Here is a 57,671-nt window from a genome sequence, read left to right as displayed (position 1 = left end):
GCCGTTGAAGTTGATGGCGTTGGCGACGAGCAGGACGGTGCCGTCCTTGTTGTCGTGAATTGCCATGTCGGAGACCATGTTGAGTGCGAATTCGGGCAGGTTCACGTCATCGGCGGGCGGGAAGGGCAGGTGCTCCCAGTGGCGCACAACGTCCCAGCCGAGGTAGCCGACCAGGCCGGAGGTGAGCGGCGGCAGGGTCGGGTCGGGTTCGGTGTAGAGCATCTGCAGGGTCTTTGCGATGGCTTCTACGGGGTCGCCGTCGACGGGTGCGCCGGCGGGGGTGCGGCCCTGCCAGTGGACTGCGCCGTCAACGGTGGTGAGGGTGGAGCGAGAGGATGCGCCGATGAAGGAGTAGCGGTCCCAGGCTGCGGATTCGCCTTCTGCGGAGATTTTGGCGGATTCGAGCAGGAAGGTGCCGTGGGCTGCGTCGACGGGTTCGCCCTGGTCGTTTTGGAGTACGAGGGATCGGTAGATGCCGATGGGGGTGAGTGAGTCGGCGAGGATTTTGATGTGTACGGGAATGACGCGGGTGCCGGCTGCGCGGGCGCGGAATTCTTCGAGGCTGGGGGTGATGGTGCCCAAATCCTGCATTGCTGTACTCCTTGGTGTTGGGTTGGGAGCGCGTCGGTGCGCTGTGTCCCTTAGCTGCCGCGCGGGGTTTTACCGGTGCATGCGGTTTTACCGGTACATGGGGTACCGGGACATATATGCCGGTGTGTATCTCTCTGGCGCATACTTGCCAGATCCATAGACGCCCGATAATGCCTGATAAATCCCGGTAAGCCCGGTGCGCGCGTTGTTTCAGTTTAACCGGTGCTGCGGCACAGTTCCACGGTGAAGATTCAATAGTTCTCTTCGTGAAACTGAGCCGCGTACCGTTCAGCCGTGTTAGTTGCTGAACTGCTTGAGGGTTGCTGCGGTCTGCAGTGCCGCTGCGGTCGCCTCGTAGCCCTTGTCTTCGTTGGAGCCTTCCAGGCCTGCACGGTCGAGTGCCTGCTGCTCGTTGTCGCAGGTGAGCACGCCGAAGCCGATGGGGCGGCCGGTCAGCACGGACACGTCGGTCAGGCCGTTGGTTGCGCCCTGGCAGACGTAGTCGAAGTGGGGGGTGCCGCCGCGGATGACCACGCCGAGCGCGACAATTGCGTCGAACTTCTCAGCGAGGCGGGTTGCTACGACGGGCAGCTCGAAGGTGCCGGGAACGCGCACGAGGGTCGGCTCGATGCCTGCGTCGCGTGCTGCACGCTGCGCACCGTCGATGAGGCCGTCCATGACCTGGGTGTGCCAGCTTGCCGCTACGATTGCGAGCTTGAAGCCCTTGTAGTCTTCGGGGTTGAGGGTGGTGTCTGCTGCGCCTACGCCGCTCATTGTGTTCTCCTTGTGGGTTGTGGGTTTTTGAAAAGTTTAGTGTGCAGGGGTTCCGCGGGCTATCTGCGGGGTTTCTACTCTGTGCCGCTACGCGCTTTTGAGCACGTGGCGCATGCGCTCACGCTTGGTCTGCAAGTAGTGGGCGTTCTCGACTCGGGCGGGAATTTCGTCCGGGATGAGTTCGGTGACCTGCAGGCCGAGGCTTTCGAGCGCCTCCTGCTTGGCGGGGTTGTTGGTCACGAGCCTCAGCTCGTTCACGCCGAGTTCCTGCAGGATCAGCGCCGCCTGCGAGTAGTCGCGCATGTCGCCGTCCAGGCCGAGCGCCAGGTTCGCGTCGAGGGTGTCGAGCCCGGCATCCTGCAGCGCGTAGGCGCGGAGCTTGTTGACCAGGCCGATGCCGCGTCCTTCGTGGTTGCGCACGTAGATGAGGTACCCGCCGGTGCGGCCAATGATGCGCAGGCCGTTCTCCAGCTGGGGGCCGCAATCGCATCGGAAGGAACCGAAGATATCGCCGGTGGCGCATTCGGAGTGGATGCGTACCGCGGGCGCTCCCCCGTCCTCGGCGGGTACGGGGGTGCCGTCACGGTCGAGGGCGCGGGCACTGATGTGTTCGGCACCGTCCGCAAATCGCCAGGCGCGCAGACCGAACAGGCCCTGCGGGGTGGGTACGGCAACCTCTTCGGTGCTTTCGACCAGCAGCGGGCTGGGGTTGGGCACCATGTCGAGGGGGCTGAGTTGGTAGCCTTCAGCAAGCTCGGAGGCGATGCGCAGTGATTCGGCGCTGAGCTCTTCAGCCTGCGCCTCAACCGGCTCGGCCAGGGCGCCCGGCTCTGCCAAGGTGACAGCCGCGGGGGTGCTCAGCTCTGCGGGGGTGCCCGGCGTTGCCTGGGGGTTAGGGGTTTCGCTCATGCGTTCTCCTACGCCTTAGCTACGTACTTGATGAGGTCTTCGATAGAGATCATGGGCAGGTTGTGCTCGGTTGCGAAGGCGCGCAGTGCGTCGAAACGCATCATGGAGCCGTCGTCGTGCACGACCTCGGCGATAACGCCCACGCCGGAAAGGCCCGCCGCGAGGGAGAGTTCCACTGCGGCTTCGGTGTGGCCGGGGCGCTCCGCCACGCCGCCGTCAACGGCGCGCAGCGGGAAGATGTGGCCGGGGCGGGTGATGTCCGCCGGGGTCGAGGATGCATCCGCGAGGATCTGCACGGTGCGTGCGCGATCTGCCGCGGAAATGCCGGTGCTCACGCCGGATGCCGCATCGCAGGAGACGGTGTATGCGGTGCCCTTGGGGTCCTCGTTGTTGGTTACCATGGGCGGCAGGTTCATCTCGTCGGCACGCTTGTTGCTCAAGGGTGCGCAGACCACGCCGGAGGTGTAGCGGATCATGAAGCCCATCAGCTCGGGGGTTGCGCGCTCGGCGGCGAAGATGATGTCGCCTTCGTTTTCGCGGTCTTCGTCGTCGACGACGACCACGGCGCGACCTGCTGCGATAGCGTCCACTGCGGTCTGCACGCTGTCGAGGACGCTTGCGGCGTCGGCGCGACGCGGCGCAACCTGCTCACCGGAGTGTGCAGAGTCAGCCTGGGGCACGCCTGCGAACGCGGTCAGACGCTGCACGTACTTAGCGAGCGCATCGGTCTCAAGGTTCACGCTGTCGCCAACCTTGAGGGCGCCGAGGTTGGTTGCCTTCAGGGTTTCGGGGATCAGGCCGACCTCGAACCATGCGGGGGTTTCGCCGGGCTCAGAAACGGCGGTGACGGTCAGGGACACGCCAGAAACAGCGATGGAGCCCTTCTCAGCGAGCAGGGGTGCCAGTTCGGTGGGCAGGTTGAAACGCAGGGTGCTCCACGCCTCGTGCGCGGTGACGGATGCGAGGGTACCAACCGCATCCACGTGACCCTGCACGACGTGACCGTCGAGGCGGCCACCGGCGGGTAGGCAGCGCTCCAGGTTGACGGTGTCGCCGGGGTTCAGGTTGCCGAGGTTGGTGCGGCGCAGAGTCTCACCCATCGCGTAGGCGCGGAACTGGCCGGGCTGCAACTGGTCGAGGTCGATAGCGGTGAGGCATACACCGTTGACGGCGAGGGAGCCACCGTGTTCGAGGTCGGCGACGATGTCACCGGCGTTGAGGGTCAGGTAGGCTGCGTCGCTACCTTCGATGGGGGTGATGGATTCTACGGTGCCGAGGGCGCCAATAATTCCGGTAAACATGTGTGCTTTCCTTTTCTCGCCGTGTCCGCCGGGGCGTCGTCGTTGAGGGCGACGGGCGGCGATGGTTTGTTCGTCGGTATAACTATACGTATTTTTCGAATATTCCCCGTGACGGGGAGCTTTTGTGCCAGTATGCGAACCAGCCGGCATGAATTAGCCGGGCGCAGACAGGCGGGGGTTCCTTGAGGTGCTACTCCCCCGCCCGCGCTCAACCCAAGGGAGACTAGCCCAAGCGGAGGCTAGTCCAGCCGCGACTAGTCCAGCCTCGGTTCGGGCGCGTGGCAGGCGTCCAGCTTCGGCAGGGTACGCCGCTCACCCGGTTCCTGCGCCGTTCCGCGAGGTGCCGGCACCAGGTGCGTTGCGGTGTCATTGCCGAGCACGCGCACCGCCGGGAACATGCCCAGGTCGTCCAGTTGCAGGCGCGGTGCCTGCGCGAGGGTATCTACGAGCAGACGGTACACGGCGCTCTTACCCTGCCCCATGATCATCGGGGCGCGGTACCAGACCATCTCATCGATGAGGTCTTCACCGGCGAAGAGGCCAACCATGCCGGGGCCGCCCTCAATCATGAGGTGCCGCACCCCGCGAGCGTACAGCTCATCGAGCAGTTCGCGCGGGTCATGGGTGAAGACCTGCAGGAAGTTCTGCGGATCCGCCTCCACGCCTTCGGGCGGGTTGAGGCCGCGCACGCGGTAGTTCTCGGTAATCTCGGTTTTGCCCATGACCACGCGCAGCGGCTGATTCTCGAAGCGTTCCCCGTTGGCGTCGCGCGCGTCCAGGGTCGGGTCGTCCATGAGGGTGGTGCGGGTGCCAATCATGACGGCGTCGGCGCGGTGACGAATCAGGTGCCCGTCAATGCGCGCGGCGGGACCGGTAATCCACTTGCTCGTGCCGTCACCTGCCGCAATGAACCCGTCCAGGGTGGAGGCGCTCTTTGCGGTAATGAAGGGTCGGCGTTCGGCGGCGGCAATGAACCAGCGCTCGTTCAGCAGGTAGGAGGCGTTCGCGAACTCCTCCATGGCGTGCACGGTGACGCCCTGCGAGCGCAGGTAGGCGGCGCCTCCGGCGGCGTTTTCGGTGTCGTCGCTGTAGGCGTAGTAGAGTTCGCTGATGCCCGCCTCGGCGACGGCGTGGGAGCAGGGGCCGGTGCGTCCGGTATGGTTGCAGGGCTCGAGGCTCACGTACATGCGGGCGTCGGTGAGGTCGGTTCCAGCGGCGCGGGCGGCGGCGAGTGCGTCGGCTTCGGCGTGCGGGGTGCCTGCGCCTCGGTGGTAGCCCACGTGCAGCAGGTGCCCGTGCGCGTCAGTGATGACGGCGCCGACGAGGGGGTTCGCGCCACGGATACCCTGGCGTGCCGCCTGCAGTGCCAGGGTCATGGCCTCTGCGTGGCTGAGCGTCTGCTCGGGGTCGGGCAGCTGGAGGGTGCGTGCGGCGGGCAGCCCGGCGAGGTGACCGTACTCTGCGGCGGAGTAGTCCGCATCGTTGCGCGGCGAAGATACGCTCGGGGTGACGGTTACGGGCAGGTGCGCGCTCGCCAGCACCTTCAACGAGGGGTTCTGCGGCATTTATGCACGGCCCTTCTGCACGTCGGTTACCTCAACGGTCACGTCGGGGAACTGGGTCTGTACCTGGGTCTTCTGCGCCTCCAGGTTGCGGGTGCGCCACCAGACGAAGAATCCGACCAGGGTGAAGCATCCGTAGAACACGTACATGAAGGAGGTTGCGTAGTAGCCTGCGCTCCACAGCAGCGGCACGCCGACCAGGTCGACGGCAACCCAGATGAGCCAGAATTCAACCCAGCCGCGCGCCATGCCGTAGGTGGCGAGCAGCGAGCCGGTGAAGATCCAGGTGTCGGACCAGACGGGTTCGTAGGAGCCGAGGGCACGGAAGATGGGGGTGAGCAGCAGTGTGCCTGCAACCATGGCGACAACCAGGCCTGCGCGTTCGGTGTTGGTAGCCCACTTGGGGATCACTGCGGCACCTTCGGAGGCGTCACCACCGGCGGCGCGGGTGGCGTGCCAACGATGCCAGCCCCAGATGGACACGGCAATAAACATGATTTGGCGGCCTGCCTGGCCGAGCATGGTGACGGGGTGCGGGCTGCCGACGAGGGCGCCCAGGAAGACGGTGAGGAGCAGCAGGTTGCCGAGAATGCCGACGGGCCACGCCCATACTTTGCGTCGCATGCCGCCGAGCGCCGATGCCAGGCCGAATGCGTTTCCGAGAACTTCGCGCACGAGGAGGGACTGATTCCCCACGTGAATTTGTGCGTCGAAGAGCCACCGCAAGATGTCCATTGTTTCTTTCCTCTCTGAGTTGGACCGTGTGTCGGATGCGCTGGGTGCGCATCTGCGGCGGCTCCGGGGAGAGGAACAGAAAAGGGCGGCTACGCGGGCATCTTATGGAGTGCCCGGTATCCGTGGTGAGGCGGGAGCAGCGAATCAGCCAATCGTAGCTGAAACCAGCGGCTGCGGTCGAGGGGAATAACGTACCGGCACCTACGAAAGGTGCATTTCCCCTGTCTCGCAAAAAGCCGTCTTGCAGAAAACCGCCGTGCTCTCAAGTAACAGTTTTTCTAGCAACAGTTTTCTCAAGCAACCGCGTCGGTGCACCCAGCACACTATCCCGGTTTTCGGGAGGTGCGGCGGAGTGCGCTCCTGCCTTTTTCTGCTCGTGCTACCTTCCATCCAGACTGTACTGTCGGCACCGGATTTTCACCGGTTCGGCCTCTCTTGCAGGCGGGCTTCTCTAGCGGAGTCTTGCATCCTGTGCGGATGCGAAGATTCGTACGATTTTTGCCTGCCTGCGAGAGCGGTTCGCGGGCTGTGACCGCCGGTTCGGAATTTCACCGACCCCGGAGCACGATGTTGATACTGATTATGCCACAGCGCACGCCGGGGGTTTAATTTGTTTTCTCTGGGATAACTTCCGTGACAAGATGACGTTTTATGACTGTACTCTCAGTGCGTTTTCAAGCCCCTCTCAACAAGCCCTTGCGGCAGCCACTCGCGGAACCGTTTTGAAACCCGATTCCTCAACTTTCGGGAATGATTTATCACGGTTTCATAACGGTGGAGAGTGCCAAACAGACCAAAGAGTTATGAGGGCCTCCAGGGGGCTACTCAGAGCACATTGAACACCCGTCAATACCTTTATGACAAGGAATTATAACAATAAGGTTAAATTATTGGTTTAAGGTTTACTCCAGGGGTTATTTAAGGTTATTCTTATCTACAGGAGCTCCCATCACCGATAAACCGGTTCGTTGAGAGCGACATGATTCGGACCATCCGAGCACTCACATCAAACCCTTAAGCTTCTGCCATTTGAAGCTGGAAAACTGGCCCGTGGACTGCATTCTTTGGATAGTTTTCATGCAACATCTGCGCGTACTGGATTGCGCAGTATTGCGGCACACGATGTTGATGTGCTTCACCATCGGGAGGCAACCACACCGAATTGTTTTCTCAACGGAACCGGCGTGGGAGCTCTTCCGAATAAACTTCCGGAAGATCGCATGGCGTGCGCCTTTGTATGCCTGTACGAGGGGGCGTTGTGCGTGTCAAACGGTCATAAGCTCCCGTTCTTCTGTCGTCGCCTACCGTGGTGCGCGATGGAGGTTACGGGAACCTTGCGGGATGGTTGATTCCGCGCGCTCTGCATTGTCTTGTGGAGTGTGGTGTGTTTGGGTGGCGTATTCGCAGTGCCGGAGCGGATACGCCACCCGTTTTTAACCTGTAAAACCTTGCCCACCCCAAACTCGGGCAAGCTGCGCACGAAACTCAGCCCCAGACCATCCTCATATACCCCAGACTGAGGCGATCTAGCCCGAGAAGCTAACCACCTACCAGCCCCTTCTATCACCAATCCGAGGGGTAGGCGACCTCGAGGGCGTACCGGACACGCGAAGCAGGGGCTCCGTCCTCGAAGCGCCCCCAGGCGCTGAAGAGGGGGCACTCCCCCGCGAGCAGCGTCCGGTACAACCTCTCCAAACAACTAACCCACGGAAGCCTCACTCCCCCCGCAAGCGTGAACCGATACAACCTCTCCAAACAACTAACCCACGGGTAAAACTTCATACGCAAACAGGGTCGCCTACGATAGATGTCTATCGCAGGCGACCCTGTTTATTTCTAACCTACAGAGGGCGCGGTCGGGAATGCGACGGGGCTCCCTCCTCAAGGCGGCTGGGCTATTTGAGGATTAGAGGCGCTGAAGAGGAGGCACTCCCCCGCTAGCATTGTCCGACGTACCCTTACCTATAAGGCTGTCGAAGAGTTTTAGTCCTCTACTGAGCGGAATGCTACAACCGCGTTGTGACCACCGAAACCGAAGGAGTTCGACAGTGCCACAATCTCACCGGCGGGCAGCTCGCGTGCCTCGGTCACCACATCCAGGTCAATCTGGGGGTCCTTGTTGTCCAGGTTGATGGTGCAGGGTGCGGTGCGGTGGTGCAGTGCCAGTACGGTGAGTACGGCTTCGAGTGCGCCCGCGCCGCCGAGCAGGTGGCCGGTCATGGACTTGGTTGCGGAGACGGCAATGTTCTTGGTGTGTTCGCCGAAGGTTTCGTGCATTGCGGTTGCTTCGGGCAGGTCACCGGCGGGGGTGCTGGTGGCGTGCGCGTTGATGTGCACGACGGTCTTCGGGTTGATGTTGCCGTCTTCGAGGGCTTCGCGCAGTGCGCGGGTTGCGCCGAGTGCTGCGGGGTCGGGTGCGGTGATGTGGTAGGAGTCGGCAGATACGCCGGTGCCTGCCAGTTCCGCGTAGACGCGGGCGCCGCGTGCCTTGGCGTGCTCTTCGGATTCGAGGATGAGCGCTGCTGCGCCTTCACCCATGACGAAGCCGTCGCGGTCGACGTCGTAGGGGCGGGATGCCTTTTCGGGATCGTCGTTGCGGGAGGAGAGTGCCTGCATCTTGGCGAATGCTGCCATGGGAAGCGGGTGGATTGCTGCTTCGGCGCCGCCGACGATGACGACGTCTGCCTTGCCGCTGCGGATCATTTCAGCACCGAGCTGCATGGCTTCGGTGGAGGATGCGCATGCGGAGACGACGGTCTGTGCTGCGGCGCGTGCCTTGAGGTTCATGGAGACGGCTGCTGCGTTGCCGTTGGGCATGAGCATGGGAACGGTCATAGGGAGGACGCGGCGGGGGCCCTTTTCGCGGAGGGTGTCCCATGCGTCGAGAAGGGTCCACACGCCGCCGATACCGGTGCCGAAGGCTACGCCGGTGCGTTCGGGGTCGACTTCTTCTGCGGATTCGGCGTCGGGGCCGGAGAATCCTGCGTCTTCCCATGCTTCGCGTGCGGCGATGAGGGCGAGCTGGCCCGAGGGATCCAGGCGCTTTGCTTCTACCTTGGTGAGGCGGCCGGATTCGAGGGCAGGCACGGCGAGCTGGCCTGCAATGTATACGGGCAGGTCGTATTCCTTGACCCAGGGGTAGTCGAGGGTGGATACACCAGATACGCCCTTGGTTGCGTTTTCCCAGGTGGTGGGGACGTCGCCGCCAATGGGGGTGGTCGCGCCGAGGCCGGTCACCAGCACTTTTCGAGACATTGTGGCACTTTCTCTTCGGTGGTCGATTTGGTGGTTTATCCGGTGGTGTGTGGATAAAAACCTGTAGGGCCCGGGGGTAAGCGGTGCACGTTTTCAGGCGGTAGAGGCGCTGTCGTTGCGCGCTGCGTATTCCGCACTGCGTGTTCCGTGCGGGGTCCGCACTGTGGATTCCACTGTGTGTTCCCGGGGTGTGTTGGATTGAAAGCTGAGTGAATAGCGATGCGGCGCGGGCCGGTGAGAGCCCGCGCCGCCTCGTTATTGGTTATAGCTTAGGCAGCGTTCGCGATGAACTCGACTGCGTCGCCAACGGTCTTGAGGTTCTTGACCTCTTCGTCCGGGATGGTCACCTCGAACTTCTCCTCAGCGTTCACGACGATGGTCATCATCGAGATGGAGTCGATGTCCAGGTCCTCGGTGAAGGACTTGTCCAGCTGAACGTCCTCAACCTCAACGCCGGTCTCTTCGTTAACAATCTCTGCCAGACCTGCGAGGATCTCTTCCTTGTTAGCCATTCAGGGGCTCCTTTGTTTTTTCGATGGTCATCGCACCCGCCGGGTGGGGGTACGCGTGCATTACCGAGTTTATCGTGTCTGCGTGGTGTACGCATGCGTCAACTCGGAGTTTGTAGAGATGCTTTCCCGCTTTATTTTCTTTCTCGCGCACCGGCGCTGTGCCGGTCGTGAGGGGCGGGCGAGCATCGGGCTCTGGTGGTTTTCCTTAGAGAGTGGTTTTCCTTAGGGAAGGACGACTACCTGAGCTGCGAATGCCAGGCCGGCACCGAAACCAATCTGCAGGGCGAACTTGCCGGAGAGTTCCGGGTTCTCCTTGAGCAGGCGGTGCGCGGCGAGGGGGACCGATGCGGCGGAGGTGTTACCGGCATCGACGATGTCGCGTGCCACTGCCACCGTGTCGGGAAGTTTGAGGGTCTTGACCATCTGGTCAATGATGCGGGCGTTTGCCTGGTGCGGGATGAGCGCGCCGAGCTCGTCGGGGGTGATACCGGCGGTTTCGAGTGCCTGCTTGGCGACCTTCGCCATTTCCCATACTGCCCAGCGGAAGACGGAGGGGCCGTCCTGACGCAGGGTGGGCCAGATCTTTTCGCTTTCTTCGACGGGGTTTGCGACGAAGTCGCGGTTGCGGATGTCCAGCAGGGAGTGGGTCATGCCGACGGTGCCCCAGCGGGAGCCGTCCGAACCCCATACGGTCGGGGCGATGCCAGGTTCGTCGGAGACGCCTACGACTGCTGCGCCTGCGCCGTCGCCGAGCAGGAAGGAGATGGTGCGTTCGGTGTTGTCGATGAAGTCGGAGAGCTTCTCAACGCCGATGACCAGCACGTGCTTTGCGGTACCCGCGCGGACGAGGGCATCTGCCTGGGCGATGCCGTAGCAGAAACCTGCGCACGCTGCGGAGATGTCGTATGCGGGGCACTTGGAGCCGATTGCGTCGGCGACCAGGGTTGCCAGGGAGGGGGTTGCATAGGGGTGCGAGATGGTCGAGATGATGACCGCCTCAATGTCCTCACCGGTTACGCCGGATGCTTCGAGAGCATCCTTGGCGGCACCGATGGCAAGGTCTGCTACCGACTGGTTTTCGCTGGCGCGGTGGCGGGTTGCGATGCCGGTGCGCTGCTTGATCCACTCGTCGGAGGAGTCGATTGCCTCAACGATGTCGTCGTTGGGGACGATGACCTCGCCGCGGGCTGCGCCATAACCGAGGATGCGGGAGTAGCGGTTGATTTCGTACTGCTTGAGGGTAGTCACGTATTCAATCCTTAGTGCTGATGCTCGCAAGGCACTGTGTGCCTCGCAGGTCTAAAGTGCATGTCTAGTGTGAAGGGTTCCCAGTGCGGGGTGGGCGGGGGTGCTCTCCCCCGGCATTTAGCCCTTCAGCGAGGCGAGGTCCTCGGGAGTGTTGATGGAGGTGCCGGGCACGCCGCGCATCGCGCGCTTTGCCAGGCCGACCAGGGTGCCTGCGGGGGCGACCTCGATAATGCCGGCGACCTCACGCTCAAGCAGGGTTGCCATGCACAGGTCCCAGCGGACGGGGCTGGTGACCTGGGAGACGAGGGTCTTGACGAACTCTTCACCGGATGCCACAGCGGAACCGTCGCGGTTGGTCAGCAGTGCGGAGGTCGGGTCGGAGACCTGCAGGGATGCGGCGAACTCCTCCAGTGCGGGCACGGCGGGTGCCATTGCCTCGGTGTGGAATGCGCCAGCGACCTTCAGGGGGATAACGCGAGCGCGTGCGGGCGGGTTCGCGGCGAATGCTTCGATGGCGGGGATGGGGCCTGCGGCTACGATCTGGCCGCCGCCGTTGGAGTTTGCTGCGACGAGGCCTGCTGCGTCGATGGCTTCGCGGACGTTTTCTTCAACGCCGCCGAGTACTGCAGCCATGCCGGTCGGGGAGGCAGCTGCCGCCTCCGCCATGCCGTTGGCGCGCACGCGCACGAAACACATTGCGTCTTTGTCGCTGAGCACACCGGCGAGGGCTGCTGCGGTGATTTCACCGACGGAGTGACCCGCGAAGATGAGTTCTTCACCGTCGAGTTCGCGCAGGGCGAGGCGGCCGGTGACGATGCCTGCAGCCACGATGAGGGGCTGGGCGATTGCAGTGTCCTTGATGGTTTCTTCTTCGGCTTCGGTGCCGTAGTGAATCAGGTCGATGCCTGCCGCTTCGGAGAGTCGTTCCAGGTGCTCACGCACACCTTCAATCTCGAGCCAGGGGCTCAGGAAGCCCTTCTTCTGGGAGCCCTGTCCGGGGCAAACGAGTGCGCGCATGCGGTGCGACCTTTCTGGTTTTTAGTACTCGTACGCGGTGCCGTTATAGAGACGGAGACCACGGTTAGTCTGTTACCTATGCTACCTTGTTCAGCCGCCCTGTATAAACATCACTGTGCAGAAACTTTGGGCTGCGCGGGATATTTAGGCAGACATTGAACAGTGTATAGCTTAGATTGAACTTGCCTATTCGTACAACCCGAACGGGCAAGGTTCAAATAGAGAGACAGCTAACTTTCGGGTTGCCACCCTATGCTCGCGGATGCGCCCGCGCGTACGTCTCCGCCAGACGCTTCATCGACACGTGCGTGTAAATCTGCGTGGTCGCCAACGACGAATGCCCCAAAAGCTCCTGCACCGAACGAATATCGGCGCCACCATCCACCAGGTGAGTCGCCGCCGAATGACGCAAAACGTGCGCACCCGACGCCTGAGTATTCTCCACCGTGCGCAGCAGGCGGGTCAGGTCCTCACGAATCTGACGGGCCTTCGCACGCCCGCCCCGAGGGCCAATAAACAGCGCCGTCACGCCCTGGGACCCTTCCGGAATCCACTGCGGACGACCATAGGACACCCAACGATTCAACGCCTTAAGCGCCGGGGTACCCAGCGGCACCACGCGTTCCTTATTGCCCTTACCCAGCACGCGCACCGTCTTATTCGCCCGGTCCACGCTCTGCAAATCCAGGCCGGTCAGCTCAGAAATACGCATGCCCGAGGCGTACAGCACCTCAACCACAGCTTCGAGGCGCAGCAGGCGCGCATCCCGAGGATCCTGCGCCCGACGCTCCTGCAGGGTAGTCAGCAGCTGGTTCATCTGCTCACGGCTGAGCACCGGCGGCAGGTGATTCTCCCGCTTGGGGGTGCGCATACCGCGGGTCGGGTTGGCGTGCACCAGCTCCTCCTCCTGAGCCCAGGTGAAGAACGTGCGCAGGGTCGAACCGCGGCGCGCCACTGTAGAACGAGCCGCCTGCCGCAGATGCAACGAACCCAACCACTCACGAATCAGAGACGCATCAATGCTGTCCAGATGCCGCACACCGCGGCGCGCCATATAGCCGAAGAAGCCCTCCAAATCGGAGATATACGAGCGAATCGTCTCTTCGGAACGGTGCTTCTCATAGCGCAAAAAACGCTCAAAACGGTCCAGGACGGGGCGGAATACCTCACCGGAAACACCTAGCGCCGATTCGGGTAGAGCAGAGCCTGGTAAGGCAGAACCTGAACCCTCAGCTTGGGTTCCGGGATGATCGGCGGCAAGGCTGCGGGTATAGGTCACCGGCAGGGTCGTGGAGGGAGCCTCGTCCCGGTAATTTTCCCGGTTCTCACTTCGGTTTTCTGCCTGGTTTTCTGTCTGGTTTTCGTGCTGGCGGGCGTCGGTCATGCGTCCCTCCTTTCGGGTTTCGGTCTTTCGACATTCTCTCCGCGCATCTGCCGATAGGGCGGCGGGGTAGGCTCCGCGCCAGTACGCGCAAGCCTACCCCAATTGTAGAGAGGTTCCGAGCTCTCCACGTGCCGCCCCGTCATCAGGAAGAACCCTACGCAGCGACAGCCGGGCGGACCTTCCGCCAGCTCGTTCCACTGCTCTCCGCCAGACCGCAACGGCCCAGGTGGAACAGGTCAGCCATCACGTCGCGAGCACTCAGCCCGAGGGCTGCGGCAATCTCGTCCACGCCACGGTAGGAGCGCGGGCTCAAGTCGTCCCAGACCCTCCCCTGTCGTTCGGTCAGCTCATCCAGCGCGCTGGAGGAGGCCGCCTGATCCCACTCGCTCTCGTGCTCGGTGCCCAGCTCGAAACCCGCGGCGGCATCGTACTCGAGGATGTCGGTGGCCTCGGTGAGTGTTTGCGCTAGTCCATCGCGCAACAGACGGTTCGTGCCCACCGAGTTCGGCGAATTAATCTGCCCCGGAACCGCCCAAAGGGTACGCCCAATCTCCATCGCGTGACGAGCCGTGTTCAGGGCACCGGAACGCCAGCGCGCCTCCACCACAATGGTGTGCCGCGCCAACGCCGCAATCAGGCGGTTACGCTCCAGAAAACGCCAGCGCGTGGGGGTGTTGCCCACGCTCACCTCGCTCATGATGAGCCCGCGGTCAACAATCATGTTCAGCGCATCCGAGTTCTGCGCCGGGTAGAGCCGGTCCAGCCCGCCCGCCATGAAGGCGATGGTCGGCAGGTCGCTGCCCTGCTGGGTCAGCGCCGCCCGATGCGCCGCAATATCGATGCCCATCGCACCGCCAGAAATCACCGTGTACCCGCGGCGTGCCAGCTCGGCGGCGAGGTGGGTCGTCGCCTCCGTACCGTAGATGCTCGGGTCACGCGAACCGACCAGCGCCACGCTCGGGGCAGACGCCACATCCAGCAGGTGCCGCGAATCGCCTCGGCACCACAGCCCGTACGGTCGAGCGGGCCCCAAATCGTTCAGCTGCGGCGGCCACAGCGGATCGGCGGGAGTGACCAGCCACGCCCCGCAGGTTGCCGCTATGTGCGCCTCCGCGTTCAGGGTGCGTTCCATACGGCGGTTCCAGCGCAGGCGGCGGGTTGCGAGCGCCTTGCTGAACTTATCGCGGCTCATCTGATGCTCACCCGGCGTGTAGTAGCCATTCGCGCTACAGAACAGGGCGGACTCCCCTTCCGCGGGTGCATCCACCGAACGCAGAAAATCGCTCAGCTGCGTATCCGGTTCGCCGTGCTCCCAGGTGTACTCATCAGGGATGTGCCCGGTCAGCAGGTAGTGCAGGGTCAGCGGCGCTCCCAGGGTGGTGAGGGATTCGACCACGAGCTCATCGGCGGGTTCGGCGTAGCGCATCAGCTGGGCGGTGCAGCAGCGGATGTACTCGCGGCACGCCGCCTCAAGCTGCTCCGCGCTGAGGGCGGGGTTGAACAGAGGTGCAGGATTGAGCAGGGGCGCGGCGTCAGAACTGCTGGAGGCTGTGCCCGTCGGAGCCTCGGGGCGCTCGCCCTGATGCTCCTGCTGGTTCATCTCTTCCAGGTGCTTCTCTTCCAAGTACACAAGGTCATCTAAGTACACCGGGTTCAGGCAGGAGGCGAGGAACCCCGGCAATCGCGCCGCGTTATACGGGCTCGGCGAGGGTTCCTGCCCCAGCGACAGGATATGCGCCACCCTCTCACACACCAGAGCGTGGGCATCCAGGGTGCGGCCTGACAGGCGGATCTGCAGTTCCCCCTGCACAAAATCCTCCGCCACGCGCTCCTCTCGCACCTGCTCTTCAGGCACGCTCGCTTCTGGCACATGCTCTCCCTGCACGCGGTCTTCCGGCGCTGCTTCTCTCAGCCCATTTTCTTTCAATTCAGCCTCTTCAGCTCGTTTTCTGAGCTTCTTCTCACTCATGATGTTATTCTCCTCTCGTGAGTGGTTCGTTCTATAAACCGGCACGCTATGTTCACTGTCCCTATTTCAGCTGGCGCATTATTTCAATTGCCCCTGCTGCCGCAGAAAAAGCGCCACATCCAGGTGCTCCCGGCTCGGGTAGGCGGTGCCCTCCAAATCTGCGAGGGTCCAGGCGATACGTAGCACCCGGTCGTAGCCGCGAGCCGTCAGCGTTCCGCGATCCACGGCGGCGTTCAGCTCGCCGGTGAGCTTCGCATCCAGACGCAACGGGCCGCGCAGAATCTTGCCGTTCATCTCCGCATTCGTCTTCAACCCATACGGTTCCAGACGCTCCCGCTGAGCCTGCCGCGCCGCCATGACGCGCTCACGAATCTGCGCCGAACTCTCATTCACCTGACCGCCCGCAAGCTCCGTGGAAGACACCTTCGGAACCGTCACATTCACGTCAATGCGGTCCACCAGCGGACCGGACAGCCGCCCAAAATAGGCGCGACGCTCACGCGGAGCGCACGTGCACTCCGTACCTGTACCCACGTTCATGCCGCAGGGGCACGGGTTCGCCGCCAGAATCAGCTGAAAACGCGCCGGGTACGTCGCCGACGCGCTCGAACGGTCCAGGGTCACGGTCCCCGACTCCAGGGGCTGACGGAGTGAATCGAGCACCGTGCGTTTGAACTCCGGCGCCTCGTCCAGAAAGAGCACGCCGCGGTGCGCTTTAGACACGCAGCCCGGGCGGGGAATGCCGCTGCCGCCACCCAGAATCGCCGGCGCGGAGGCGCTATGATGCGGCGCCTCAAACGGCGGCTGACGCACCAACTCACTCAGGTGCTCCCCCGCCGAGCAGAGGGAACGGATCGCGGTCACCTCCATCGCGGCATCGTTGTCGAGGGTCGGCAGGATGCTCGGCAGGCGCTCCGCCAGCATGGTTTTACCCGAACCGGGCGGGCCAGTCAGCAGCATATGGTGACCACCCGCAGCGGCAATTTCCAGGGCAAAACGACCCTGTGACTGACCGGCGACATCGCTCATATCCGAGGAAATTTCAGCCGGTTTCGCCACCGGGGCGCTCGCCTCCGTCTGCGGGGCGGGCGGGTAGGTCAGCTTCTGGCTCTCAGCGCCGAGTGCGGCAAAAACCTCCGCCAGGCAGCGGAAACCGCTCACCTGCGCGCCGGGAATGAGCGCCGCCTCCTCAGCATTTTCGGCGGGCACAATCACGCGGTGGTGTCCGGCATCCACGGCGGCTTTGACCGCGGGCAGGATGCCCGGCACGGGGCGTAACGTTCCGTCCAGTCCCAGCTCGCCCAGGAAGACGCTATCGCCGCTGGGGTGCAGTTTCTTCTCCGCCTGCAGCGCCGCAACCACAATGGCTAGGTCGAACGCCGAGCCGCGTTTGGGCAGGGTCGCGGGGGTTAGGTTCACGGTGAGCCGGTGCTGAGTGAGGGTGATGCCGGTGTTCTTCGCCGCGGAGCGCACACGCTCTTTAGACTCGTTGAGGGCGGTATCGGGCAGCCCCAGCAGTACGAAGCCGGGCAGGCCCTGCGAGATGTCAGCCTCGACGTCAACAATGTGCCCGCGCAAGCCAACCAGCGCCACGGAATAGGTGCGTGCGAATCCCATTACGCCACCGCCTTCAGATGCTCGAAGGTGAAGGTTTCGCAGGTTCCGGTCACCGCAATTGCGTCAATGCGAAAGCGCGGAAAATCCAGGTTCTCGCGCAGCCTGCACCAGAGAATCGCCAGCGAGCGCGTGCGGCGCGCCTTATCGCGGTCAATGGACGCGAACGGGTGCCCGAAGTCTTCGCTGCTGCGGGTCTTGACCTCAACGAAAACCAGTTCGTCCTCGGGGTCAATGGCGATCAGGTCGAGCTCGCCGCGGATCTGTTCGTGTTCCAGTCCGGCGGGCGGTCGCCAATTCCTCTCCAGAATCCGGTAGCCGTTCGTCTCCAGGATGCGGGCGGTCAGCTCCTCGCCCCACCTGCCGACGCTGTGGGCGCGGGGCTGGGTTCGCTGGAGCTGGGTTCGCGGAGTCAGGGGTCTGTTGGGTGTGCCTCGGGTTGCGGCGCGGGCTGTTATTCGGGCTGTTGTCATGGGTCTCTCCCCCGGTAGATAGCGGTAGTGCTTCTACTGTGCCCGCCGCGCGCGTGCCCGAAGGCGGTTAACGAAAAACTGTGGATAACCTCGGTTCCCAGAAGGAATTAGAGGTTATCCACAGTCGGTTATTTGAAATTTTGGGGCATATTTTTCAAAAACGCCGCTCGGGTGCCGATTCGACGCGTCATATTTACGCAGGTTCGCCGCCTGGTTCTGCGCGCACTTTCATCACTCAGTCCCGCCGCATTCCAGACACCCGGCACCGGCGCGCCTACCCGCGCTTACCTCCGGCAAGGCGTTGAATCGGGCTTAAGCTAGGCATTAAAGTCCGGCATTTCCGGCACGGTGAACTCCTGGTTGGGCAGGCGCTCCTCCACGTTCACGTCACGCACCGAATAAGCGTGCACCTTCTTCACAAAGCGGTTGGAGCGGAATACATCCCACACCCACACGTCGCTCATGCTCACCTCAAAGTAGAGGGTGCCGTCCTGCACGTGCGGGGTGACGTCCACCTGGTTTGCCAGGTAGAAGCGTCGGTCGGTTTCTACCGCGTAGCTAAAGAGCGACATGACGTCTTTGTATTCGCGGTAGAGCGCCATTTGGGCGTCGGTCTCGTAGTTTTCGAGGTCTTCTGCGCTCACTACTCTTCCTTTCCTGGGCTTTTGTAGTACTAATTCAGCGGTGGCACGTTAGGCTTTCGCAGGCTTCCAAGGCGCGGTTTTCAGGAACACCACGCACTCTAGCCGCGCTGTGCCGCAGCCGCCTCAATCTGCTCGGCGGTCGCCGGAAGCGACCATGAGAGTCGATGCTGCGGGCTGGGGCCCTGCACGCTAATCGCCTCGCGGTGAGCGGCAGATCCGTAGCCCTTGTTCTTTGCCCAGCCGTACCCCGGGTAGCGGGTATCCAGCTGAACCATCAGCTCGTCACGTTCCACCTTTGCGACCACCGATGCTGCGGCGATGGAGGCGCACTTGTAGTCGCCCTTAATGACCATGGTCACCGGCATCTGCGCGGGCTCACCTGCGCCTTCCCACGCCTGGGCGAGCAGTTCGTTGTAGTGTGCCTGCGCTGGGTCCGGTGCCAGCGCACTGAACAGGTCCTCCTGCGGAGGGGTGAACCAGTCGTGCTTGCCGTCCAGCAGAGCGGCGTCGGCACGGTATCCGCTGCGCGCCAGCTCGGCGAGCGCACGCTGGGCGGCAAGCCTCAGCGAGAGGGTCATACCGAGCCGGTCAATATCTGCCGGTTCCACGTGCCCGACCGCCACGGCGCACCACTGGCGGATTTCGGGAACCATGGATTCGCGGCGTGCCGGTGAGAGCGCCTTGGAATCGATCAGCCCACCCACCTCGAGGGTGGCGTCCGGGGTGAGGATTGCGACGCCCACGGTGACCGGGCCCGCCATGGAGCCGCGGCCTACCTCGTCGATTCCGGCGACCGTGCGGGCACCGGAGGCGAAGAGCTGCTGCTCGTACTCGAGGTCGGCTGCTGGCGGGGTTGTCTTCGCGGGCTTAGCTTGAGCGGGTTTCGTTGCGCTCTTCTGGGCGCTCACCGTCATTGCCACGCTCGCTTACTCGCTCGGGGTGGAGGACGGTGCGGGAATCGAGGAGAACACCGAGCTCTGATCCTGCAGCAGACCGAAGTGGTTCAGCGGCCATGCCACCACGAACACGTTACCCTGCACGTCGTCCTTGGAGATGAACGCGGTGCCGTCGCTAATGTGGTAGCGGGAGTCGGCGGAGTTGCTGCGGTGGTCGCCCATCACGAAGTACTTGCCGGCGGGCACGGTCACCTTGAAGGGGACCTCCGAGGGCGGGTTGCCCGGGTACAGGTACGGTTCGGTAATTTCTACGCCGTTGACCTTGATTTTGCCGGTGCCGTCGCTTTCGACCACGTCACCGGGGGTGCCAATAACGCGCTTGACCAGGAAGTTCGAGGAAGTATCCGGCAGAATACCCGCGAAGGACAGGGCGTCCTTGAGCGGGCTGCTGGTCTTCTGGGTGGAGGGAATCCAGCCCTGAGAGTCCTTGAAGACGATGACGTCGCCGCGCTTAGGCTCGCTAAAGTAGGAGCCCGCCACGTTAATGAACACGCGGTCGTTAACCTGCAGGGTCTGCTCCATGGAGCCGGAGGGAATATAGAAACCGCGCAGCAGGAAGGTCTTGACCAGGAATGCGATGACCAGCGCGTACAGGATGACGGTGCCACCCTCGCGTGCCTGCACCCAGAGCCATTCGCCGAGGCGGCCTTCTTCCTGCGCCTGGGAGTAGGTCAGCTCTGCCTGTTCGGCGCGCTTTGCCTTGCGGCGTTCCTTGGGGGTCATTTCAGAGAAGTCCTTGGTGGTTTCCATGTCTACGGCACTCTCCTCATCGGCGGATTCTTCACGCTCAGTATTCTTCGCTGGAGCGCTCTTCTTCGCATCCTTTGCGGAAGAAGTCGCGGCGGTGCTGCTTGCGGTTGCATCTGCGGAGGCGGCGCTCGCCTCGGCGCTAGCTACCACCTCGTGATCGCGCTCAGATGCACCCTTGGTGTCGCTTTCGGTCGCCTCAGTAGCGCCCGCGGATGCCTCCCAGGGGGTGGTCTTCTCGGTCGAGGCCTTCTCAGCTGCAGCCTTTTCGGCGGCGAGGCGCGCGAAGTATTCTTCCATTTCGCGGCGCTCGCGGCGGCTTTGAGGCTGGTATCCCTCAGGGAAGGGGCTGGTGTTCGCAGTGTTCTTGTCGTCTGCCATGCTGGAGTGAGCCTTTCGTTTGAGAGATACCTAGCTCGAGTGAAACGGTACCTAGCTATTGTATCGAGAGTGTTTACGCTCTTGGGCTTTTATTTTCTGAGAGCGGCAAGGTTCTCAGAAAGCGGGGTCTCAGAATATGCAAAAACCGCTCCTTGCCCGCGGAATGCGGTTGGGGAGCGGTTTGCAACAGAATTCTGTATCTATAAAGATTAGAACTCGCGCTTCTCGCGGATACGAGCAGCCTTACCGTGGCGGTCGCGCATGTAGTACAGCTTTGCACGACGGACGTCACCGCGGGTCACCAGCTCGATCTTCTCGATGGAGGGAGAGTGAACCGGGAAGGTACGCTCAACACCAACGCCGAAGGAAACCTTGCGGACGGTGAAGGTCTCGCGAACGCCTGCACCCTGGCGGCCAACGACGAAGCCCTTGAAGACCTGGATACGGTGGTTCTTACCTTCAACGATCTTAACGTGAACGTTCAGGGTGTCACCGGGGCCGAATGCGGGGATGTCGTCACGGAGGGACTTCTTGTCGAGAAAGTCAAGAGTCTGCATAGTTGTAGATCTCCAGAGTCATCTGCCGCAGGTCAAATAGACTCAGATTGCTCTGCCCCACTGCGGGACAGAAAACTTCATGCTTCGGACAGGATTGGTGCCCGAAGGTTGACATCGTTGGTCGCTCTTCCCCCTGCGGCAGGGGCGTGCCCGATGTCAACACAATGATCCATTATCCCAATGCACCCGCGTTTATGCAAGCATCCGGGGAGCACTTTTAGAAGGGGGGTTCGTCACTCTGCGCTCCCCCGCCCTGGGATGCGCCGTTCTGTGCCGGAGTACCCGGAGCGGTCATACCCGGCGCCTCCGTGTTCTGCTGGGGTGCATGCGCAGGAGCATACTGCTGCGTGTACTGAGACATGCCCGGCTGAGGCGCCTCCTGCAACGGCGCACCCGGCATACCCTGCTGAGGCGTACCCTGCATGGAGCCCTCATTGACCGTGCGCTTCTCCACAGTGCGGGCGAAGGTGCTCGTACCGTAGTTCAGGTCGTGACCGATGCCGAGGGCATCCACCTCTACGGTAGTGCCCTGCGTGCCGTCTTCGCGGTTCCAGCGGCTAATGCGCTGGCGGCCACTCACGACCAGCGGCTGCCCCTTCTCAATGGAGGTGGCAATGTTCTGCGCGAGGCGGCGGTAGGCTTTCACGGTGTACCAGTTGGTGGTGCCTTCTTTCCAGGTGCCGGTGGCGTCCTGCCAGCGCGGGGTGCTGGCGAGGCGAAAGTTCACGACGGGCACCCCGTTGGGCAGGGTGCTCAGTGCCGGGTCGGAGGCGGTGAATCCGCGGATCAGGATGGTGTCGCTCATGGTTTCTCCTTAGAAACTAGTGGGTGGGTTCCTTCACCTTGCCAGGGCTGAGCCGACCCTGCACCCGGCGGTTACCGGTTCTGTGGATAACCGCGCGTTTTGCGGTTTTGAGCACCGCCTGTGGATAGAGTTTTTGAACTTTTCACCCCGTTTTTTCAAAAATCGCCCACGGGCAACGCACTCCCTGCAGAAATATGACGACCACTCCCCATCCGGCATCGTGATAGGTATCTCAGCGTCGGGGCGGCTATTTTTGCCCTCAAGTTCACTATTTCAGCTCCGCGCGCTCTATCCTTGATGATGCGGTGCACTCAGCCGCATCCCGTCTACCCGCCTTGGAGAACCCGTGAGCAAAAAGCCCATCAACAGCAACGACCTGCCCACGCTGCAGGATCTTCAGCGGATTCAACGCAACCTGCCCAAGCTGCCCGATTCTATGGACCCGCAGAAGAAGCGCCTCATTTACGGTCTGCTCGCTGTGTTTGCCGTAATCGTGCTAATTATTGGTCTGGTCTACGTGAGTAAGAACGGCGTGGACGGGCTGCTCGGCACCGATAAGAGCACCTCTTCTACCACCGATGATGAAGAGACCACCGTTGCCACCGAAACCCTCGCCGAGGTCAAGAACCCGTACAAGGCGGTTGATCCCGCGACTGCGCTCGCACCGGATCTGGCGACCGCGAAGAGCGAGCTGGCGTCCCTGCAGGTGAAGGAACGCGCGTCGAAGGCTGGCTACTCTCGTGATCAGTTCGGTCCCGCCTGGGATGACGTTGACGGCAACAAGTGCAATACCCGCGACGACATTCTGCGCCGCGACCTGACCAATGTTCGTTTCAAGGTCAGGACCCACGCATGCACCGTGATTAGTGGCACTCTGAACGACCCGTACACCGGCAAAACCATCGAGTTCAAGCGCGGCAAGAAGACCTCCTCGGCTGTGCAGATTGACCACGTGGTGGCCCTTTCGAACGCATGGCAGACCGGCGCGCAGGATTTGACCGCAGAGCAGCGCCGCCAGCTGGCGAACGACCCGGAGAACCTGCTCGCTGCAGACGGCCCGGCAAACCAACAGAAGTCCGACGCGGACGCCGCCGACTGGTTGCCGAGCAACACCGCCTACCGCTGCACCTACGTGGCACGCCAGGTGCACGTAAAGGCGAAGTACAAGCTGTGGGTGACCGCGGACGAGAAGAAGGTTATGGAGCGCGTCCTCAACTCTTGCAAGGACACGAACCCCACTAAGAAGTAGCCCCGACCAAGAAGTAGCTTCCCGGCACGCACGCAAAAAGCATAAAGAAAAACCGCCCCGCACCCTGAGTTTAGGGTGCGAGGCGGTTTTTACATGTGGCGCCCCAGGAGGGAATCGAACCCCCGACCAAGAGATTAGAAGGCTCCTGCTCTATCCTCTGAGCTACTGAGGCCTTCCTCTAGGGTACATGAGAATTTATGCTTCTCATGCACTGCGCATCTCACGCGGGGGCTGTTCCACTGAGCTAAGCCAGGCTGGCGAACTAAGAGTTCGCGCTAGGAGCCTACCTTGGCGGCTTCCCGCTCCGCCTTCTTCACCTCGCGGCGGCGTGCACGGCGGCTTGATGCGCCGGGGAACAGCTGCCACCACAGGCGGATGGTGGTGCGGCGAATCTGCGTGGGGTGCAGGCTCACGTACACCAGACGGCGGGTTGCCGGGTCGAGGGCGACCAGGTAGATGATGTACCCCAGGCAGATGACCGTCGCGATGAGTCGACCCATGTCCTGGTTGAAATCGCGCAGGTAGGGCGAGACGTTCAGCTGGTCGCTCACACCGTACGCCATGAAGAACAGCGTGGTGATGAAGTACCACATGAGCTGGAAGTGCGAGCGCAGGCCGGTTGCGGCGAGCATCGGGATTGCCCAGAGCAGGTACCAGGGCTGAATCATGGGGCTGCACAGGAGCATGAACAGGATCGCGAGGCCGGCGTGGCGCACGATGTTGCGGTCGCGTCCAACGAATGCCATTGCCACGGCGCCAAGCATGCCGATGCCCTTGCCGACGGTTTCGATGAGCTTGCGGATGACCTCGAAGGCGTCCCCCTGAACGAACAGGGAGGCGGCACCGATGACCAGGCCGAAGGGGGTGTACCAGATGTACTGGCCGCCGGTGGTGGACAGTGCCTTGATCCAGCCGAATTCCAGTCCGGTCACCCAGCCCATGAGCGCCATTTCGGCGAGCAGTAGCACGCCGGAGAGCGCCCAGAAGATGAACTTGCGCGGCGATGAGGCGTTCTTACCCGCCCAGAGCAGACCCACGAAGGGCAGCACCACGAGGGCGAGCGGCTTGACTGCAACACCGAGGGCTACGAAGGTCACGCCGAGCGGGCCGCCCCACCAGGTGTCGCGGTAGCGCTTGGCGTAGTAAAGACCGCCGAGCATGAACATAGTCATGAGCGAGTCGTTGTGGCCGCTGGCGATGAACGATGCGATGAACAGCGGGTTCGGGCCAATCTGCCAGAGGGCACGGACCTGGTTGAAGCCGTGCGCCTGGGCGAGTTTTGCCACGTAGAAGAGAATGCCGATGACCGCGAGCACGGAGAGCAGGCGGAAGTAGAAGAGGGAGAGGTCGATGTTCTCCCCCGCCAGGCGCACAATCCACTCTTCGAGCTTGAGGGAGACCGGTCCGTACGGGGGCGGAGATTCCGCCCACATGGGGTCCGCACCGTTCTGCATGAAGTTCGAGATTTCGGAGACACCGTGCTTGTACGGGTTGAGGCCGTGCGCCATGACCATACCCTGACCGTAGTAGGAGAACATGTCGCGGCTGTAGATGGTGAAGGCGAAGACCTGCGGCAGGGACCAGCTGGTGATGACGGCAATCATCCAACGCATGGTGTTGGGTTCGTTCCAGTCGCCCATTTTCTGGTAGATGCGCAGCCATTCGCGGCACATGATCATGGCGCCGAGGGCGAGCATGATGATGCCGGTGATGACCCATGCGGCTTCGAATCGGATGGCGCGGACAATGTCGTAGCGCCAGAAGCTGGAGCTGTCGGCGAGCCAGCCGACGGCGTAGGAGCCGAGGGTGACCATGATGGAGCCGATGGTGCCGATAATCAGCGTGCGCAGACGGTGATTATTGACGTAGTCCAAGAGTTTGGGTGAGAGAGGTGCGTCGTGTGCGCCGGGGGTGGTGAGCCGGTGTGCGAGCTCCTTTGGTGCGCGCATAACTCCCTTTCTGTCTGCATCGTCGTTCTGGTTTTTATCATACCGGAGCCCTTGGATGCACTTGCGAGAATCACTGCGGCGAAGGCGGTCGTGGACGTTCCTCACGGGCACGCAGAGTGGCGCTATTCTCCCCCGCTGCCACCGTTTGCGCATCCGCTCGTACCTTTCTTGCACCCTCTTGTACCCCTTTTTGTGACGTGCTGCCCGCCGGGCCAGCGGCGTTTGGGGGTAGAGTGGGAGGGTGAGTATTTCTAGTGAACGTATTGTATGGATTGACTGCGAGATGACCGGCCTGGACGTGGAGAACGACACTCTCGTCGAGGTGGGCGTTCTGGTCACGGATGCCGATTTGAACATTCTGGGTTCTGGCGTTGAGTTCGTCATCAAGCCCGGTGATGAGTCTCCTGCCGGTGCGCTGGAGAACATGAATGACTTTGTGCGTTCGATGCATGAGGCGTCGGGTCTACTACCCGATATTGAGCACGGTGTGTCGATGGATTACGCGCAGGAGCAGGTGCTTCGATACATCAAGAAGTATGTTCCGGTGGCGGGCAAGGCTCAGCTGGGCGGCAACTCGGTGGGTATGGATAAGCGTTTCTTGGAGCGTTACATGCCAGAGGTCATGGCGCACCTTCACTACCGCGTGATTGACGTGTCCACCATTAAGGAGCTGGCGTCGCGCTGGTACCCGGCGGCTCGTCATAGTGCCCCGGCGAAGACCGGTAACCACCGCGCGCTGGGCGATATCAAGGACTCTATTGATGAGTTGAAGTATTACCGCCGCGCCATTTTTGTGCCGCAGGGCCCGGATGCAATTGCTTCGGCGCAGATTGCGCGTGAGGTGGAGGCGGAGCGTGCCGCACGCGAGTCGGCTGAGCGCGAGGCTGAGGCATCCGCTTCTGAGGCGGCAGAGGCGTCCGAGGCGTAAGCACAGCATGTAACGAGCATCACGGCTTTTCAACTTGGCAGGTTTCTGAATCTCCTGTACAGTAGTATCCGTTGCATATCGCAAGGGAAACCAAGCGAAGCACATGGTGGTCGTAGCTCAGTTGGCAGAGCGCCTGGTTGTGGTCCAGGAGGTCGCGGGTTCAACCCCCGTCGATCACCCCGATGGAAAGGGTCGTTATGGTTATCCGTAACGGCCCTTTCGCTTTACCCTCTGTTCGCGTTATCCCCTGTTCGGTTGCCCCGCACACGGTTTACCGGAACAGAGCTTTTACACCCGCACTTTAAACCAGCGAGCGGAAACAGGGCATGCCCCGCATCCTCATGCGACAGGGGCACCCGGCAAGTTCCCGTTCAACAGTTCCCATTCAACACAAGCAAAGGATAATTCCGTGGCTATTCGCCCCATCGTTATTCACGGCAACCCCGTTCTGCACCGCCCCGCGGCACCCGTCACCGAGTTTAATGATGAGCTCAAGGAGCTCGTGGCTGACATGTACGAGACCATGGACGCATCCAACGGTGTGGGCCTGGCGGCACCGCAGATTGGTGTGGGCCTGCGCATCTTCACCTACAAGATGGAGAATGAGGACGGCGTTCCCCCGCGCGGCTGCATCATCAACCCGGTACTGACCCTGGGCAAGATTTCTACCGCTGACCCGGACCCCTACGAGGAGGAAGAGGGCTGCCTGTCCTTCCCCGGTTACGGCTTCCCCCTCAAGCGCGCCGAGTGGGTGACCGTGAACGGTCTTGACGAGCACGGCAACCCCGTCCAGTTTGAGGCGACCGGCTGGTTTGCACGCTGTATGCAGCACGAAACCGACCACCTGGACGGCAAGCTGTACGTGAACCGTCTGAACAAGAAGTGGACCAGCAAGATGAAGAAGGTCGTGAAGAAGGAAGGCTGGACCGTCGACGGTAACTCGTGGATGCCCGGCGTGGATCCGGATCCGTTCGGTCACTAATCACGAGCACTTCTGAAGGTCAGAGACCTTTCGAGAAGTTTAAAACGAAGACCGCGAATGCACTCTCAAGCGCATTCGCGGTCTTCGTTTTCCATCAGCCGATGATGTTTTTCATCAGTCAACGGTAGCGTGAAACGGGTCATCCTATGAGCCGGGTTCTGTCTAAAACGCCGCCCGAAGGGGCGTTTCGAGGCAATCATCTATCTAGAACGTACGTTGCCGCACGTCTCAAGCAGCCTACCCGAATACGCACCCCACCTCCGTGAAGGAAGCTGACGGGGATCGGGCGCACTACCCTACCATGGCGTATTCTGTTTGACCTTGCTCCGAATGGGGTTTACCTAGCCGAGCGCGTCACCGCGCCCGCTGGTGGTCTCTTACACCACCCTTTCACCCTTACCGCGGCGAACCGCGGCGGTTTACTTTCTGTGGCACTGGCCTGCGGGTTACCCCGAGTGGATGTTATCCACCATCCTGTGCTGTGGAGCCCGGACTTTCCTCGAAGCACGTATGCCTCGCGATTGCCCAGACGGCCCGTTTCACCCAACCCATTATACGCATACCCCTGGCGGCGGCTATTTTCCGGGTTCGTCTCGCGGGTGCTTTAGGGGTACACGGAGGCGCACTAGCGGCCTCGCGGGCGCGCTATCGTCTCGCAACTACCCTGCGCCTCGTAGCTACCCGGCGTCTCACGGGTACACTGGAGAGATGCTGATTCTTCTTCCCCCCCTCCGAAGGTAAAACCCCCGCCCCCGCAGGCAACGCGCCCGTATGCTTTGCTGACCTCTCGTTCCCCGAACTGACCGCTGAGCGTGAGAGCGTCCTGGAGGAGCTGGCGACTGTCAGCTCGGGTCCCGACGCCCTTGCAGAGCTCAAGGTGGGCACGTCCCTCGAAGCAGAAGTGGATCGCAATACGCGCCTGCTGACCGAACCGGCGCAGCCCGCGATCCGCACCTACACTGGCGTGCTGTTCGAGGCACTGGATTATGCGAGCTTCTCCCCCGCCGAACGCGATGCCGCGCACTGGTCGCTGCTGATTTCTTCGGCGCTGTGGGGTATTCTGCGCCCCGAGGACGCGATTCCCGCCTACCGCCTGTCCATGGGCGTGAAGCTGGGTTCAATTGGTGCGCTCGCCTCCTTCTGGAAGGGCGCGCTGGGTACCGCACTGGAGGCAACCGCGAAGGACCAGCTGATTCTGGATTGCCGTTCTGCAGCCTACGCGAAGTCGTGGGTGACTCCCCCGTCGCAGACTCTGGCAGTTCGTGTGGAGCGTGTGGCGGCTGATGGTTCGCGTAAGGTCGTCTCGCACATGGCGAAGCATTACCGTGGCTTGTTTGCGCGTTACCTGATTCAGTCGGGTTTGGCGGCTCGTCCTATTGACGGTTCCACGGCTGGTATTGCCGAATTTTTGGAGGCGGTCAGCGAGGACTGGTCGGTGGAGTGCACCCTGCCGACGGCGCGTAAGGCGGGCGTTTTGACCCTGCTGGTGCATGAGCAGTAACGGCTGTTTGCTGTTATTTCTAACTATTTTCATGTGTCAGCACGAAGATTTTTTAACTATTTTTCGGGGATTTTTAATGTATTTCCCCCTGTAAAACCACTTTTTCCCACATTTTTTGGACTGGTTTTAACACTCACAGAAGGCGGATAGTGTCTATCTATCCGCCTTCTTTTTATGCACAAAAGTGCTTATAGTATTTAATGACTCGCCACTGGTGGCGGGCACTTCACTCACAAACATTCACATTTTCAACTCAACGCACATGGAATACGAAACACCACATACGTAAAGCACATAGTCAGCGGATCACTCCCCTGGCTATATGTTTGCTAGCGTAAAAATAACCACTCAGAAACACATCGATGGGACAACGTTATGTCTACTTTTTCCTCTCGTCGCGCCCTCATTAAGGGTGCGGCAGCACTAACAGTCGCCGGCGCGTTGGGCGCGCACCATGCCGGTGAGCAGGGCGCTCAGGCTGCCACCTTGGACGTTAAGACTACTCCGCTGACGTTCAAGATTACCGAGGCGTCGTTTGATATTAGCGGCTTCAACCTCAGCTACGAGATTACCGGCTTGCAGGCTGTGCTTGATACCGGTCTGTACACCCCGTACATTGAGGTCGGCTACTACACCAAGAAGAAGGGCTTCACCCAGTTCTATTTCTTCTCTCTTGAGCCGAAGAAGCGCATCGAGAATGATGTCTACATTAGGCATCACGTCATTGATCCTGAGATCACCGGCGGCCCGAATGCAGACTATGGTGTTCGCCTGTCTCTTCGTCCGCGCCGTGAGCAGTACACCATTCTGCGCACTCTTGAAGTTCGCCCCAAGATTGACACGGAGTTCGCGTGGGCACCTTTCATTGTGGACATTGATTTGGATGGCGAGTACGCCCCCGATATCTACAGGTCATGTAAGGCAAAGGTTCTGCTGCTCGATAAGGAACGTTGCTTCTACCCTAAGCGTGCGGTGACCCGCGGCGACCTGATGGATGCAATCTACCGAGGCGCCTGCTCGCCGAAGGTGAAGCTTCCTGCGCGTTCTCCTTTCCCGGATGTGTCCCCGAAGGATGAGCGTTACGCAGCGTACATTTGGGCGTATCAGAAGGGTCTGACCTCGGGCTGGTCTGACGGTAAGATGCACCCGGAGGCGGTGGCTAGCCGCGCTACGATGGCAGCATTCTTCTACCGTTACTTTATGCTTACCCCTGGCAGCCGTCCTTCGTGGTTCAATCTCACCATCCCGCAGGATATGAAGCCGGGTGCCCCGTTCTACACCGAGTCGGTGTGGCTACACTCGTCGGTGAATGTTGATGTGAGCTTCATTTATAAGAGCAAGGATTTCCGTCCGACCAAGATTGCTACCCGCGAGGAGCTGGCTCGTGTCCTGTCAATGCTCGACATGCTTGACACCATCCCCAGTAGCCCCTATATCGATGATTAGGATTCGGCAGGTGCCGTGAACCAGGCGGTTGACCCTACACGTTTTAGCTTGGGTTAGTCTCTGAGAACAGTAGCTGAAGATAGTGGCTGTAGCCTATATAAGGGGCGGTGAGAGTTTTTCTCTCACCGCCTCTTTCTGTGTGCCCGTTTTCTGGTGCAGGAGCTGCTGGGTACGGTTTTTAGTGCCGGTTATGTTTACAGTTTTGTTTCTCTGTTGTGTAGTCTTTTTGGGGTTTGGGCTTTGCATAAAACCGGTGCGTAATTTTTGAATTTTTTGTCTTATAACTCTCATCGGCATGTTTTTCTCGTGTTTTCATTGAATGTTTAAGACGCGGGTTGGTAGGCTGAGATTGCACTTCAGCATGCCGCCGCTACGGCTCCTCTACGATGTGGATTCGGTGCGGGCTCAGCGCGGTGGACTGTCACTCATTTATCCTCTCAACTTCTTTTCTCATTCGCCCTCTTTCATGCAGAAAATTCAGATTGGATAATGATGTCCTCCTTCTTTAAGCCTGCTCGTGGCACGCGCCGAAAAGTTGCGGGTGCTTCCCTGGTTTTGGGTTTGTCTCCGCTGCTGGCTTTGACGCCGGTGGCGGCCCAGCCGGCGCCCGCTTCCCCCGCCCAGCAGGCAGCACTTCAAGCAGCGCCCGTGCAGAACGAACCTGCCCAGAACGAACCTGCGCGGGGTGATAAGCAGGATGCTTCCCTGCCGACCCTGCGCATATCCAGCGGTTCCCTCGACATTCTTCGCGGCGGTACCGTGCACGTGGAAGGTACCGGGCTGAGCCCCGAGTTCTTGGCGCATCATGAGCTACGTAGCCTCACGATTGCGCCGAAGGGCTCTTCGACCTACGCCAACCCCTACCAGAAGGTCGATCACCGCGGCCTCGTCTTTGACGCCCCGAAACCAGCTGCTGACGGCAGTTTCAGCGCTGACCTGACGGTTCCGGCAAATAGCCTCCCGGCAAACCTGGAATACGAGGTCATTCTCACCTACCGCCCCGTAGACGATGTACACCCCTATGCGTGGAACACTGAGGATCGCGTCCGTACGGCACTGCCGGTGGAATTCAACCTCCCGAAGGCTGTGCTCCCCTCCATCACCTATGATGTTTCGACTATTTCTGAGGAGCAGATTGCTTCGGGTCGGCCGGTTGAGGTGACGCTGACGGGTACCGGTTTTCAGGATGTCAGCTCCGTGAGTTTCACCCTATCCGAGCATGATGAGCAGGGAAAGGTTACGAACGATAACGTGGCTTCGCTGGGCAAGTTCCAGGCACCGGATACGGAAGAGAATCAGCGCATTTTCAAGGGCCTGATTCCTAACGGCTATTTCCAGAAGAAGATCACGATCCCTGCCGGAGTCCTGAAGTCTGGCAAGGGTTACTCCCTGGGCGTTTACGGTGTGGAAACCCACAGGTGGGGCAAGGTATCGCGTAAGTTCCCCTTTGTCCCTGTGGGCAATAACCCTGCACGCATGGCGTACCAGGATAATGCGTTCAGGAACACCCTGCCGAAGGTATCTGTTGCTGCGCAGGATTTTGATCCCGGTCAGGACCGCGTCTATAAGGTGACTATTTCTAATATTTCACCCGAGGTGGATCTGGGGTACTACATTCAGTCCGTCAAGATTTACAATGCGACTTCTAAGGAAGTCGAGCCCTTTGCGGTCAACGATATTGCGGGCAAGTACTACAAGCGCGACGAGATCATAACCCGTAACCCCGACGGCACCCGTACGGTGGAAATCGAATACAAGGCGCAGGCTGATGACGGGTATTATTCTCCCTCTCACGTGGGCTCTACGGCAGAGGTTCAGGTGACGTTCTCGGATTCTAAGTACTCAGGTGGTGCCCACACGTTCACGGTGAGCGCGGAGCTTCCGATGGTGCCGCCTCCTGCTGATGTTGTTCGCCCGGCAAACCCCGAAAACGTTCAGTTGAAGGTCGATTCGGGAACCCTCAATATTTCTCAGGGCGGCACGGTGTCGGTGACGACTTCCCCGTTGAGCGCTGAGTTCCGTCAGAAGTACACTTTCTACGAGCTGGCTCTGGTGGAGCGCGGGTCGGCGTACGTGCACGGCGGGGGACACTATCGTTCTGGGCCTCTTGACGAATACGGCGGGGAACTCAGGTATTTTCCGCATCAGGTGCGTGAGAATCCGGACGGTAGCCTCACCTACACGTTCGACGTTCCGCCGCAGTACGTTGAGCCTGCCGACGGTGAGCTCTTTGACGTGGTGATGACGTACTACCCGTCGAACGAAGATACGCCGGATCCGTTGATTCGATCGAACCGTCTTTACCTCCGCGCCCATATTGATGTGGTTCAGGATGCGCAGCCTACCCGCGCGACCTACCGTTTCAGCCGGTCTGCGATTGATAACCCGTGGAAGGATACGACGCTGAGGGTTGAGGGTTGGCATGTCCTCTCGCAGGCTAAGAACTTCGCGGGGGATGGTGAACAGCCGGTTCTCGCCCTGTATGAGGTTGACCCGGCAACAGGCAAGATGGTGGGTCAGCCCGTGTTCACGCACACGCTGGAGTTCACTAACCAGCAGGATTACTACAGCACATTCCGTAACAACTACCTCAACACGGAGATGACGATTCCGGCGGGTACGTTGAAGCCGGGCAAGCTGTACTTCATGGGCGTGTACGGTGGCGGGTTGCCTTACCCCGGCTTGGAAGATTCTCCGGGTTCTATGCTGAATGATGTTGTGGAATTCCTTCCGGTGCGTTCCCCCGAGCAGGAGTCTGCACGGCCTACGTTGCACCTTGGCTCAGTGAGTTTGAACCCCTACGTGAAGACGAACTTGTTTACGGCACGCGCTACAGGGCTCTCTGCGCAGGGTGAAGGATCGTATCGCCTCTCAGTGCAACATGTTGATGAGCAGGGGCGTTTGACCGGTCAGACGGTGTTCCAGCAGGCGATCCCAGCTGACCTCATCAAGGACGGCAGGGCGGAGCTGAATCTGACGATTGCTCAGCAGCTGAGCTATTCGGGTGCTTATCGTCTGGTTTTGGAGAAGGTCACCCCCGGTAAGGATGGTGCCGGTGAGTCGGTAGAGCAGCTTGCTGTCGAGGATATTCCTCTGAAGCTGACGCGTGAGGATGAGTTGCAGGCGGCTGAGCAGTGGTTTGCTGATCGTCAGATTCTGCCTAATCCTTCGCCGATGTCCTGGCATAGCGGTATGACGCGCCACGATGTGACGGTGTCGCTGTACCGCCTGGCGGGTTCCCCGAAGGTTGAGTTGCCTGCTTTTAGCCCGTACGCGGATGTGGCGACGAGCGACCCGGACTACGCCGCGTACATTTGGGCTCGTCAGAGGGGCATTACGTTCGGTTGGGCGGATGGCAAGTTCCACCCGGAGGCGAAGCTTTCGACCCCGTCGACGGTGGCGTTCCTGTACAGGTACCAGAAGGCGATGGGTCAGATCACGCCGAAGGCACCGACCTCTTCTTCGTTGCCCGGTAACTCGTCGCTGCCGGGTAACCAGGATTCGCCCCAGAGTTCCTCCGGCGGCTGGCAGCATAAGGTTCGTCAGGGTAGCGCTTTCTGGCGTGAGGCTCAGTGGGCTGTTAATCACCGCGTGTGGGGTTACCGTGTTGATGGGGAATACACCTATGAGGACTTTGATAGGTCTTTCGTTTCCTCTGGTGATTTGAAGTTGATGCTGTACCGTATGGAGCACGGCGGCAGCCACCTCAAGTAGCGTCCGGTCGTGGTGAGGGGTAACCGGTGGGCTGGGATGCTTGACGTAGTTCGACTTTTCAGCCCGCCGGTGCCGCCCCGGTTTTTCTTCCTTGCCTCTGCGACTTCTTGTGCCCGGCACCAGGCTTTACGGGGTGTCTTCTCCCCTAGTCTGGCTTTTCAGGTTCTATCCGCTCAACTTCTTCACTCACTTCATCTACTCACTCACTTCAATCACCGTATAAATTTTGTAGATGGGATTATGATGTCTTCATTCTTCGCCCCACGAGGCGCCCGGTGCCGCTCAACTGCACCGCGCCACCCGGCGAGCGCCCGCGCGCTCAGCCTTTCCCTGTTGCTGGGTTTGAGCCCGCTTGCCGGTATCACCCCGGCGGCGCTGGCAACACCGACCCAGGCGGCACCTGAGCAGCAGGTGCAACCGGAACAGGCGACCCCCGCCTCCCCCGCTGCAGCTTTGAACCAGCGCCAGACAGAAAACCAGCAAATTCCTGAAGGTCAGGGCGAGCAGACCAATTCGCTACCGACTCTGCGCGTCACCAGTGGCACGTTAAGAATTGAGACTGGCGGCACGGTGCATGTTGAAGGCACCGGCTTCACTCCCGAGTTCTTGGCACACAATGAGCTACGTAGCATCATTATTGCACCCAAGGGTTCCTCTACCTACGTGGGTCCTCACCAAGAGCCAACATATCAGGGACCGCGTTTTGACGTTCCGACGCCTGCCGCAGACGGGACTTTCAGCACTGACTTGGAAGTATCTTCCAACGGTATACCTGCGGGCATGGAGTACGAAGTTATTTTGACCTACCGTCCACTGGATGAGGCGCACCCCTATCAGTGGAGCACTGAGGGTCGTATTCGCACAGCACTCGCCGTGACGAGTAATTTCCCGCAGTCTGTTTTGCCTTCTATTACCTATGATGTGGATTCTATTTCTGAGGAGCAGATTAATTCCGGAAAACCGATTGAAATCAATATGACGGGTTCGGGTTTTGACGGGATGAATAAGCTAAGTTTTACTCTTGTGGAAATCGACCCGAATAATCCTGAAAGTTATCATCGTTATTTAGATTTCGAGGATTTAGTTCCTGCAGATTCTCCGTACTTGAAGCGGGTTTTTCATGGTCTGATTCCTAACGGTCATTTTCAGCGTAAGATTACGATTCCTGCCGGTTTTTTAAAGCCTGGTAAGGGGTATTATCTGAGCGTGGTTGGATCTTATCCCTCCGGGGTTGATTCTTCTCCCTTCGGCATTAACGCTATATCGCGCGATTTCCCCTTCATTCCTGTGGGTAAGAACCCCGCGAAAATGCCTTACCAGAGCAATACGTACCGCAATACTCTTCCGAAGGTTTCACTGTCTCCTCAGACCGTTGACCCGCACCATGCAGGGAAATATAAAGTTATTATTTCTAACATTTCCCCGGAAGTTGATTTGGGGTATTACGTCAAGTCCGTCGACATTTATAGTAAAACCGCTCGAAAGACTATCGTCGAAATTACTGACATTCCTTACTTTGATCATGACATTATTGTTGTCCGTAACCCTGACGGTACCCGCACCGTAGAACTTGAAATTGACTCTGCAGTCATCAAGGAGTTGCAGAATGTGTACCTTGGTTCTGAGGCAGAGCTGAGGGTAACTTTCTCAGATTCTCTTTATATGAAGGGAAGTCACATTTTTACGGTCGCTGCGCCCGTGCAGCTGGCTGCTCCTCCGACCCCGATAAATCCTCCCGCATCTGATGAAGTGCGTTTAAGTGTCACCTCGGGCACCCTCAATATTTCTGAGGGCGGTACTGTCTCTGTGACGACTGCACCGCTGAGTGCTGAGTTCCGCAAGAAGTACACGTTCTTCGAGTTCGGCATTGTGGAGCGAGGGAAGAACTACGAGTGGTCAAGCTACGGCAGTAAGCTACCTGAAGCCCAGTACGGTAAGAGAGTCGCTACCCTTCGAGATCAGGGGAAGGTTCATGAAAACCCTGATGGAAGCATTACGTTTACCTTTGATGTTCGCAAGCAAATCTTTGACGTCCCCGAGGGCACGCTCTTCGATGTCGTGTTGACGTTCTACCCGTCTGATGAAGCTGAGCCAGATTTGCGTTGGGACTCGACAGACCGCCGTCTTACAGCACGAGCTTCTCTGCCGGTAGTGCGTGACCCTGAGCCGGTTCAGCCAACGTACCGCTACAGTCTCTCTGCAATTGACAAGCCGTGGCAGGATACAACTCTGACGGTTGAGGGTTATCATATCCTCAGTCCTCATGCGGTAGGCGGTCATGAATCGGTTGCATACCTCACCCTCTACGAGGCTGACCCGGCCACGGGAAAGATTATGGGACGCCCTGTTTTCTCCGACATCATTCCGCTGACAGAGTGCGGACAACTTTGCAGCGGATTCCATAATCGTTACTTCAGCACGGAGATGACAATTCCGGCGGGTACGTTGAAGCCGGGCAGGCTCTACATGATTGGCATCTACGGTTCTAATCTGCCTCGTCCTGGCGAAGAGGAGTATAGCGGTAGCCTACTGACCAGTGTCGCTGAGTTCCTTCCCGTGCGGTCTACGCAGCCTAACCCTGACCAGCCTGTAGCGCGTCCGGACTTGTACATTCTGAATAAGCGCATCAGCCCGTACCAGGAGATGAATACCCTCACCGCACGAGTCTCGAATCTTCCGAAGCTTACCGATGGTCATTACCGTTTCTCGGTTCAGGCAACGGATGATTCTGGCGAGCCAACCGGCGAGAAGGCGTTGGAGCAGGTGATCCCTGCTGAACACCTTCTGAGTGGTTCTACGGATGAGAAGCTGAATATTCCCGGTAGCTCTCTGAATTATGAGGGGTCTTACAGGGTTGTTCTGGAGAAGGTAATCCCCGGCAAGGATGGTGCCGCAGATACGGTCGAGCAGGTCACTTCTGAGGGCCTTGAGCTTTTTGTAAGCTACACTGCGGAGCGGGAAGCGGCTGTTGAGTGGGTTAAGCAGCAGGTTCTTCTGGATAAGCATAAGGCTGTGCTGAGTCGCCGCGATGTCACGGTGGCGCTGTACCGTCTTGCGGGCGCACCTCATGTTGAGCTGCCTGCAACCAGTCCTTACGCGGATGTAACCCCGGACGATCCGGACTATGCCGCGATTGTGTGGGCTCGTCAGAAGGGTATTACGTTCGGTTGGGTCGATGGTAATTTCCACCCGGAGGCGAACCTTTCGATTGCCTCGACGGTGGCGTTCCTGTACAGGTACCAACGAGCGCTAACCCCTGCGTCTTCGCCGGAGTCGAGCAGTTTGCCGTCTTCGCCTATACCGAAGAGCAATACGTCAGATAGCAGTAATGTACCGGAGGAGTCTCCCACACGGGATTCACGTTCGCGGGTGCACTGGCCCGAGTATGAGCGTATGGATACTGCGTTCTGGAGGGAATCGCTGTGGGCTACCCAGCAGATTATCTGGGGATACGCAGAATATTATCGAGGCCACGGTGAGAATTTCAGCTCGGATACTGTTTCCTCTTGGCAGTTCTCACTGATGCTCTACCGCATGACGCACGGCGGCAGCCACCTCAAGTAGTTGCCCTGAAGTAGTTATTTGAGAGTCGCCTTCCGCGGCCACGCAGCCTGATGCTGTGTTGCTTTACAATCGGTGATGGCGGGCTGAAATTTTCGGGCTGATTCGCCCGGCTTTTCAGCCCGCCAGCACTTTCGCTAAGACGCACTGTGCACCCCTCTTCCACTCAACGTTTTCCCTCACTCACTTCAATCACCTCGCAGAAAACCACTGTGCAGAAAACCACCGTGTAAAAAGCACAGTGCAGAACATTAGATGGGATAACCGTGTCTTCCTTCTTCCGACCAACCACAACTCAGGGTGCTAAGGTGCCCGCCCTAAAAGCCCCTACCCAAAATGCCCGCGCTCTAAAGACTCAGGGCAAGAAGGCAATCAGCCTCTCCCTATGGCTGGGCATGACCCCGGCGCTGGCGGTCACCCCTGTTGTGCATGCTGATGCGGCACCGGTGAAACCCGCACAGACTGCTCAAGCGGCCCCTGTTCAGGTAGGCCCTAACTCCCCTGCCGCATCGTTGCAGGCAACCCCCGTAGCTGCCACCCCCGATGCCGCAGCCACTGGCGTCAGCGATGCTGACAAGATTGATTTGAAGGTCACCACCGGCACTCTCGATATTTCTCAGGGCGGCACGGTGTCCTTGACGACTTCCCCGTTGACCCCCGAGTTCCGTAAGAAGTACAAGCTCTTCCAGTTCGGCCTCGTGAACCGTGGTACCGGTTACGAGTGGTCCCGCACCGGCGAGGCAACCCAATATCCTCTGTACCGCGGCAAGGTTGATCATCTTCGAGATGACGGTATTGTCCGCGACAACCCGGACGGGAGCCTCACCTTCACCTTTGAGGTCAAGAAGCAGACCATCCGGGCTACCCCTTCGCCTGCCCTTGACGTGGTGCTGACCTACTACCCAGCGGGTGAGCGCGAGCCGAACGCCGAGGAGTATGAGGACCCCCGCCTTACTGCCCGCACTCCGCTCAGCCTGACTCAGGACCCTGAGCCGGATCATACTACTTACGTGTACAGCATGCCGGCGGTTGATAACCCCTGGGTTGATACGCAGCTGACGATTGAGGGCTACCATATTCTCTCTAAGCAGCTTCTTGAGCCGGGGAGTGCCCCGGCGTATCTGATGCTGTATGAGGTTGACCCCGCTACGGGGCTGATGGTGGGCAAGCCTGTTTTCACTCATGCAGTTCGTTATACGGATTGCGGTGAATACTATTGCTGGAGTTTTCTGAACAACTATTTCTCTGCGGATGTGACAATTCCTGCGGGTACTCTGCGACCGGGCAAGTCGTACATGATCGGCGTCTACAGCGGCTTCTTCCCGAATCCGGATGAGGAGAAGGTCCCCGGTAGCCTTTTGACGGATGTTGCCCCGTTTATTCCGGTGCGCTCGCCTAACTCGAACACCGAGGTGAAGGATGCTGCCCCGGTTCTGCGCGTTGAGCCGCAGCAGATGGACCAATATCGTTCTGATTCACCGCAGGTGAGCCCCTATTGGGAGAAGAACACGTTGCAGGTGCGTGCCGTGAATCTGCCGAACCTCGCTGAGGGCCATTACCGTTTCTCTATGCAGGCTACGGATGTTTCTGGCAATCTGACGGGTCAGAAGGCGTTGGTGCAGGATATTGCGGCTGACCGTATCCAGAGCGGTTACACGGAGGCGACCCTCACTATTCCCGGTGAGGCGCTGAATTATCAGGGCGGTTACAAGCTGATGGTGGAGAAGGTTCTTCCCGGTCAGGGTGGTTCCGCGGATTCTGTGCAGCAGGTTGTTTCTACTGACCTTGGTTTGGTGGTGAACGCGTTTGAGGAGCGTGAGGCTGCGAAGAGGTGGTACAAGGCTCAGCAGCTTCCCAAGTCAGAGTCCTATTCTTCTGAGAAGTTGATGCGCCGTGATCTGACGGTGGCTCTCTATATGTTGGCGGGTTCGCCGAAGGTTGATCTTCCGGCAACCAGCCCGTATCCGGATGTTCTGCCTAGCGACCCGGACTATGCAGCGATTGTGTGGGCTCGTCAGCAGAGCATTACGTCCGGTTGGATTGACGGTAGTTTCCACCCGGATGCACAGCTTTCTACTCGCTCTATCGTTGCGTTCTTGTACAGGTATCAGCGTTCGCGCGGTAAGGTGTCCCCCAGTTTGCCGACTGCCGCGCCTCAGCCTCGTAATGGCAGCTTGCCGGGGTCGAAGGATTCTGAGCTGAGCACTAAGTATTGGGCTACGGATTTAAGCGAGGGTAGCGCTTTTTGGCGTGAATCTCGGTGGGCTGTGCAGCAACATATCTGGGGCTACGCCGAGGATTGGCTACGCGAGGACTTTACCTGGCCGCAAACGACCACCTACGACTTGGCTGTCATGCTGTACCGTATGGCGCAAGGCGGCAGCCGTCTCACATAGTGTCTCCCCGTGGTGTTAGCCATTCTGGTTGGCTTTCGTCAAGTAGGCGACTTTATGGCTCTGTTTATGTGCCATTTTTATTGTGGGTGACTTTTATGTTGTCTTGCCCACCGCATTGTGAATATTTTCAACCTGCAGAGGTTGCATAGGTGCAAATTTTTCGGATGCGGTAGGTTTTTGTACTTTCTTTTTTGTACAGTGACCAGCATTTGTGCTTATCAGCACACTATTTAGGTATATTTTCCACGTCATGCACATACTTTTTAAAGCTATACTTCACCTTAAGACATGCGATAAAACACACAGACATTTTTCGTGCTGATGACCTTTCAGGTTCCAGCACGTCTTAACTATTTGCTACGGTGTTTATGTGCACCACACTCGATGCGCGACACCGATAAAAACTGATTGGATAACAATGTCCTCACTTCCCAACCACATGTGCTTTGCGCTACCCAAAAACATGGCCAAGAGCGGCTGCGCCCTCACTTTGGCGGGCGCCATGCTCTTGCCTCTCTCCCCCGCGTTTGCGGCTCCTGCTGCTACTCCGGTAGCAGCCCAGGCTGTTGAGCAGGGCGAGGCTCAGGGTGCTCAGCGTCTGCAGGTTACCTCCGGCACTTTTGACATTCTCAAGGGCGGCAACGTGACCGTTAGCGGCTCCGGTTTCTCCAAGGACTTCGTTAAGGGCAAGTCGTTCCGCCTGTACGTTGTTCCGAAGGGTGAAAGCGTTGCTTTCCCGCCGCACCGCCCGCGTGATTACCCCTTCTACGTTCAGGATGTTCCCGCCTCCACATTTGCGGCTGACGGTTCCGTGAACCTGACCGCTTCTATCGGCGCTAACTATCTGGAGGCCAATGGCTCGTCCTTCGATGTTGTGCTCGGTTACCGCGATGACGCTGAAGACGGCTGGATTCCCGCGGATGAGGTTCGTACTGAGCTGAAGGTCGCGGATGTTTCCACCGTTTCTTCCCCGACCCTGTCGTACGACGCTTCGTCGGTGAATGCTTCTGAGAACACTAAGGTCACCGTGAATGGTGCTGGTTTCCAGAACATTTCGTACAACGGTAGCGAGTCGCTGATTGTTGCGGTTCGTGCGGTTGATCCGGCGACCGGTAAGGCAACCGGCCCCGCACTGGTGCAGTCGGAGGCTAAGTTCACCTCCTACTCTGCTTTCTTTGGTCAGTACATGGGTTACACTAACGGTCGTTTCTCGACTGTTCTGGATATCCCGGCGGGTACCTTGAAGTCCGGTAGCTCCTATGTTGTGCAGACTTTCGAGTTCAACGTTCCGGAAGATAACGATGAGGCAAACAGCCAGGCGCTGAGCACTCAGGCATTTGTTCCGGTGAATGGCGAGAACGCTAACCCTGTTTATCCTTCGGTGTCTCTGAGTACTGACACGGTGGATCTGAGCTCTTCGACCACTATCCGTGTGAAGGGTAAGGACTTCAAGGTTCCGGCTGGCGCTACCGTGAACGTGCTGTTCTCTGAGGCTGAGGCTGACGGCAACCCGACCGGTGAGGCTCTGGATAGCATCACTCTGAACGCTGACCGTGTGGCGACCGGCGCGTTTGAGACGACCGTTAACGTTGACGGCACCAAGCTGGATGCTGATAGCCACTATGCTATTTTCGTAACCGTGAACTACGCTGACGGTGACCGCGAGCGCATCGCGGCTGATTACCTGACTCTGACTGGTGAGGCTGCGAACCAGAAGGTTCGTGAGCGTTTCGCTGACGTTCCGGCTGCTCACGCGAACCACAAGGCTGTTCTGTGGGCTGCCGATCAGAAGCTGATTGATTCTCGTGAGAAGGATTGGTTCGGCGTTAATGATGATGCGACCCGCGGTGAGCTGACTGTTGCGCTGTACCATCTGGCTGGTTCCCCGAAGGTTGATCTGCCGGCTACTAGCCCGTACCCGGACGTGAAGACTGACGACCCGAACTACGCTGCGTACATTTGGGCTCGTCAGAAGGGCATTACTTTCGGCTGGTCTGATGGTAATTTCCACGCGAATGCATCTATATCTAATGCTACTGTTGCGGCGTTCCTGTACCGTTTTGACGGTAAGAAGCCGGTTGCTGTGACTGAGGCGCCGTACACCGATGTGAAGGTCGGTTCTGCGTTCTACCGTGAGATTGCGTGGGCTAAGCAGCAGAAGCTGCAGGTGTTCCCTGGTTCTGAGTACCACCCGACTGCGCTGGTGAGCCGTGGTGAGCTGGCTGGTTTCTTGATGAACTACAAGGTCCGCTAGAGTTCTATAGGGTTCGCTAGGGTTATCTCTAGGTTTTAGGGATTATGCCGGGCTGGCGGTGATGAAACATTGGTTTTATCCCGCTGGCCCGGCTTTTCTGTGCCTCCTGTAGGGCGCCTCAAGGGGGCGTTATCGGAGCTGTTATCCGCTACTGTTCCGCGGTTTTTCGGGGTATTTTTGCCGGTTAACATGCCGATGTGGGCTGTACCGCATGTGGGGCGCACCTCATGCGGTACCCGCTATTGGGGGATTTTCGGGGTGCCCCATTCCCCTTTTTCAAGAATGTTCCGTGAAGCGTAAATTAATATTTTTTCAAGCTGTGGTTTATGCTTAGGACTGTTGCGCCCCCTTGGTGCGCGCCCGTTTCCGGTTGGGCGTTTGTTGTGCGAGGGAGCCGATCACACACCGATACATCAACCACATTGAGGATTTATGTCTCAGGATTCTAAGCAGTCGACTGATACTGCCCATAATTCTTCTGCACCTCTGCTTGCGCCGGAGGGCACCCCCGATACTTCTTCTCAGGATGCCTCTAAGAAGCGTAAGCGCCGCCGTATTGAGCTGGCTGTTAGCGCTGTGGCGCTGGCGGGTGTTTTGTATCTGCCGTTCTCTCTTCTTTTCTCTTTCTATGATTCGTCGGAGGCGCGTCTTTCTTCGGCGGATACTGCTGCGCCGGCGACTGCTTCGGCGGCTTCTGCTTCTCCCCTGGTGTTGAATTCTTCAACTCAGGGCCCGAAGATTCTGCGTCCGTCCGTGACTGCACCAGATGCGAACACTATTTTTGCTGATGCTCCCGAGGATTCTGCGTACTATGCGGGTATCCGTTGGGCTGTTCGCACCCAGACGATGGAGCCGGTTTCTGAGGACCATTTTGGTGCTGAGGATCCGGTGACTCGTGGCGAGTTGATCACCATGTTCTATAAGCTGGCGGGTTCGCCGGCGGTGACCCGTCCGGAGCATTCGCCGTATGCGGATGTTGATGAGTCTGACCCGAACTATGATGCGTACCTGTGGGCGCGTCAGGAGCGTATTACGTCCGGTTGGGTTGATGGTAAGTTCCATGCGGAGGCGCGCCTGTCGAATGCTTCCGCTGTGGCTCTGCTGTACCGTGCTGATGATGCGCAGAAGATTCAGATGTCGGGTACTTCCCCGTTTAGCGATGTTTCGTCTGCGACTCCGTTCTACCGTCAGATTGTGTGGGCGTCTCGCCGTGGCGTGTCGACGGTGTCTGAGGGTAATGCTTTTGAGCCGACGGCTCAGACGTCTCGTGGTCGTGTTGCGATGATGATGTACCTATACTTCCGCACTTCGTAGTTTTTACACCGCCTAGTTATAGCGTATCGAGCGGCCCCGTACTCCCGTTTGGGAGTGCGGGGCCGCTCGTATTTTGAGGACTGTGCGCGGGGTTGCCTGGGGGTTGGGGCCGCCTGGGTTTTGGGTTTCCTGTGCGCGGCATCATGCACGCAGTGAAATATTTCGGAAGGTTCAAGTTTTTCTTGAGTAACGTGCCAATTTCTACTTGAAGGTTTGTTAGGGTGAGAGTGTTTCCTGAACCGATGGGGACACTCAACCACTTCTCATTGGGTTGGCGCAGATTCGACGGAGATCCTATTTACAACCTGCATCAGCGCAATGGGTTCAACCGATAAGGAATGTTTATGTCCGCTCTTCCGAACTCTAAGTCTTCTTTCTTCCGGGCGGCGCAGGGATGCGGTGCACTGGTGCTGGCTGGCGCGATGGTCCTGCCGATGTCTCCGGCGCTTGCCCAGACTGTTGCCGCAGATGCTCCTGCAGCTGCAGCGACCGGTGCTCTGCCGGGTGATCGTGTCCGTGAGAATCCTCCTGTTGCTACTTCTAATGAGTTCGCTCCCCACTGGAGCTACAACGCTCTGAAGGATACCGATAACGATCAGGTTCTGGATTTCTCTGGTTGGGGTTTTAAGGGTGATGTTAACTCCCCGAAGGGTGTTCAGATTGTTGTGCGCGAGAAGGGTACGAACACTCCGGTTCTGGCTATCAGCGACGTCATTGAGTATGACCACGAGGAGCTGGCTTTCGCTTACCAGGGCGGTTACATGACAGGTACCGTCAAGATTCCGGCGAACACCCTGAATAAGGCAAAGCAGTATATTGTCGAGGTGTGGGGTAACAATGGCTACGAGGAGGGTAGCGAAGACCTGGTAGCCCCCATTATTGGCAAGATACCCGAGGGCCGTGGCACCCTGCTCGCTTCTCAGGCGCTGAACTTTAATGATTCTGACGGCACGACGGCTGCGGATATTCCGAGTGCGAAGGCTACCCAGGAGTCTACCCCGACGTTCGAGGTTCTGTACGACGGCAAGGCTCAGCTGCTGTACACCTTCGAGGGCGGTACCGTTCACGTGAAGGGTTCGGGTTTCACCAAGGAGTGGCGTGAGAAGCACGGCAACGTGGCGGTTTATATTGCCGCTTCTCGGGGTGTTCCCGATGGCAGCCTTCTGCCCGCTGATGATACGCCGCTCCGTTTTGAGGAGGGTAAGGACTTCACCATCGCTGAGGATGGCACCCTGGATGCTCAGCTGACGGTCGAGCCGGACGTACTTCAGCGCTACTATGAGCCTCGCAACTACTTCCCCGGCATTCCGCGTTACGAGGTGCGTTACGAGGTTGACCTGGTTGCTGAGCAGCAGGGTCAGCCCCGGCTGACCCTTGATGATCTGTGGGCTGGTAAGAACGTAGTGCAGCGTATTGCGGTGCAGACTCAGGCGTACCGCCCTGAGAAGTTTGCTCCCAAGGTGGCGTACAAGGCTCTGGCTGACACCACCGCGGATCAGGACATTTACTTCTCGGGTACCGGTTTCTACGGTGAGATTCACTCCGTCAAGGGTGTTCAGTATGTGATTCGTGAGAAGGGTTCGAACACCCCTGTTCTGGCGACCAGTGACGTCATTGAGTACAACCACCACGACCGTGCCTTTGAGTATGTGGACGGCGTAGTGGACGGCACCGTGAAGGTTCCGGCTAATACCTTGGATGCTTCGAAGAAGTACGTGGTGGAGGTCTGGGCTAATGACGGCTACAGCGAGATTGGCGAGTTCCTTGCCCCCGTTGTGGGTAAGGCACCTGAGGGTCGCGGTGAGCTGTTGGCTTCTCAGGACCTGAATTTTAAGGGCTCTGACGCTGTTGAGGATAAGAAGCCTAGCTTGACCGATGAGCAGCGCAAGGAGCGTGCTACCCGCGGTGAGCTGGCGGTGGCTCTGTACCTTCAGGCTGGCGCACCAGAGGTGAAGCTGCCTGAGACTTCTCCCTGGCCGGATGTGAAGACTGACGACCCGAACTACGCTGCGTACATTTGGGTTCGTGAGAAGGGCATCAGCTACGGCTGGTCGGACGGCAAATTCCACGCGGACGCTGGTATCTCGAACGCTACCGTCGCAGCGTTTACCTACCGTGCGGCTGGTTCGCCCGCGGTTAGGGGAGATTCCCCCTACAGCGATGTTACTCCCGGTTCGGCGTTCTACCGTGAGATTGTGTGGGCTAGCCAGAATTTGCCTACTGTGTACGGTGGTCGCTATTTCCTTCCTAAGCAGCTGCTGACTCGCGGCCATCTGGAGACTGTTCTGACTGCTTTCCAGTCTCGATAAGCTGGCTCAGCTGATCGACTAGCTGCACGCATAACCCCGTGTTCCTAGACAGGTTTTCTGTTTGGGGGCACGGGGTTCAGCGTTTAACAGCTACTCACTGTGTGAGATTTTCCAGAACCTTAAAGCGTTCCTTGAGTGTTTCCTGACAACTGTTCAACACTTTGCTAGGGTGGGAGTACTCCCGAAACCGACGGGGGTACTCAACCACTTTCTCTTGGGGAAAAACAGGTTCGATAGCGATTTTTATAACCGCCAGCGAGTCCCCTACAACCCCTGGGAGAAACGATTTTAAGGATGTCTTATGTCCTCACTTCCGAACTCTAAGTCTTCATTCCTGCACGCGGCTCGCAACTGCAGCGCACTGGCACTGGCGGGCGCGATGGTCCTGCCGATGACCCCGGTTCTCGCGCAGGATGCAGCACCCGCCGCAAACACCCCTGTGACTAACACACCGGTTGCCAATACCCCTGCAGATGTTACGGCTGAGCCGTCTTTCACCGTTGATTATGGGGAATACGACTTCCTGGACGGTCGTGACTACTTCAGGAAAAAGAGCGACGCCCTGTACACCGGTGAGTACAACGAAATGACGGTGAAGGGCAGCGGTTTCACCAAGGAGTGGCGTGAGCAGCACGGCACCGTGGTCATCTATATTGCTGCTACTCAGGACCGTCCTGGTAATGTGGAGCCTTCCACGTCGATGCTTCGCTTTGAAGAGGGTAAGGACTTCACCATTGAAGATGACGGCACCTTTGACGCTTACCTGAAGATCGATGCCAACACCTTGGAGAGTTACTACCCCCTCACGGAGTATTCCCCGAATATGACTCTGGAGAAGGTGCGCTATGAAATTGGCATCCTTGCCGAACCTAAGGGTCAGCCGCAGTCGACCGTTCAGGATATTTGGGCTCGCAAGAATGTTGTTGCCCACCAGGGTCTGAACGCCAATGATTATCGTCCTGGTACGTTATCACCCATGTTTAAATACGATGCTCTGAAGGACACCACGAAGGATCAGGATCTGCTGATTCAGGGCGTGGGCTTCCATGGGGATCTCCGTGGAGCAGAGGGCATGATGTACCTCATTCGTGAGAAGAGTACCGGTTCCCCGGTCCTGGCTATGAGCGGTATGAAGTACTACCAGTACGATGAGGAAACCTACTCGAACATTCTGGAGGGAGGTTTCGCTTTCGTTACCATCAAGATTCCGGCGAACACTCTGGATCCCTCCAAGGAGTACGTTATTGAGGCGCGGAGCGACTACGGCTATGTCAGCCAGACGGATAAGACTCTCATCACCCCGCTGGTGGGTTATGCACCGGAGCACCGCGGTGGCTATTTGGCCAGTATGGATTTGAAGTTTGAGGGTGTCCAGCAGTTCACGCGTGCTCATACGCCTGATGTACGACGCGAGTACTTTTCGAATTCGCTTACAGATGAGGAGGAGAAACAGCCCGCTACCCGCGGCGAGCTGGTTTCCCTCCTCTATGAGAAGAACGACAGCCCCAAGGTGGATCTTCCTGAGGTCTCCCCGTGGCCGGATGTAAAGACGGACGACCCGAACTACGCCGCCTATATTTGGGCTCGTGAAAAGGGTGTTACCTTCGGCTGGTCTGATGGTAAGTTCCATGCGGATGCCGGTATTTCACGCGCTACCGTCGCTGCGCTGACCTATCGCGCGGCTGGTTCACCGGCCGTGCAGGGTGTTTCCTCCTTCCCGGATGTTAAGCCGGATTCCGCGTTCTACCGCGAGATTCTGTGGGCGACCCAGCAGGGCATTATCAATCCCGACACCGGTACTTTTGAGACATCGCAGACTGTGAATCGCCTTGAGCTGGCATGGATGATGTACTATTTCCTGACCGAGGTTACTCATCCTGAGCTACTTGATTAAGTAAGCCGGGCTGGCTCTAGCCTCAATGCCCCGTGCACCCCGAGAGTCTTCTTCTCACCGGGTGCACGGGGTTCGGTTTTTATCGGCTGATCAACCTGTGAAATGCCTCAAAACCTTCAAGCATACCTTGAGTGTTCTCTGACATCTGCCTGAGGGTTTGATAGGGTGAAGATGTCCCCGCAACCGACGGGGCTTTCAACCACTTTTTGCATAGGGTGTGTGCAGATTCAACGGCGAATTCCCTACCCGCCGTTGAGCCCGCAGAGCCCTGCGAGAAACAACTTTAAGGATGTCTTATGTCCTCGCTTCCGAACTCTAAGTCTTCTTTCCTCCGCGCCGCTCAGGGTTGCGGCGCACTGGCGTTGGCTGGTGCTATGGTTCTGCCGATGACCCCGGCGCTGGCTCAGAATGCGGCCCCTGCCGCTGATGCTGCCGTTGCTGCCGCTACCCCTCAGGCAGCTAACCAGATCGCTGCGGCTACCCCGACCCTGGATGTGTCTCTCCCCAATGGCTACAACTACGATGGCGTAAACGTCTTCCTCGTCACGACTGAGGGCGGTACCGTCCATGTGAAGGGCGCAGGCTACACCAAGGAGTGGCGTGCTCAGCACGGCACCGTGGCGCTGTACATTGCCCCCGCGAACTACGCGCCCTCCGGCTACGAGATTCCGACTTCGAAGATGTTGCGCTTTGTAGAGGGTCAGGACTTCACCATTGCCGATGACGGCACTTTTGAGGCTGACCTGAAGGTTGAGGCGTACGATCTTGCCGCCTACTACTTCGTCGATGACGATTACGCCCAGGATCCGACCGGCGGCACCAAGTACGATGTCCGCTATGAGATTCACGTGGTTGCTGAGCAGAAGGGTCAGAAGCCGCTGACCACTCAGGAGCTGTGGACCAGCAAAAACGTGGTACGCACTCAGGTCCTGAATACTCTGGGTAAGAGGGCAGAGCCGTTCGATCCTAGCTTGGCATACAACGCTGTGGGTAATCCCGCGCAGGCGCAGACTTTGTATGTTAGCGGCAGCGGCTTCCACGGCAATATCGACTCCGTTAAGGGCGTTCAGTTCGTGGTTCGTGAGAAGGGCTCGAACACCCCGGTTCTGGCAGCCAGCGACATTATCGAGTTTAACCACCCCACCATGTACTCGGCGTACCGTGACGGCAACCTGTACGGTAAAGTGAATGTTCCGGCAAACACCCTGGATGCTTCGAAGAAGTACGTGATTGAGGTCTGGGCTAATGACGGTTACAGCGAGAGCGGCGAGCTGCTCGCACCGGTTGTGGGCAAGTCCACCGAGGGCCGCGGTACCCTGCTCGCATGGCAGGACCTGGATCTGAATGGTACGAACGGTTACAGGGATGCAAACCTGCCCAACGCGCAGGATCCTAAGAAGGACGACGACCAGAAGCCTGCTCCTTCCGATGAGAAGCTGAAGACTCCCGCAACTCGCGGTGAGCTTGCAGCTGCCCTGTACATTCAGGCGGGAACCCCCGAGGTGAAGCTGCCTGAGACTTCCCCCTGGCCGGATGTGAAGACTGACGACCCGAACTTCCCTGCTTACGTGTGGGCTCGTCAGAAGGGTATTACCTTCGGCTGGTCGGACGGTAAGTTCCACGCGGATGCCGGCATTTCGAACGCAACCGTTGCGGCTTTCACCTACCGCGCGGCGGGTTCGCCCGCGGTTAAGGGCGACTCCCCCTACAGCGATGTTGCTCCCGGTTCGGCGTTCTACCGTGAGATTCTGTGGGCTCAGCAGAACAAGGTGGTGCTGAACGCTAGCGGCGCTTTCGATGCTCAGCACATGGTGACTCAGGGTGAGCTAGAGACTCTGATTGAGGCGTTCCAGGCTCGCGCTAAGTAAGGTCGTTTAGACCGCCCGTGCTTGCGAGATAATACCCCTCAGAAGTAATGCCCGGTCTGCACGTTCCCTTGAGGATCCTTGGGAAAGGTTCCTGTCGGGTTCGTGCAGGCCGGGCTTTACTGTGCCTAGATTTTTGAAGCCTGCTTCTTGGTAGCTATTCAGCGGCTACTTTCAGCGTTTACTTTTCAGTCAGGCTGGTCCATGCGGCAGTGGGTTCGGTGCTTGCCGAGTGCGCGTCATGACCGGTTGCCACGCCGGTGGAGACGGTGAAGTCCCACGGGTCGGTGTTCAGTGCGGACAGCTTCGTTTCGATGGTGAAGCCGCGCTCAGCGAGCAGGGCGCGCAGGCGGTTTGCCGCCGACTGTAGCCAGAGGGATTCGCTGGCGGCGTGGGAGCAATCAATCAGGGCGATGTTGCTACCGTCAACTCGTGCGGTTTCGCGGAATTCGCTGGCGGGGTGGTGGCGCAGGTCGGCGGTAATGTACACCTGCGCGTCAGTGGCGCGCACAGCGTCGAAGAGGGAGTCACCGGCACCACCGCAGAGGGCGACGCGGCGGATCGGCTGGTCGGCGCGTCCGGCGATGCGCAGGCCACCGGCGGTTGCGGGCAGTGCCGCTGCGAGGCGTTCTGCGAGCTCCTTGAGGGTGATTTCTTCGGGCAGGGTGCCGAGGCGGCCGGTGCCTACCGAGTGTTCCTGTTCGTCGAGTACCTGGGTTTGTGCTTCGGTGAGCGGTTCGCGGTCAATCAGGCCGATAGCGTCGCAGAGTGCTTCGTTCACGCCTTCAACGGCGGCATCGGCGTTGGTGTGCGCGCCGAGCAGGCCGCATCCGCCTTCGATAAGGGTGTGCAGTACATTGCCCTTGTAGTCGCTGTCGGGGATGAACTTTGCGCCGCGTAGCAGTAACGGGTGGTGGGTGATGAGTAGCTGCGCGCCTTCGGCTACGGCTTCTTCAGCGGTGGCGGTGAGGGCGTCTACTGCGAAGAGGACGGTGCTCACTTTAGCGGCGCCACGTCCGGCGACGAGGCCGGAGGCATCCCATCCGGCGGCGAGTTGCGGCGGGAAGAGTGTGTGGAAGGCATCGACGACTTCTGCGAGGGTGGGGGTTTCTAGTTTTTCAGTCATACCTCTATTGTGGCAGGTGGCGCGACAGGGCAGGTGGCGGTTTACGCCAAAGCCCTCGGTAGCACAGGAATATTGTGCGGCCCTGCGGTGTTCTTCAGGTAGTGTGGTTTTATAGTTCAAGGAGGAATCATGACTGATGTTGTACTTGCTGGCGGCTGTTTCTGGTGCCTGGATGCGGTGTACCGCCAGTTCCACGGGGTTGAGGCGAGCGTCTGCGGCTACACGGGCGGCGATACTCCCGACCCCGATTATCGTTCGGTGTGTTCGGGTGCGACCGGGCATCAGGAGGCGCTGAAGCTCAGCTTTGACCCGCAGGTCATTGACCTGGATACGGTGCTGGATATTTTCTTTACGAGCCACGATCCGACCAGCTGGGATCGTCAGGGGGCGGATACCGGTTCGCAGTACCGTTCGGTGCTTTTCTACGCGGATGAGCAGCAGCGTGAGGCATTTGAGCGTGCGGTGGCGCGTGCTCAGCAGCTGTACCCCTCCCCCATTGTCACGGAAGTTAAGCCCCTGGGCGTGTTCTATGAGGCTGAGGAGTATCATCAGAATTATTACGCGTTGAATCCGGTGCAGGGTTATTGTGCGTTTGTGGTGAGCCCGAAGGTGGCTCAGGCGCGCCGTAATTTTGCGCATCTGCTCCGTTAGCCGGTGCTTCCGGTTCAGTCGAGGCGTATTACGTTGTTCACCCTGTAGCTGTCTTTTGTTGTGTGGCAGCTATGGGGTGTCTTCATGCGCCCGGCTATTTGTTGTTCGCCTGTGCTTTAGGGTTGCTATAAGGTACGCCCGGTATGATGGGGGTGTCGACTCACTCCCCCTTGTCCGTTGACCTCACCGAAAGACTGCTGATTACTATCTCTTCTTCTAAGCCCGTCGCTTTGAGCCGCCGCGCCGTGTTAAGTGTGGGCGGTGTTGGTCTTGCCGCCGTGTTGTCTGCGTGTGCGCGTACGGTGCATACGCCAGTTGATATTGCTGAATCTGAATCGGCGAGTGCGAGCCCGTCTGCTTCTCCGGCGTTGCCGTCTGCGAATACGTCGTATAAGGGTAAGGTCACGTTCGATAACTTTGAGAAGAACGGCGAGTACGTTCCTGCCACTGCCGAGAAGAAGGCGCAGAACGTACCCAAACCGATTATGCCGGAGAAGGTGCAGGAGCTGAGCATTGACGGTATTTATGCGCTGATTGGCTATTGGATTTCTAGCTTTAATTATTTGGCGTTGACGGGTGATATTGAGCCGTTAAAGAAGACAGACCCGAGTAGCGAATACTATAAGGAGCTTGAGCCGATGGTTAAGCTCTATGAGACGGGGCGCGGCTGGATTTATGACACGAGTGAGCCGATGTCCGTGTATCTGTTGACGGATACTCCCACGCAGGTTGAGGGCGACCGTATTCGTTATTTCTGGCGTGCTCGTTCTCTGGTTGATCAGAATGCGAAGAGGCATCTGACGGAGGGTGATAACCGCGATAAGTCGCTGGCTAGGGCAGAAGATTCTCAGGGCCAGACGATGAGGATCGTTGTGGAGTATAAGGAGGGTGCTTGGTTTATGAGCACTCAGAAAGATAGGGATGCTGATAAGAGCACGGAGTCTGCGAACCCCTCAGCGTCCTAGTGCACTAATTGCAGCTTTTGAAGTTTTTCTTCGCAAAAGTATACAAGTAGAAATGTTTGATACCTATTTGCACACTTTAGGGTATGATGGGGTTGTCAACTCGCTCCATTTCCTTTGTTGACTTCCTATGAAAGGCTGATTATGACGAGCCCTTCCCCCAGTTCTGTTGGTATGTCCCGCCGCGTGGCACTGGGTGCTACCGGTGCCGGTGTGCTGGCTGCGTTGACTGCGTGTGCTAGCGATATTCGCCCACTGGCTGATGGCTCGGCGTCTAACTCTACTTCCGGTTCTGCTAATGCATCCGCGAGCGCTTCAGCTAGTACCTCACCCAGTGCCTCGGCTAGCGCTTCGCCTTCTGCTTCTTCCGGCAAGCATTATAAGGGCCTCGTGAAGTTCGATAACTTCGAGAAGAACGGCGAGTACGTTCCGGCAACCGCTACTCATAAGGCTCAGAACGTACCTAAGCCTCTCGTTCCGGCGAAGATGAACGAGCAGAATGTTGATGGCTTGTATGCGTTCATTGGCTACTGGCTGGCAAGCTTCAACTATGCAGTGCTGACCGGTGATACTGAGCCGATGAAGAAGGCCGACCCTGCGGATGTGTACGTTGACATGCTGCAGGATTACGCGGTGATGTACGAGAATGATCTGGGCTGGCTGTACGGTTCGGATACCCCGATTACTATTGAGCTGATTAGTAGTGCACCGCAGAAGCCTTCCGGTAGCAGCATCCTGTACTACTGGCCGGCTTACATGAACTACAGCCCTGATGCGAAGATTCACCTTGAGGGTAAGTCTGACCAGCCTTTTAAAACGGCGGAGAGCCCGAACGGCAAGCTGATGAAGGCTATTGTGGAGTACAAGGACGGTAAGTGGTTTATGCTTACCGGCAAGGAAGGCTCTTCTTCGGCTGCTTCCGATTCTTCTTCTAGCTCTTCTTCTGTCTAGGCCCCTACCTTATTGGGTAAGGCCTAACGGATTGAGATAGGATTCTCCCCCGCCCACGGTAATGCACCGTGGCCGGGGTTTCTTTATGTCGGAACTGTGCCGAAATTTTGCTGAAATTCTGCCGGAATTCTATGGAAATACAGGGAATACTCAGGCGAAAACCCAATGGATGGCCGGGGTCGGCGGAGGGTGCCTCAGGTACGCTTAACGTATATACATTGACGTACTACATGCGGTCTTTACCTGCAGGTTGTGAGCTTCGTGCTGACGGCTTTGGAGGTGAAGGATCCGACGAAGGACTTCCGATGACTACCTTCTTCACTCGACGTACCGCTCTGGGTGTTGCTGGTGCTGGTGCGCTTTCTGCGCTGACTGCGTGCGCTAGCGATATCCGTTCGCTGGCTGGCAGCACCGGATCGGCTTCTCCGTCGGAGGCGGCGACCACCTCCGAATCTGCTTCCGCCTCGGCGTCTGCGAGCACTTCGGCGTCTCCTTCTGCGTCTGATGCAGCGTCTGCGAGTGCTTCTGCTGCTTCAGGTCTTCCGTCGTCGGTAAGTCCTATAAGGGTGCGATGAAGTTCGATAGCTATGAGAAGAAGGGTGAGTACGTTCCGGCGAGCGCTACGAATCCGGCTGAGAATATGCCGAAGCCTGTTCCGCCTGCGAATATGAAGGATCACAGTGTTGATGGTGCGTATGCTTTCTTGAGCTTCTGGCTGGCGAGCTTGAACTATTTGATGCTCACGGGTGACCCGGAGCCCATTGAGATGGTTTACTACAAGGGCTACGGCTGGGAGAAGCATCAGAGCACAATCAAGCTGTATGTCTCGGGTGCTGGTTGGGTGTATGGTACGGAAACTCCGTATATTGTTGAGCTGCTGACTAATGCTCCTCGAGAGGTGCCCGGCAGCAATAACACTGCCTTCATTTGGGGGGGGGCCTCGCCCATATGGACCCCAAGATGATGCGGCATTATAGGAATCAGCCTGAGAAGGCGACAAGCGCTGAAGAGTCAAAGAAGAAGGTGGCGAGGTTCCGCCTGGAGTACAAGGACGGCAAGTGGGAGCTGTCTAGCGCCGCGTAGTTGCCGCCTTGCATAGGGTTCAACTCTCCTCGTGACTTCTCGTACCCTAAGACCCCACGTCTGGTAAAACGCTGGGTGTGGGGTCTTAATTTTCTGAACATTCGAGGTGGTCGCGGGGCTATTTGGTGGCTCTCGGGTAACCTTAAAAATATATACATTGACGTACTGATAGGCCTGTACGGGGTGCGTATGTCTGCCGCGGTGTGTGGCATGATTTGCTCTGTATTGGCTCCAACGAAGGGCTTCCGATGACTACCTTCTTCACTCGACGTACTCTCCTGGGGGTTGGTGCGACCGGTGTTCTTGCGGCACTGACTGCTTGCGCTAGCGATATTCGCCCGCTGGCTGATAGCTCCGCCTCCGGTGAGGCTTCGGCGAGTGCCAGCGCTTCTGAACCTGCGAACGCATCCGCCTCAGCATCTGCTTCAGCGACTGAGTCTGCTAAGAAGTCGTACAAGGGCACGGTGAAGCTCGACAAGTACGAGAAGAACGGCGAATACGTTCCTGCCACGGCTGAGAAGAAGGCGCAGAACGTGCCGAAGCCTGTTGTTCCGGAGAAGATGAATGAGGCAACCATTGAGGGCATGTACGAGTTCCTCTGCTACTGGGTGGCAAGCTTCAACTACATGTTCATGACGGGCGATTTCGAGCCGCTCAAGAAGGCTGACCCTGAAGGCCGCTATGCGAACGATCACGCCAATGCTGTTCTTATCTACTCTTCCGGTAAGGGCTGGGTGTATGACACGGATGCGCCGGTTACCATTCAGCTGCTGACTGATGCTCCCAAAAAAGTTGAGGGCGGTCCCAACCGTTACGATTGGCTCGGACGCATTATCTATGATCCCAATGCAAAGGCTCGCGTTGAGGGTCATGACCCTGTTCCTCTGGTTGATGGATCGACCAAGAGCGAGGCAACCAATTTTCCGTTTGACTATAAGGATGGCGTCTGGTTCTTACTCAGTGATGAAGAAGCTGATTCCCCCTCTTCAGAGGCGAGTAGCGCTAGTGCCTAACCCGCGTTCCTAGTCATTTATAGTGATGAGGGAAGCTCTCGAATGCAGTTGAGGCTGCGTGCGGGGGCTTCCCCTTTTTGTTAGCATGGCCTACGTACGGTCGTGTTGAACTATTCCCGCAGACGAGCAGATGCAGGCTTTGAGCGTGTCAACAAACCTGCTCAGGTACGCTTAAAAGCACACGAACAAACTATTGAGGGGTTCCCATGCCTACCTTCGTTACCCGACGCACCGCCCTGGGCGTTGTTGCCGCTGCCGCGCTCGCCTCTTTGACCGCCTGCGCCAGCGATATCCGCCCGCTGGAGGATCCCGAGCGTAGTTGATCCGATGCACCCCTACAAGGGCGAGCTAAAGTTCAATAGCTACAAGTCCACCGGAACGTACCGCCCCGCAAGCTCCACGAAGAAGGCGGAGAACCCGCCTATGCCCGTTCCTCCCGAGAACATGAAATCGAAGACGACCTCGGGCATGTACGCAGCTATAGGCTACTGGGTCGCGTCCCTGAATTATCTGACGGTTACAGGCGACGACACGCCGCTCAAGGCCGTGGACATGGACGTCATCTACGTGCGGAAGATGGAAGCATACGTAGAGTTGTATAAGAAGAATGAGGGGTGGATGTACGGCACCGAGACGCCGCTCGTGGTTGATCTGACCGAGGAGACCCCGCAGAAAGGTAACGATGAGCAGTACCGCTGGAAGGGTATTGCCCGTAGTCATAAGGATACTGTTCTCCATTACGTGCCCGAGGACAGGAACATTCGTCTGGCTGAGACGAGCGGTGACTCTAGCAACGATGAGGTCACTTTTGTGTTGAAATACCGAGACGATGCGTGGATGGTCACCGTTGAGACGAAGAGTTCCTCGACAACTTCCCCTGGGTCCTCGGGCGGAAGCGGTTCTGGCCTCAACGTTTAGAACGCAGTAGCACGGCAAGATACCAGCATAGGAAAATATCTGCGCAGAACAGCTGCAACGTGGCAAAATGCCAGCGCAGGAAAGCGGCAGCACAAGAAGATGGTGACACTTTCCCCTGGTAAACGGCACTTTTCGTTAGCTAACGTAGCTTTTATAGCATTTTCCAAGGTTTAACAACGAAGAAATCATAAACATAACCAAATACACTAAGGTACCCTGAAATAGATACACCGATAATCTATTGAAGGGTACCTTATGTCCACCTTCGTGACCCGACGCTCCGCCTTTGGCATCGCCGCCACCGCCGCGCTCGCCTCCTTGACTGCCTGCGCCAGCGATATTCGCCCGCTCAGCGACCCGAGCATACTTGATGCTCAGCGCGTTTACAAGGGTGATCTGAAGTTTAACAACTACGAATCACAAGGAACCTACATTCCTGCAACCAGCTCGAAGAAGGCGGAGAATCCACCCAAGCCTGTCCCCCCTGCAGAGATGAAAGCCGAAACGACGGAGGGCATGTACGCCGCCATAAGCTTCTGGTTGGCTTCTTTCAATTACCTTATGATTACCGGCGACATTGAGCCCTTTAAGGCTGTGGATATAAACCGAAACGATATCTACAAGGCCGAACCCTTCGTCGAATTTTATGAGAAGAACACTGGCTGGGTGTACGGTACTGATGCGCCGTTCTCAGCAGAGCTGACCGAGGACGCCCCGCAGAAGGTTGACGAACAACAGTACCGCTGGCTGGGTGTTGGCCGATATAACAAGGAAGCAAAGATTCACTACACAGATGGCAGGGAACTCACCATGGCCTCATTGAGTAGCGGCCCCGGTGACTATGAGTTCTTCTTTATCTTGGAGTATCAAGACGGTGCATGGACGGTCAGGAATGAACCAGCCAAACTTACAACGAGCTCACCCAGCTCAAGCGCGAGCAGCTCCGGTGCCTCCGTTTAGAACCCCGGCCATATCGTAGTCGTGCGAGAATCTCTGGGTCCCGTGTTTTTCATCATCTACCGCCGCTTTTACGGCGTTGGAGGCGCACACAACATTGGGCTGACCGTTCCCCTGCGATATTCTGGAATTAGTTCAATACCTGCACATACTTTATTCACCTCAGAAAGAGCCCCATGTCTACCATATACACCCGCCGCACTGCCCTGACCGCACTGGGCCTGGGCACCGCCGCACTTCTTGCCGCATGTTCCTCGAAGTCCTCCGAATCTTCTGCGACCGCGAGCGCGTCCGCTACCGAGTCTTCGACCGCAAGCGCTACCGCATCCGTCTCCCCCACCGCGGAAGCAACCACCACCGTTGAGCCCGGCCCCAGCCTGAAGGGTGAGGTCGTTCTTGCCGACTACTCCTCCACCGGCACTTTTGAGCCCGGCACCAAGGAGCACAAGGCTGTAAACGTTGCGATCCCGGTTGAGCCGGCGAAGCTGCGCGAGAACAGTGTTGAAGGTCTGCACGCGTTCATCGCGTACTGGCAGGCTACCCTGAACTACCTACTGCTGACCGGCGACGGTACCCGCTTCACGAACATTGACCACACCGGCGACTACTCGACTGTGGCTGAGTTCTTCCAGAGCATGTACGCTTCGGAGAGCGGCTGGGTGATCGGCTCGGAGCGTCCGATGATTCTGTCGCTGACTGCTGACCGCCCGACCAAGGACACCCGCACCGGCTACTACACTTGGGCAACCGAGATGGTGATTGATGGTGCTGAGGGTGCTGGCGTGTACAGCAAGACTAATGATCGTGTGCAGTCGCTGACCGAGGTGTTCAAGTACCCGGGTAAGCCGGTGGCTGGTCAGATTGTGGCGCACTATCAGGACGGCACTTGGCGTATGGTGCGTCGTGCTCCGGGTACTGCGTCTGCTTCGCCGGTTCCGTCGCTGAGCCCGAGCGCTTCCGCTGAGGGTACTGCGTCTGCGGAGGCGACTGCTGCAGGTTCGGCGGAGGCTACTACTGCTTCTGCTGAGGCGTCGGCACAGTAGATTCCGCGTCCCCTATACCGCTGAGAAGCCACATGTGTTTCGAGAAGCCACCATTATGGTTGCTTTTCGAAACACATGTGGCTTTTCGCCTTTATTCTTTGAGAGGCTCACGGCGGCACCATAGAACCTAAAAGATCAGCCGACAGATACAGATATAAACAAAAAAGCCTG

At 58.7% G+C, this 57,671-nt stretch carries 43 protein-coding genes, 2 tRNA genes, 1 other RNA gene, 1 pseudogene and 1 riboswitch (1 of these 48 running past the window's edge); of the genes and pseudogenes, 24 read left to right on the top strand and 23 right to left on the bottom strand.

The annotated features are described in order from the left end of the window. The 19 genes from HMPREF2779_RS03245 to HMPREF2779_RS03155 all read right to left on the bottom strand — a co-directional run. Nucleotides 1–591 carry the beginning of an anthranilate synthase component I gene (locus HMPREF2779_RS03245; protein ID WP_105360819.1) on the bottom strand. Its footprint begins 1,020 nt before the window's first position, so only the first 591 of its 1,611 coding nucleotides appear in the window; the start codon lies at nucleotides 589–591; its stop codon lies beyond the left edge, outside the window. A 297-nt stretch (nucleotides 592–888) separates the two neighbouring features. Then, nucleotides 889–1,365, bottom strand: a complete 477-nt coding sequence (ribH, locus tag HMPREF2779_RS03240) for a 6,7-dimethyl-8-ribityllumazine synthase (protein ID WP_005507468.1) — start codon at nucleotides 1,363–1,365, stop codon at nucleotides 889–891. 87 nt (nucleotides 1,366–1,452) lie between these two features. Beyond that, a complete protein-coding gene (gene ribA, locus HMPREF2779_RS03235) occupies nucleotides 1,453–2,274 on the bottom strand; it encodes a GTP cyclohydrolase II (RefSeq protein ID WP_105360818.1) in 822 nt (273 codons plus the stop codon). Between the two features lie 8 nt (nucleotides 2,275–2,282). Continuing rightward, a complete protein-coding gene (gene ribB, locus HMPREF2779_RS03230) occupies nucleotides 2,283–3,575 on the bottom strand; it encodes a 3,4-dihydroxy-2-butanone-4-phosphate synthase (RefSeq protein ID WP_070686951.1) in 1,293 nt (430 codons plus the stop codon). Nucleotides 3,576–3,829: 254 nt separating this feature from the next. Continuing rightward, complete coding sequence (ribD, locus tag HMPREF2779_RS03225) at nucleotides 3,830–5,140, bottom strand: bifunctional diaminohydroxyphosphoribosylaminopyrimidine deaminase/5-amino-6-(5-phosphoribosylamino)uracil reductase RibD (RefSeq protein ID WP_105360817.1); 1,311 nt, start codon at nucleotides 5,138–5,140, stop codon at nucleotides 3,830–3,832. Then, entirely contained in the window at nucleotides 5,141–5,872 is a 732-nt protein-coding gene (pnuC, locus tag HMPREF2779_RS03220; RefSeq protein WP_070686954.1) for a nicotinamide riboside transporter PnuC, read from the bottom strand. It lies immediately after the preceding gene. 372 nt (nucleotides 5,873–6,244) lie between these two features. After that, a riboswitch (FMN riboswitch) is annotated at nucleotides 6,245–6,442 on the bottom strand. A gap of 1,413 nt (nucleotides 6,443–7,855) precedes the next feature. Next, nucleotides 7,856–9,127: a beta-ketoacyl-ACP synthase II gene (fabF, locus tag HMPREF2779_RS03215; RefSeq protein WP_070686955.1), complete on the bottom strand. Its 1,272-nt coding sequence runs from the start codon at nucleotides 9,125–9,127 to the stop codon at nucleotides 7,856–7,858. A gap of 269 nt (nucleotides 9,128–9,396) precedes the next feature. Then, nucleotides 9,397–9,639: an acyl carrier protein gene (locus tag HMPREF2779_RS03210; protein ID WP_005507475.1), complete on the bottom strand. Its 243-nt coding sequence runs from the start codon at nucleotides 9,637–9,639 to the stop codon at nucleotides 9,397–9,399. Between the two features lie 222 nt (nucleotides 9,640–9,861). Continuing rightward, nucleotides 9,862–10,887: a beta-ketoacyl-ACP synthase III gene (locus HMPREF2779_RS03205; protein WP_070686957.1), complete on the bottom strand. Its 1,026-nt coding sequence runs from the start codon at nucleotides 10,885–10,887 to the stop codon at nucleotides 9,862–9,864. A 117-nt stretch (nucleotides 10,888–11,004) separates the two neighbouring features. Continuing rightward, nucleotides 11,005–11,904, bottom strand: coding sequence for an ACP S-malonyltransferase (locus HMPREF2779_RS03200; RefSeq protein ID WP_105360816.1), 900 nt, complete (start codon nucleotides 11,902–11,904; stop codon nucleotides 11,005–11,007). A 250-nt stretch (nucleotides 11,905–12,154) separates the two neighbouring features. After that, nucleotides 12,155–13,288, bottom strand: coding sequence for a tyrosine recombinase XerC (locus HMPREF2779_RS03195; RefSeq protein ID WP_105360815.1), 1,134 nt, complete (start codon nucleotides 13,286–13,288; stop codon nucleotides 12,155–12,157). A 154-nt stretch (nucleotides 13,289–13,442) separates the two neighbouring features. Beyond that, the gene (dprA, locus tag HMPREF2779_RS03190; protein ID WP_105360814.1) at nucleotides 13,443–15,257 is read right to left on the bottom strand and encodes a DNA-processing protein DprA; all 1,815 of its coding nucleotides are present in this window, start codon (nucleotides 15,255–15,257) and stop codon (nucleotides 13,443–13,445) included. 78 nt (nucleotides 15,258–15,335) lie between these two features. Continuing rightward, nucleotides 15,336–16,874 (bottom strand): YifB family Mg chelatase-like AAA ATPase, encoded by a 1,539-nt coding sequence (locus tag HMPREF2779_RS03185; RefSeq protein WP_105360813.1) that lies wholly within the window; start codon nucleotides 16,872–16,874, stop codon nucleotides 15,336–15,338. Continuing rightward, nucleotides 16,874–17,344 carry a YraN family protein gene (locus tag HMPREF2779_RS03180; RefSeq protein ID WP_083311235.1) on the bottom strand — a complete coding sequence of 157 codons (471 nt, stop codon included), beginning with the start codon at nucleotides 17,342–17,344 and terminating at the stop codon, nucleotides 16,874–16,876. Before HMPREF2779_RS03180 ends, HMPREF2779_RS03185 begins: the two co-directional genes overlap by 1 nt. A gap of 317 nt (nucleotides 17,345–17,661) precedes the next feature. After that, nucleotides 17,662–17,988: a DUF2469 domain-containing protein gene (locus HMPREF2779_RS03175; RefSeq protein WP_005506259.1), complete on the bottom strand. Its 327-nt coding sequence runs from the start codon at nucleotides 17,986–17,988 to the stop codon at nucleotides 17,662–17,664. A gap of 98 nt (nucleotides 17,989–18,086) precedes the next feature. After that, nucleotides 18,087–18,902: a ribonuclease HII gene (locus tag HMPREF2779_RS03170; RefSeq protein WP_233992272.1), complete on the bottom strand. Its 816-nt coding sequence runs from the start codon at nucleotides 18,900–18,902 to the stop codon at nucleotides 18,087–18,089. 12 nt (nucleotides 18,903–18,914) lie between these two features. Continuing rightward, a complete protein-coding gene (lepB, locus tag HMPREF2779_RS03165; protein ID WP_105360812.1) occupies nucleotides 18,915–20,072 on the bottom strand; it encodes a signal peptidase I in 1,158 nt (385 codons plus the stop codon). 209 nt (nucleotides 20,073–20,281) lie between these two features. Then, nucleotides 20,282–20,629: a 50S ribosomal protein L19 gene (rplS, locus tag HMPREF2779_RS03160; RefSeq protein ID WP_012903660.1), complete on the bottom strand. Its 348-nt coding sequence runs from the start codon at nucleotides 20,627–20,629 to the stop codon at nucleotides 20,282–20,284. A 217-nt stretch (nucleotides 20,630–20,846) separates the two neighbouring features. Further along, entirely contained in the window at nucleotides 20,847–21,434 is a 588-nt protein-coding gene (locus HMPREF2779_RS03155) for a single-stranded DNA-binding protein (protein ID WP_070686968.1), read from the bottom strand. A 346-nt stretch (nucleotides 21,435–21,780) separates the two neighbouring features. On the opposite strand from HMPREF2779_RS03155, the gene HMPREF2779_RS03150 reads away from it, so the two are divergent. Beyond that, nucleotides 21,781–22,683: an HNH endonuclease family protein gene (locus tag HMPREF2779_RS03150; protein WP_070686970.1), complete on the top strand. Its 903-nt coding sequence runs from the start codon at nucleotides 21,781–21,783 to the stop codon at nucleotides 22,681–22,683. 96 nt (nucleotides 22,684–22,779) lie between these two features. Here the strand turns inward: HMPREF2779_RS03150 and HMPREF2779_RS03145 are convergent. Next, nucleotides 22,780–22,855, bottom strand: a tRNA-Arg gene (locus tag HMPREF2779_RS03145). Nucleotides 22,856–22,958: 103 nt separating this feature from the next. Then, entirely contained in the window at nucleotides 22,959–24,632 is a 1,674-nt protein-coding gene (gene mptB / locus HMPREF2779_RS03140) for a polyprenol phosphomannose-dependent alpha 1,6 mannosyltransferase MptB (RefSeq protein WP_105360811.1), read from the bottom strand. A 241-nt stretch (nucleotides 24,633–24,873) separates the two neighbouring features. Between mptB and orn the strand changes: the two genes are divergently transcribed. The 3 genes from orn (at nucleotide 24,874) to def (ending at nucleotide 26,542) form a co-directional block, all read left to right on the top strand. Beyond that, entirely contained in the window at nucleotides 24,874–25,560 is a 687-nt protein-coding gene (gene orn / locus HMPREF2779_RS03135) for an oligoribonuclease (RefSeq protein ID WP_105360810.1), read from the top strand. A 106-nt stretch (nucleotides 25,561–25,666) separates the two neighbouring features. Beyond that, nucleotides 25,667–25,739 (top strand) — tRNA-His (locus HMPREF2779_RS03130). Between the two features lie 230 nt (nucleotides 25,740–25,969). Continuing rightward, a complete protein-coding gene (gene def, locus HMPREF2779_RS03125) occupies nucleotides 25,970–26,542 on the top strand; it encodes a peptide deformylase (protein WP_049362109.1) in 573 nt (190 codons plus the stop codon). 131 nt (nucleotides 26,543–26,673) lie between these two features. On the opposite strand, the gene rnpB is transcribed toward def, so the two are convergent. Then, nucleotides 26,674–27,079: RNase P RNA component class A (rnpB, locus tag HMPREF2779_RS03120), an RNA gene on the bottom strand. A gap of 244 nt (nucleotides 27,080–27,323) precedes the next feature. Between rnpB and HMPREF2779_RS03115 the strand changes: the two are divergent. The 10 genes and pseudogenes from HMPREF2779_RS03115 to HMPREF2779_RS03070 form a co-directional block, all read left to right on the top strand. After that, nucleotides 27,324–28,043 (top strand): annotated as a pseudogene (locus HMPREF2779_RS03115) (YaaA family protein); the annotation flags it as partial. Nucleotides 28,044–28,418: 375 nt separating this feature from the next. Continuing rightward, on the top strand, nucleotides 28,419–29,489 hold the full coding sequence (locus HMPREF2779_RS03110; RefSeq protein ID WP_105360809.1) for an S-layer homology domain-containing protein: 1,071 nt from the start codon (nucleotides 28,419–28,421) through the stop codon (nucleotides 29,487–29,489). Between the two features lie 492 nt (nucleotides 29,490–29,981). Beyond that, nucleotides 29,982–33,203, top strand: coding sequence for an S-layer homology domain-containing protein (locus HMPREF2779_RS03105; RefSeq protein ID WP_233992240.1), 3,222 nt, complete (start codon nucleotides 29,982–29,984; stop codon nucleotides 33,201–33,203). Between the two features lie 240 nt (nucleotides 33,204–33,443). Beyond that, a complete protein-coding gene (locus tag HMPREF2779_RS03100) occupies nucleotides 33,444–36,767 on the top strand; it encodes an S-layer homology domain-containing protein (RefSeq protein ID WP_105360807.1) in 3,324 nt (1,107 codons plus the stop codon). A 305-nt stretch (nucleotides 36,768–37,072) separates the two neighbouring features. Next, nucleotides 37,073–39,160 (top strand): S-layer homology domain-containing protein, encoded by a 2,088-nt coding sequence (locus tag HMPREF2779_RS03095; RefSeq protein ID WP_233992235.1) that lies wholly within the window; start codon nucleotides 37,073–37,075, stop codon nucleotides 39,158–39,160. Between the two features lie 418 nt (nucleotides 39,161–39,578). Then, nucleotides 39,579–41,414, top strand: a complete 1,836-nt coding sequence (locus HMPREF2779_RS03090) for an S-layer homology domain-containing protein (RefSeq protein WP_105360805.1) — start codon at nucleotides 39,579–39,581, stop codon at nucleotides 41,412–41,414. 432 nt (nucleotides 41,415–41,846) lie between these two features. Next, entirely contained in the window at nucleotides 41,847–42,728 is an 882-nt protein-coding gene (locus HMPREF2779_RS03085; RefSeq protein WP_105360804.1) for an S-layer homology domain-containing protein, read from the top strand. Between the two features lie 344 nt (nucleotides 42,729–43,072). Continuing rightward, nucleotides 43,073–45,037: a gluconolactonase gene (locus HMPREF2779_RS03080; protein ID WP_105360803.1), complete on the top strand. Its 1,965-nt coding sequence runs from the start codon at nucleotides 43,073–43,075 to the stop codon at nucleotides 45,035–45,037. A 301-nt stretch (nucleotides 45,038–45,338) separates the two neighbouring features. Further along, nucleotides 45,339–46,931, top strand: coding sequence for an S-layer homology domain-containing protein (locus HMPREF2779_RS03075; protein WP_105360802.1), 1,593 nt, complete (start codon nucleotides 45,339–45,341; stop codon nucleotides 46,929–46,931). A 296-nt stretch (nucleotides 46,932–47,227) separates the two neighbouring features. After that, a complete protein-coding gene (locus HMPREF2779_RS03070; RefSeq protein ID WP_105360801.1) occupies nucleotides 47,228–48,799 on the top strand; it encodes a gluconolactonase in 1,572 nt (523 codons plus the stop codon). 178 nt (nucleotides 48,800–48,977) lie between these two features. On the opposite strand, the gene HMPREF2779_RS03065 is transcribed toward HMPREF2779_RS03070, so the two are convergent. Continuing rightward, nucleotides 48,978–49,922, bottom strand: coding sequence for a Nif3-like dinuclear metal center hexameric protein (locus tag HMPREF2779_RS03065; protein WP_049327075.1), 945 nt, complete (start codon nucleotides 49,920–49,922; stop codon nucleotides 48,978–48,980). 129 nt (nucleotides 49,923–50,051) lie between these two features. On the opposite strand from HMPREF2779_RS03065, the gene msrA reads away from it, so the two are divergent. The 10 genes from msrA to HMPREF2779_RS03025 all read left to right on the top strand — a co-directional run bounded on the left by msrA (nucleotide 50,052) and on the right by HMPREF2779_RS03025 (nucleotide 57,500). Next, nucleotides 50,052–50,573: a peptide-methionine (S)-S-oxide reductase MsrA gene (gene msrA / locus HMPREF2779_RS03060; protein WP_105360800.1), complete on the top strand. Its 522-nt coding sequence runs from the start codon at nucleotides 50,052–50,054 to the stop codon at nucleotides 50,571–50,573. A gap of 143 nt (nucleotides 50,574–50,716) precedes the next feature. Further along, entirely contained in the window at nucleotides 50,717–51,538 is an 822-nt protein-coding gene (locus HMPREF2779_RS03055) for a DUF6318 family protein (RefSeq protein ID WP_105360799.1), read from the top strand. A 141-nt stretch (nucleotides 51,539–51,679) separates the two neighbouring features. Then, the gene (locus tag HMPREF2779_RS03050) at nucleotides 51,680–52,486 is read left to right on the top strand and encodes a DUF6318 family protein (protein WP_105360798.1); all 807 of its coding nucleotides are present in this window, start codon (nucleotides 51,680–51,682) and stop codon (nucleotides 52,484–52,486) included. A gap of 305 nt (nucleotides 52,487–52,791) precedes the next feature. After that, nucleotides 52,792–53,061, top strand: coding sequence for a hypothetical protein (locus HMPREF2779_RS09130; RefSeq protein ID WP_233992234.1), 270 nt, complete (start codon nucleotides 52,792–52,794; stop codon nucleotides 53,059–53,061). Beyond that, nucleotides 53,058–53,450: a DUF6318 family protein gene (locus HMPREF2779_RS09125; RefSeq protein ID WP_255402006.1), complete on the top strand. Its 393-nt coding sequence runs from the start codon at nucleotides 53,058–53,060 to the stop codon at nucleotides 53,448–53,450. The genes HMPREF2779_RS09130 and HMPREF2779_RS09125 overlap by 4 nt, the downstream gene beginning before the upstream one ends. After that, nucleotides 53,435–53,569: a DUF6318 family protein gene (locus tag HMPREF2779_RS09285; protein ID WP_369825408.1), complete on the top strand. Its 135-nt coding sequence runs from the start codon at nucleotides 53,435–53,437 to the stop codon at nucleotides 53,567–53,569. The genes HMPREF2779_RS09125 and HMPREF2779_RS09285 overlap by 16 nt, the downstream gene beginning before the upstream one ends. Nucleotides 53,570–53,817: 248 nt before the next feature. Next, nucleotides 53,818–54,582 carry a DUF6318 family protein gene (locus HMPREF2779_RS03040; RefSeq protein ID WP_105360797.1) on the top strand — a complete coding sequence of 255 codons (765 nt, stop codon included), beginning with the start codon at nucleotides 53,818–53,820 and terminating at the stop codon, nucleotides 54,580–54,582. A 327-nt stretch (nucleotides 54,583–54,909) separates the two neighbouring features. Then, a complete protein-coding gene (locus HMPREF2779_RS03035) occupies nucleotides 54,910–55,500 on the top strand; it encodes a DUF6318 family protein (protein ID WP_233992232.1) in 591 nt (196 codons plus the stop codon). A 255-nt stretch (nucleotides 55,501–55,755) separates the two neighbouring features. After that, entirely contained in the window at nucleotides 55,756–56,460 is a 705-nt protein-coding gene (locus tag HMPREF2779_RS03030; RefSeq protein ID WP_105360796.1) for a DUF6318 family protein, read from the top strand. Nucleotides 56,461–56,633: 173 nt separating this feature from the next. Further along, the gene (locus HMPREF2779_RS03025) at nucleotides 56,634–57,500 is read left to right on the top strand and encodes a DUF6318 family protein (RefSeq protein ID WP_105360795.1); all 867 of its coding nucleotides are present in this window, start codon (nucleotides 56,634–56,636) and stop codon (nucleotides 57,498–57,500) included. Nucleotides 57,501–57,671 lie beyond the last annotated feature (171 nt).

Origin of the sequence: Rothia sp. HMSC069C03 (assembly GCF_001811075.1) — a bacterium.
Lineage (GTDB): Bacteria > Actinomycetota > Actinomycetes > Actinomycetales > Micrococcaceae > Rothia > Rothia mucilaginosa.
Note: the sequence above shows the minus strand (reverse complement) of the source record. Positions and strands in the feature narration are given on the sequence as shown.

What these genes read in the sequence shown, in the direction of transcription:
- ribH (WP_005507468.1), bottom strand. Translation starts at nt 1,365, where the DNA reads ATGAGCGGCGTAGGCGCAGCAGACACCACCCTCAACCCCGAAGACTAC.
- ribA (WP_105360818.1), bottom strand. Translation starts at nt 2,274, where the DNA reads ATGAGCGAAACCCCTAACCCCCAGGCAACGCCGGGCACCCCCGCAGAG.
- ribB (WP_070686951.1), bottom strand. Translation starts at nt 3,575, where the DNA reads ATGTTTACCGGAATTATTGGCGCCCTCGGCACCGTAGAATCCATCACC.
- ribD (WP_105360817.1), bottom strand. Translation starts at nt 5,140, where the DNA reads ATGCCGCAGAACCCCTCGTTGAAGGTGCTGGCGAGCGCGCACCTGCCC.
- pnuC (WP_070686954.1), bottom strand. Translation starts at nt 5,872, where the DNA reads ATGGACATCTTGCGGTGGCTCTTCGACGCACAAATTCACGTGGGGAAT.
- fabF (WP_070686955.1), bottom strand. Translation starts at nt 9,127, where the DNA reads ATGTCTCGAAAAGTGCTGGTGACCGGCCTCGGCGCGACCACCCCCATT.
- HMPREF2779_RS03210 (WP_005507475.1), bottom strand. Translation starts at nt 9,639, where the DNA reads ATGGCTAACAAGGAAGAGATCCTCGCAGGTCTGGCAGAGATTGTTAAC.
- HMPREF2779_RS03200 (WP_105360816.1), bottom strand. Translation starts at nt 11,904, where the DNA reads ATGCGCGCACTCGTTTGCCCCGGACAGGGCTCCCAGAAGAAGGGCTTC.
- HMPREF2779_RS03195 (WP_105360815.1), bottom strand. Translation starts at nt 13,288, where the DNA reads ATGACCGACGCCCGCCAGCACGAAAACCAGACAGAAAACCAGGCAGAA.
- dprA (WP_105360814.1), bottom strand. Translation starts at nt 15,257, where the DNA reads ATGAGTGAGAAGAAGCTCAGAAAACGAGCTGAAGAGGCTGAATTGAAA.
- HMPREF2779_RS03185 (WP_105360813.1), bottom strand. Translation starts at nt 16,874, where the DNA reads ATGGGATTCGCACGCACCTATTCCGTGGCGCTGGTTGGCTTGCGCGGG.
- HMPREF2779_RS03180 (WP_083311235.1), bottom strand. Translation starts at nt 17,344, where the DNA reads ATGACAACAGCCCGAATAACAGCCCGCGCCGCAACCCGAGGCACACCC.
- HMPREF2779_RS03170 (WP_233992272.1), bottom strand. Translation starts at nt 18,902, where the DNA reads ATGACGGTGAGCGCCCAGAAGAGCGCAACGAAACCCGCTCAAGCTAAG.
- lepB (WP_105360812.1), bottom strand. Translation starts at nt 20,072, where the DNA reads ATGGCAGACGACAAGAACACTGCGAACACCAGCCCCTTCCCTGAGGGA.
- rplS (WP_012903660.1), bottom strand. Translation starts at nt 20,629, where the DNA reads ATGCAGACTCTTGACTTTCTCGACAAGAAGTCCCTCCGTGACGACATC.
- HMPREF2779_RS03155 (WP_070686968.1), bottom strand. Translation starts at nt 21,434, where the DNA reads ATGAGCGACACCATCCTGATCCGCGGATTCACCGCCTCCGACCCGGCA.
- mptB (WP_105360811.1), bottom strand. Translation starts at nt 24,632, where the DNA reads ATGCGCGCACCAAAGGAGCTCGCACACCGGCTCACCACCCCCGGCGCA.
- HMPREF2779_RS03110 (WP_105360809.1), top strand. Translation starts at nt 28,419, where the DNA reads ATGTCTACTTTTTCCTCTCGTCGCGCCCTCATTAAGGGTGCGGCAGCA.
- HMPREF2779_RS03105 (WP_233992240.1), top strand. Translation starts at nt 29,982, where the DNA reads ATGTCCTCCTTCTTTAAGCCTGCTCGTGGCACGCGCCGAAAAGTTGCG.
- HMPREF2779_RS03100 (WP_105360807.1), top strand. Translation starts at nt 33,444, where the DNA reads ATGATGTCTTCATTCTTCGCCCCACGAGGCGCCCGGTGCCGCTCAACT.
- HMPREF2779_RS03090 (WP_105360805.1), top strand. Translation starts at nt 39,579, where the DNA reads ATGTCCTCACTTCCCAACCACATGTGCTTTGCGCTACCCAAAAACATG.
- HMPREF2779_RS03085 (WP_105360804.1), top strand. Translation starts at nt 41,847, where the DNA reads ATGTCTCAGGATTCTAAGCAGTCGACTGATACTGCCCATAATTCTTCT.
- HMPREF2779_RS03080 (WP_105360803.1), top strand. Translation starts at nt 43,073, where the DNA reads ATGTCCGCTCTTCCGAACTCTAAGTCTTCTTTCTTCCGGGCGGCGCAG.
- HMPREF2779_RS03075 (WP_105360802.1), top strand. Translation starts at nt 45,339, where the DNA reads ATGTCCTCACTTCCGAACTCTAAGTCTTCATTCCTGCACGCGGCTCGC.
- HMPREF2779_RS03070 (WP_105360801.1), top strand. Translation starts at nt 47,228, where the DNA reads ATGTCCTCGCTTCCGAACTCTAAGTCTTCTTTCCTCCGCGCCGCTCAG.
- HMPREF2779_RS03065 (WP_049327075.1), bottom strand. Translation starts at nt 49,922, where the DNA reads ATGACTGAAAAACTAGAAACCCCCACCCTCGCAGAAGTCGTCGATGCC.
- msrA (WP_105360800.1), top strand. Translation starts at nt 50,052, where the DNA reads ATGACTGATGTTGTACTTGCTGGCGGCTGTTTCTGGTGCCTGGATGCG.
- HMPREF2779_RS03055 (WP_105360799.1), top strand. Translation starts at nt 50,717, where the DNA reads ATGATGGGGGTGTCGACTCACTCCCCCTTGTCCGTTGACCTCACCGAA.
- HMPREF2779_RS03050 (WP_105360798.1), top strand. Translation starts at nt 51,680, where the DNA reads ATGACGAGCCCTTCCCCCAGTTCTGTTGGTATGTCCCGCCGCGTGGCA.
- HMPREF2779_RS09130 (WP_233992234.1), top strand. Translation starts at nt 52,792, where the DNA reads ATGACTACCTTCTTCACTCGACGTACCGCTCTGGGTGTTGCTGGTGCT.
- HMPREF2779_RS09125 (WP_255402006.1), top strand. Translation starts at nt 53,058, where the DNA reads ATGAAGTTCGATAGCTATGAGAAGAAGGGTGAGTACGTTCCGGCGAGC.
- HMPREF2779_RS09285 (WP_369825408.1), top strand. Translation starts at nt 53,435, where the DNA reads ATGGACCCCAAGATGATGCGGCATTATAGGAATCAGCCTGAGAAGGCG.
- HMPREF2779_RS03040 (WP_105360797.1), top strand. Translation starts at nt 53,818, where the DNA reads ATGACTACCTTCTTCACTCGACGTACTCTCCTGGGGGTTGGTGCGACC.
- HMPREF2779_RS03035 (WP_233992232.1), top strand. Translation starts at nt 54,910, where the DNA reads ATGCACCCCTACAAGGGCGAGCTAAAGTTCAATAGCTACAAGTCCACC.
- HMPREF2779_RS03030 (WP_105360796.1), top strand. Translation starts at nt 55,756, where the DNA reads ATGTCCACCTTCGTGACCCGACGCTCCGCCTTTGGCATCGCCGCCACC.
- HMPREF2779_RS03025 (WP_105360795.1), top strand. Translation starts at nt 56,634, where the DNA reads ATGTCTACCATATACACCCGCCGCACTGCCCTGACCGCACTGGGCCTG.